This window comes from Dechloromonas sp. ZS-1, from assembly GCF_039649255.1.
Classification (GTDB): domain Bacteria; phylum Pseudomonadota; class Gammaproteobacteria; order Burkholderiales; family Rhodocyclaceae; genus Azonexus.
Window position 1 is genome coordinate 171,576 of record NZ_JBDIYD010000005.1, and the last position, 42,256, is coordinate 213,831.

41 protein-coding genes and 1 tRNA gene (1 of these 42 running past the window's edge) are annotated in these 42,256 nt (G+C 59.3%); 12 read left to right on the plus strand and 30 right to left on the minus strand.

What is annotated here, in order from left to right; genetic code table 11:
* From nuoK to rlmE, 19 genes are all read right to left on the minus strand, one after another.
* Nucleotides 1-233 carry the 5' portion of an NADH-quinone oxidoreductase subunit NuoK gene (nuoK, locus tag AACO21_RS09380; RefSeq protein ID WP_346192256.1) on the minus strand. It extends 79 nt beyond the left edge of the window, so 233 of the gene's 312 nt are visible here — the first part of the coding sequence; its start codon is at nucleotides 231-233; the stop codon falls past the left edge of the window.
* A gap of 14 nt (nucleotides 234-247) precedes the next feature.
* Nucleotides 248-844, minus strand: a complete 597-nt coding sequence (locus tag AACO21_RS09385; protein WP_346192257.1) for an NADH-quinone oxidoreductase subunit J — start codon at nucleotides 842-844, stop codon at nucleotides 248-250.
* 12 nt (nucleotides 845-856) lie between these two features.
* A complete protein-coding gene (gene nuoI, locus AACO21_RS09390) occupies nucleotides 857-1,345 on the minus strand; it encodes an NADH-quinone oxidoreductase subunit NuoI (RefSeq protein WP_346192258.1) in 489 nt (162 codons plus the stop codon).
* 10 nt (nucleotides 1,346-1,355) lie between these two features.
* Nucleotides 1,356-2,405 carry an NADH-quinone oxidoreductase subunit NuoH gene (gene nuoH / locus AACO21_RS09395; protein WP_346192259.1) on the minus strand — a complete coding sequence of 350 codons (1,050 nt, stop codon included), beginning with the start codon at nucleotides 2,403-2,405 and terminating at the stop codon, nucleotides 1,356-1,358.
* A complete protein-coding gene (gene nuoG / locus AACO21_RS09400) occupies nucleotides 2,406-4,736 on the minus strand; it encodes an NADH-quinone oxidoreductase subunit NuoG (RefSeq protein WP_346192260.1) in 2,331 nt (776 codons plus the stop codon). It lies immediately after the preceding gene.
* A 43-nt stretch (nucleotides 4,737-4,779) separates the two neighbouring features.
* On the minus strand, nucleotides 4,780-6,108 hold the full coding sequence (gene nuoF, locus AACO21_RS09405; RefSeq protein ID WP_346192261.1) for an NADH-quinone oxidoreductase subunit NuoF: 1,329 nt from the start codon (nucleotides 6,106-6,108) through the stop codon (nucleotides 4,780-4,782).
* Nucleotides 6,108-6,581, minus strand: coding sequence for an NADH-quinone oxidoreductase subunit NuoE (gene nuoE, locus AACO21_RS09410; RefSeq protein WP_346192262.1), 474 nt, complete (start codon nucleotides 6,579-6,581; stop codon nucleotides 6,108-6,110). The genes nuoF and nuoE overlap by 1 nt, the downstream gene beginning before the upstream one ends.
* The gene (locus AACO21_RS09415; protein WP_346192263.1) at nucleotides 6,581-7,834 is read right to left on the minus strand and encodes an NADH-quinone oxidoreductase subunit D; all 1,254 of its coding nucleotides are present in this window, start codon (nucleotides 7,832-7,834) and stop codon (nucleotides 6,581-6,583) included. Before AACO21_RS09415 ends, nuoE begins: the two co-directional genes overlap by 1 nt.
* Nucleotides 7,827-8,432 carry an NADH-quinone oxidoreductase subunit C gene (locus AACO21_RS09420; RefSeq protein WP_346192264.1) on the minus strand — a complete coding sequence of 202 codons (606 nt, stop codon included), beginning with the start codon at nucleotides 8,430-8,432 and terminating at the stop codon, nucleotides 7,827-7,829. The genes AACO21_RS09415 and AACO21_RS09420 overlap by 8 nt, the downstream gene beginning before the upstream one ends.
* A gap of 20 nt (nucleotides 8,433-8,452) precedes the next feature.
* The gene (locus tag AACO21_RS09425) at nucleotides 8,453-8,929 is read right to left on the minus strand and encodes an NADH-quinone oxidoreductase subunit B family protein (RefSeq protein ID WP_346192265.1); all 477 of its coding nucleotides are present in this window, start codon (nucleotides 8,927-8,929) and stop codon (nucleotides 8,453-8,455) included.
* 3 nt (nucleotides 8,930-8,932) lie between these two features.
* Nucleotides 8,933-9,307: an NADH-quinone oxidoreductase subunit A gene (gene ndhC / locus AACO21_RS09430; protein WP_346192302.1), complete on the minus strand. Its 375-nt coding sequence runs from the start codon at nucleotides 9,305-9,307 to the stop codon at nucleotides 8,933-8,935.
* Nucleotides 9,308-9,368: 61 nt separating this feature from the next.
* Nucleotides 9,369-9,453: transfer RNA gene (locus tag AACO21_RS09435), tRNA-Leu, on the minus strand.
* A gap of 54 nt (nucleotides 9,454-9,507) precedes the next feature.
* Nucleotides 9,508-9,879 (minus strand): preprotein translocase subunit SecG, encoded by a 372-nt coding sequence (gene secG, locus AACO21_RS09440; RefSeq protein WP_346192266.1) that lies wholly within the window; start codon nucleotides 9,877-9,879, stop codon nucleotides 9,508-9,510.
* Nucleotides 9,880-9,891: 12 nt separating this feature from the next.
* Complete coding sequence (tpiA, locus tag AACO21_RS09445) at nucleotides 9,892-10,641, minus strand: triose-phosphate isomerase (RefSeq protein WP_346192267.1); 750 nt, start codon at nucleotides 10,639-10,641, stop codon at nucleotides 9,892-9,894.
* A gap of 77 nt (nucleotides 10,642-10,718) precedes the next feature.
* Nucleotides 10,719-12,077 carry a phosphoglucosamine mutase gene (glmM, locus tag AACO21_RS09450; RefSeq protein WP_346192268.1) on the minus strand — a complete coding sequence of 453 codons (1,359 nt, stop codon included), beginning with the start codon at nucleotides 12,075-12,077 and terminating at the stop codon, nucleotides 10,719-10,721.
* Nucleotides 12,077-12,553: a dihydropteroate synthase gene (gene folP, locus AACO21_RS09455; protein ID WP_346192269.1), complete on the minus strand. Its 477-nt coding sequence runs from the start codon at nucleotides 12,551-12,553 to the stop codon at nucleotides 12,077-12,079. Before folP ends, glmM begins: the two co-directional genes overlap by 1 nt.
* 10 nt (nucleotides 12,554-12,563) lie before the next feature.
* A complete protein-coding gene (locus AACO21_RS09460; protein ID WP_346192270.1) occupies nucleotides 12,564-12,881 on the minus strand; it encodes a dihydropteroate synthase in 318 nt (105 codons plus the stop codon).
* 87 nt (nucleotides 12,882-12,968) lie between these two features.
* A complete protein-coding gene (gene ftsH / locus AACO21_RS09465) occupies nucleotides 12,969-14,849 on the minus strand; it encodes an ATP-dependent zinc metalloprotease FtsH (protein WP_346192271.1) in 1,881 nt (626 codons plus the stop codon).
* A gap of 54 nt (nucleotides 14,850-14,903) precedes the next feature.
* Entirely contained in the window at nucleotides 14,904-15,521 is a 618-nt protein-coding gene (gene rlmE / locus AACO21_RS09470) for a 23S rRNA (uridine(2552)-2'-O)-methyltransferase RlmE (RefSeq protein WP_346192272.1), read from the minus strand.
* 31 nt (nucleotides 15,522-15,552) lie between these two features.
* On the opposite strand from rlmE, the gene AACO21_RS09475 reads away from it, so the two are divergent.
* The gene (locus AACO21_RS09475; RefSeq protein WP_346192273.1) at nucleotides 15,553-15,909 is read left to right on the plus strand and encodes a YhbY family RNA-binding protein; all 357 of its coding nucleotides are present in this window, start codon (nucleotides 15,553-15,555) and stop codon (nucleotides 15,907-15,909) included.
* A 2-nt stretch (nucleotides 15,910-15,911) separates the two neighbouring features.
* On the opposite strand, the gene AACO21_RS09480 is transcribed toward AACO21_RS09475, so the two are convergent.
* The 7 genes from AACO21_RS09480 to bamE all read right to left on the minus strand — a co-directional run bounded on the left by AACO21_RS09480 (nucleotide 15,912) and on the right by bamE (nucleotide 25,274).
* Nucleotides 15,912-16,373 carry a DUF4149 domain-containing protein gene (locus tag AACO21_RS09480; protein WP_346192274.1) on the minus strand — a complete coding sequence of 154 codons (462 nt, stop codon included), beginning with the start codon at nucleotides 16,371-16,373 and terminating at the stop codon, nucleotides 15,912-15,914.
* Between the two features lie 5 nt (nucleotides 16,374-16,378).
* Complete coding sequence (gene greA, locus AACO21_RS09485) at nucleotides 16,379-16,855, minus strand: transcription elongation factor GreA (protein WP_346192275.1); 477 nt, start codon at nucleotides 16,853-16,855, stop codon at nucleotides 16,379-16,381.
* A gap of 66 nt (nucleotides 16,856-16,921) precedes the next feature.
* Complete coding sequence (carB, locus tag AACO21_RS09490; protein WP_346192276.1) at nucleotides 16,922-20,128, minus strand: carbamoyl-phosphate synthase large subunit; 3,207 nt, start codon at nucleotides 20,126-20,128, stop codon at nucleotides 16,922-16,924.
* Nucleotides 20,129-20,148: 20 nt separating this feature from the next.
* Nucleotides 20,149-21,300 carry a glutamine-hydrolyzing carbamoyl-phosphate synthase small subunit gene (gene carA, locus AACO21_RS09495; protein ID WP_346192303.1) on the minus strand — a complete coding sequence of 384 codons (1,152 nt, stop codon included), beginning with the start codon at nucleotides 21,298-21,300 and terminating at the stop codon, nucleotides 20,149-20,151.
* A gap of 123 nt (nucleotides 21,301-21,423) precedes the next feature.
* The gene (locus tag AACO21_RS09500; RefSeq protein ID WP_346192277.1) at nucleotides 21,424-23,973 is read right to left on the minus strand and encodes a response regulator; all 2,550 of its coding nucleotides are present in this window, start codon (nucleotides 23,971-23,973) and stop codon (nucleotides 21,424-21,426) included.
* 8 nt (nucleotides 23,974-23,981) lie between these two features.
* Nucleotides 23,982-24,788: a 4-hydroxy-tetrahydrodipicolinate reductase gene (gene dapB / locus AACO21_RS09505; RefSeq protein WP_346192278.1), complete on the minus strand. Its 807-nt coding sequence runs from the start codon at nucleotides 24,786-24,788 to the stop codon at nucleotides 23,982-23,984.
* Between the two features lie 3 nt (nucleotides 24,789-24,791).
* A complete protein-coding gene (gene bamE / locus AACO21_RS09510; RefSeq protein ID WP_346192279.1) occupies nucleotides 24,792-25,274 on the minus strand; it encodes an outer membrane protein assembly factor BamE in 483 nt (160 codons plus the stop codon).
* Nucleotides 25,275-25,370: 96 nt separating this feature from the next.
* On the opposite strand from bamE, the gene fur reads away from it, so the two are divergent.
* Nucleotides 25,371-25,817: a ferric iron uptake transcriptional regulator gene (fur, locus tag AACO21_RS09515; protein ID WP_346192280.1), complete on the plus strand. Its 447-nt coding sequence runs from the start codon at nucleotides 25,371-25,373 to the stop codon at nucleotides 25,815-25,817.
* An 11-nt stretch (nucleotides 25,818-25,828) separates the two neighbouring features.
* Nucleotides 25,829-26,437, plus strand: coding sequence for a TMEM165/GDT1 family protein (locus tag AACO21_RS09520; RefSeq protein WP_346192281.1), 609 nt, complete (start codon nucleotides 25,829-25,831; stop codon nucleotides 26,435-26,437).
* 3 nt (nucleotides 26,438-26,440) lie between these two features.
* Here AACO21_RS09520 and recN read toward each other — a convergent pair whose 3' ends face one another.
* Complete coding sequence (gene recN / locus AACO21_RS09525; RefSeq protein WP_346192282.1) at nucleotides 26,441-28,108, minus strand: DNA repair protein RecN; 1,668 nt, start codon at nucleotides 28,106-28,108, stop codon at nucleotides 26,441-26,443.
* A complete protein-coding gene (locus AACO21_RS09530; protein ID WP_346192283.1) occupies nucleotides 28,108-29,037 on the minus strand; it encodes an NAD kinase in 930 nt (309 codons plus the stop codon). Before AACO21_RS09530 ends, recN begins: the two co-directional genes overlap by 1 nt.
* A gap of 48 nt (nucleotides 29,038-29,085) precedes the next feature.
* On the opposite strand from AACO21_RS09530, the gene hrcA reads away from it, so the two are divergent.
* The 4 genes from hrcA (at nucleotide 29,086) to AACO21_RS09550 (ending at nucleotide 33,906) form a co-directional block, all read left to right on the plus strand.
* On the plus strand, nucleotides 29,086-30,114 hold the full coding sequence (gene hrcA / locus AACO21_RS09535; protein WP_346192284.1) for a heat-inducible transcriptional repressor HrcA: 1,029 nt from the start codon (nucleotides 29,086-29,088) through the stop codon (nucleotides 30,112-30,114).
* Nucleotides 30,114-31,211 carry a ferrochelatase gene (gene hemH, locus AACO21_RS09540; RefSeq protein ID WP_346192285.1) on the plus strand — a complete coding sequence of 366 codons (1,098 nt, stop codon included), beginning with the start codon at nucleotides 30,114-30,116 and terminating at the stop codon, nucleotides 31,209-31,211. Before hrcA ends, hemH begins: the two co-directional genes overlap by 1 nt.
* Nucleotides 31,212-31,484: 273 nt before the next feature.
* Nucleotides 31,485-32,261 carry a VCBS repeat-containing protein gene (locus tag AACO21_RS09545; RefSeq protein ID WP_346192286.1) on the plus strand — a complete coding sequence of 259 codons (777 nt, stop codon included), beginning with the start codon at nucleotides 31,485-31,487 and terminating at the stop codon, nucleotides 32,259-32,261.
* 25 nt (nucleotides 32,262-32,286) lie between these two features.
* Complete coding sequence (locus AACO21_RS09550; protein WP_346192287.1) at nucleotides 32,287-33,906, plus strand: methyl-accepting chemotaxis protein; 1,620 nt, start codon at nucleotides 32,287-32,289, stop codon at nucleotides 33,904-33,906.
* Between the two features lie 66 nt (nucleotides 33,907-33,972).
* Here AACO21_RS09550 and AACO21_RS09555 read toward each other — a convergent pair whose 3' ends face one another.
* On the minus strand, nucleotides 33,973-35,340 hold the full coding sequence (locus tag AACO21_RS09555; RefSeq protein WP_346192288.1) for a serine/threonine-protein kinase: 1,368 nt from the start codon (nucleotides 35,338-35,340) through the stop codon (nucleotides 33,973-33,975).
* 125 nt (nucleotides 35,341-35,465) lie between these two features.
* Between AACO21_RS09555 and grpE the strand changes: the two genes are divergently transcribed.
* From grpE to AACO21_RS09580, 5 genes are all read left to right on the plus strand, one after another.
* Nucleotides 35,466-36,026 (plus strand): nucleotide exchange factor GrpE, encoded by a 561-nt coding sequence (gene grpE / locus AACO21_RS09560; RefSeq protein WP_346192289.1) that lies wholly within the window; start codon nucleotides 35,466-35,468, stop codon nucleotides 36,024-36,026.
* A 103-nt stretch (nucleotides 36,027-36,129) separates the two neighbouring features.
* A complete protein-coding gene (gene dnaK, locus AACO21_RS09565; protein ID WP_346192290.1) occupies nucleotides 36,130-38,067 on the plus strand; it encodes a molecular chaperone DnaK in 1,938 nt (645 codons plus the stop codon).
* An 84-nt stretch (nucleotides 38,068-38,151) separates the two neighbouring features.
* Complete coding sequence (dnaJ, locus tag AACO21_RS09570) at nucleotides 38,152-39,282, plus strand: molecular chaperone DnaJ (protein ID WP_346192291.1); 1,131 nt, start codon at nucleotides 38,152-38,154, stop codon at nucleotides 39,280-39,282.
* Between the two features lie 99 nt (nucleotides 39,283-39,381).
* Complete coding sequence (locus tag AACO21_RS09575; protein ID WP_346192292.1) at nucleotides 39,382-40,089, plus strand: winged helix-turn-helix domain-containing protein; 708 nt, start codon at nucleotides 39,382-39,384, stop codon at nucleotides 40,087-40,089.
* Nucleotides 40,076-41,506, plus strand: coding sequence for an ATP-binding protein (locus AACO21_RS09580; RefSeq protein WP_346192293.1), 1,431 nt, complete (start codon nucleotides 40,076-40,078; stop codon nucleotides 41,504-41,506). Before AACO21_RS09575 ends, AACO21_RS09580 begins: the two co-directional genes overlap by 14 nt.
* Before the next feature lie 57 nt (nucleotides 41,507-41,563).
* On the opposite strand, the gene AACO21_RS09585 is transcribed toward AACO21_RS09580, so the two are convergent.
* Complete coding sequence (locus AACO21_RS09585; RefSeq protein WP_346192294.1) at nucleotides 41,564-41,824, minus strand: hypothetical protein; 261 nt, start codon at nucleotides 41,822-41,824, stop codon at nucleotides 41,564-41,566.
* Between the last annotated feature and the right edge of the window lie 432 nt (nucleotides 41,825-42,256).

Below are 42,256 nucleotides of genomic sequence, written 5' to 3' on the forward strand. Positions count from 1 at the left end.
ATCGCGGACTCAGCCGCTGCAACGGTCAGGATGAAGAAGACGAAAATCTGGCCCGAGAGGTCCTGAAGATAGTGGGAAAACGCCACAAAATTCATGTTGACCGCAAGCAGCATCAATTCGATTGCCATCAGCAGAACCAGCAGATTCTTGCGGTTCAGGAAGATGCCGACGATGCTGATCGCGAACAGAATCGCGCCCAGAATCAGGAAGTGTGAAAGTGTCAGAGTAAGCATTGGCCCCCCGGGGTTCAGTCTTTTTCAACCGGCATCTGCAGGACGCGGACGCGATCCTTCGCCTTGACGAAGACCTGCTGATTCGGGTTGGTGTACTTGGTCTTCTTCGGACCACGGTAGGTCAGAACGATGGCTGCGATCATGCCGACGAGCAGGATGATGGAGGCCAGTTCAAACGGATAGACGTACTCGCTGAACATCAGCGCGCCGATGCTCTTGGTGTTGGAAACCCCTGCCGGCACCATGGCGTCAGCAGCCGGCACCTGGAAGTACTTGCTGCCCAGCACGAGGCCCATTTCCAGGACCATGAGCAGCCCAAGCACGGCACCCAGCGGCAGATAATTCCAGAATCCCTGGCGAATCCGATCCATGTTGATGTCCAGCATCATCACGACGAACAGGAACAAGACCATCACCGCGCCGACATAGACCAGAATGATCGCAATCGCGAGAAACTCGGCCTGCAGCAATGCCCAGACACCACCGCAGGTGAAGAAGGCCAGAATCAGGTGCAGTGCAGCATGCACCGGGTTCCGGGCCGTGATCACGCGCAAGCTGGCAAAGACCAGGATGGCGGAAAGGAAGAAAAATACGAAGCTTTGGAAGTCCATCGCAGGCACCTGTTAGCGGTAAGGCGCGTCGAGCGCGCGGTCCTCGGCGATCTGCGCTTCGTAACGATCACCATTCGCCAGCAGCATCTGCTTGGTGTAATAGAGATCGCCACGCTTCTCACCGTGATATTCGAAGACCCGGGTTTCAACGACGGCATCGACCGGGCAGGCTTCTTCGCAGAAGCCGCAGAAGATGCACTTCGTCAAATCGATGTCATAGCGCGTGGTGCGGCGCGAACCATCATCACGCGGCTCAGCCTCGATCGTGATGGCCATGGCCGGACAGATTGCCTCGCACAGTTTGCAGGCAATGCAACGCTCTTCCCCGTTCGGGTAACGGCGCAAGGCGTGCAGACCGCGGAAGCGGAAACTTTGCGGCGTCTTTTCTTCGGGATACTGGACGGTGATCTTGCGAGCAAAGAAATACTTGCCCGTCACCGACATCCCCTTCAACAACTCCTTGAGGAGGAGGCTGTTGAAGATTTCCTTCATCGAACCCATTGATCTCTCCTCACTTCCAGATATTCAGGGGGGACATCATCCAGACGCCCACGACAACCAGCCAGATCATGCAGATCGGCAAAAACACCTTCCAGCCCAGACGCATCAACTGATCGTAGCGATAACGCGGGAAGGTGGCTCGGAACCAGAGGAAGAGGAAGAGGATGAACGCCATCTTGGCGAACAGCCACAGAATACCGTCCGGCAGGAAGCCAACCGGCGACAGCCAGCCACCCAGGAACATGATGGCGGTCAGGGCTGAAACCAGAATCATGTTGGCGTATTCCGCGAGGAAGAACACCGCGAAGGCCATCCCGGAGTATTCAACGTGGAAGCCGGCAACGATTTCCGACTCACCTTCAGCCACGTCGAACGGCGCACGGTTGGTTTCTGCCACACCGGAGATCAGGTAGACCAGGAACATCGGCAACAGCGGCAGCCAGTTCCAGGAGAGGAAATCCAGACCCCAGCTTTCGAAACGCCCGGTGTTCTGCGCATTGACGATGTCCACCAGATTCAGGCTGTTCGACACCATCAGCACGCAGATCAGCGAGAAGCCCATCGAAATTTCGTAGGACACCATCTGAGCAGCGGAACGCATGGCGCCGAGGAAGGCATACTTGGAGTTGGATGCCCAGCCGGACAGGATAATCCCGTACACCCCCATGGAGGTGATGGCCATGATGTACAGCAGACTGGCGTCGATGTTGGCAAGTACCAGGGTTTCGTTGAACGGCACAACCGCCCAGGCCGCCAACGCGGGCGCAATGGCCAGCATCGGTGCAATGATGAAGATGCCCTTGTTGGCGCCGGTCGGAACAACAATTTCCTTCAGCAGCAGCTTCAAACCGTCAGCGATCGGCTGGATCAAACCCCAGGGACCAACACGGTTCGGACCGATACGGACCTGCATGTAGCCGATGACCTTACGTTCCGCCCACGTCAGGTAGGCCACGGAAAGCATCAGCGGTGCAACGATCAGCACGATCTTGAGCAGCGCCCAGACGGCGGGCCAGGCACCGCCAAACATACCCTGGCCGAAATTCATGATGGCGTCCATTTATGCACGCTCCACGGTAATCACACCGAACATATCGCCCAGCGCGGCAGTTGAAGCGTGTGCGGCAGCAACACGCACGCAACCGGCGGGAACGCCCTCATCGGCCTTGGCAAGCAGCACGGCTTCGCCCTGCCCCTGCTTGACGCGTACCTGATCACCGGCACTCACACCCAGTTGCGCGAGGGTTGCGGCGTTCATACGCGCGGTCGGCGCGACAGCATCGGCCGTCTGCAGCAAAGCAGGCGCACGACGTGCCATCGGATCGGCAAAGTGAATCGGCACATCGGCGATTCGCTGCAGTCCAGCGACCGGCGCAGGCAGCGTCATGGACACGGATGTCAGGCCGTTATCGAGACCGGCAACAAATTCAACGCCCTTGCCCAGTACTTCATCACGCACGGCTTCGCTGCTTTCGTAAGCAAAACCGTCCAGATTGAGCACATTGCCCAGCACACGCAGCACTTTCCAGGCCGGGCGGGCTTCGCCCTGCGCGCGGACAACGCCGTTGAAACTCTGCACGCGACCTTCGATATTGATGAAGGTCCCGGCTGTTTCGGTATAAGGCGCGAGCGGCAGCATCACATCCGCATACTCAAGAGCCGGGGCATGCTTGAAGGCCGACATGTAGACCACCAGGCTGGCTTGCTTGAGCGCACCGACCACACGTTGCGGGTTGGCACAATCAAACTCCGGTTCAATCCCCATCAGGACATAGGCCTTGCGCGGCTGCTCGAACATCTGGCGGGCATTGGCAGCACGCGGCAGTGCGCCGGCCACGTAGCCGCCAACCACATTCGCTGCTTCACCCAGATGGCCGACCACGGCATTGGTCAGCTTACCGAGTTCCAGGGCCAGGGCCTGAAGAGTAGCGGCGCAATCCAATTGCGTTGCGACATTGCCCAGGAAGACGGCACGCTTCTCGCCATCCACCAGGCTTTGCGCAATGGTGCGAGCCACATCGGTAACCTGAACAGCATCCAGGCCTGCCGGCGCAGCAACGCCCTTGATCTCGGCAGCAGCCTTCACGATGGCAGCCAGCGCATCAGCCAGGGCAGACGGTGCAACAACCTGCTTGGCGTGCAATGCCATCAGCGGATCGTCACCGGATACGGTCAACACGCTGACCTTGGTAAATTTCTTGGCGGCCTGGCGCAGGCGCTGAGCGATCAGCGGATGATCCTTACGCAGGAAAGATCCGACGACCAATGCACCATCGAGGTCGGCGATTTCACTCAAACGCATGCCCAGCCACGGGGTACCGGCACGCTTGCCGTCCGCGGAGAAATCGCTCTGACGGGGACGGAAATCGATATTGCCGGAGCCCAGGCCCTGCATGACCTTGCTCAGCAGCGCCAGCTCTTCCAGCGTTGAGCTCGGCGCGGCCAATGCAGCGAGCGCATCCCCACCATGTTCGCGGGCGACATCCTTCAAGCCGTGGGCGACGTAGTCGAGCGCGACGTTCCAGTCCACTTCGCGCCATTCGCCACCTTGCTTGACCATCGGCTTGGTCAGACGCTCTTCCGAATTCAGTGCCTGATAAGCAAAGCGTTCTTTATCAGAGATCCAGCATTCGTTGACCGCGTCGTTTTCGCGCGGCAAAACGCGCATCACTTTGTCTTGCTTGACTTGAACGACCAGATTGGCGCCAACGGAATCATGCGGGCTGACCGACTTGCGGCGCTGCAATTCCCAGGAACGCGCGGTATAACGGAACGGCTTGGAAGTCAGCGCACCAACCGGGCACAGGTCAATCATGTTGCCGGACAACTCGGAATCCACGGAGCGACCGACGAAGGTCTGAATCTCCGAGTGCATGTTCCGATTGGCCATGCCAAGTTCCATGATGCCGGCGATTTCCTGACCGAAGCGCACGCAGCGGGTACAGTGAATGCAGCGGCTCATTTCCTCCATGGAAATCAGCGGGCCGACATTTTTGTGGAAAACGACATGCTTTTCTTCGGTGTAACGGCTCTTCATCGGGCCGTACCCCATGGACATGTCCTGCAGCTGGCACTCCCCCCCCTGATCGCAGATTGGGCAATCCAGCGGGTGGTTGATGAGCAGGAATTCCATCACGCCTTTCTGGGCCTTCACGGCCAGTTCAGAATGGGTGAATACCTTCATGCCGTTGGTGACCGGAGTGGCACAAGCCGGAAGCGGCTTCGGCGCCTTCTCCACCTGCACCAGACACATGCGGCAGTTCGCTGCGATGGAAAGCTTCTTGTGATAGCAGAAATGAGGGATATACACCCCCAACTGCTGCGCCGCATCCATGACCGTACTGCCGTCAGGGACCTGCGCTTTTTTGCCGTCGATTTCGATTTCTAGCATGTCGCTACCTTGTAGCCAGTATTCTTAACGCGCCCGCCCGAGGTCAGGCCGGAATCTTGTGGAAGCCGCTGCCTGCCCACTGGACATCCTGCGGAACGAGACAACGCTTGTTCTCAATGTGATATTCGAACTCGCTGCCAAAGTGCTTCAGGAAGCTTTGAACCGGGAAGGCGGCGGCATCACCCAGCGCACAGATCGTACGGCCGGAAATATTGCCCAGAACGCTCTTCAACAGATCCAGATCCTCCGGCTTGCCTTGCCCGTGCTCGATCCGGTGAATCACCTTGTACATCCAGGCAGTACCTTCACGGCAGGGAGTGCATTGGCCGCAGGACTCTTCGTGATAGAAGAAGGACAAGCGCTCCAGCGCCTTGACCATGCACACGGTCTCATCCATCACGATGACCGCACCGGAACCGAGCATCGAACCAGCCTTGCTGATCGAGTCGTAATCCATCGTGCAGTCCATCATGACATCGCCCGGCAGCACCGGCGCCGAGGAACCGCCGGGAATGACGGCCTTCAACTTGCGACCACCACGCATCCCGCCACACATTTCAAGCAGGGTGGAAAACGGCGTGCCGAGGGGAATTTCGTAATTGCCGGGACGATTGACGTGACCGGAGACCGAGAACAACTTGGTACCGCCGTTGTTCGGCTTGCCCAGATTCAAATAATCCTCACCCCCGATATTCAGAATGAAGGGGATGGACGCGAACGTCTCTGTATTGTTGATCGTGGTCGGCTTGCCGTAGAGACCAAACGAGGCCGGGAACGGCGGCTTGAAGCGCGGCTGACCCTTCTTGCCTTCGATCGATTCGAGCAGCGCAGTTTCCTCGCCGCAGATGTAGGCGCCGTAACCGTGATGGGCAAACAATTCGAAATTGAACCCGGAACCCAGGATATTCTGGCCAATGAAGCCGGCAGCCCGAGCTTCATCCAGCGCCTCTTCGAAACGCTTGTACTCCAGCCAGACTTCGCCGTGCACGTAGTTGTAGCCGCGATTGGCACCCATCGCGTAGGCGGCGATCGCCATCCCTTCGATCACAGCATGCGGGTTGTAGCGCATGATGTCACGATCCTTGAAGGTCCCCGGCTCACCTTCATCGGTGTTACAAACAACGTACTTGTCGCCCGGGAAGGAACGCGGCATGAAAGACCACTTGAGGCCCGTCGGAAAACCAGCACCGCCACGACCGCGCAGTACGGATTTTTTCACCTCGCCAATGACGTCTTCCTGGGAAATCTTGTTTTCCAGAATGCGGCGCAGCTGAGCATAGCCCCCACGCTTCACATAATCCTGCAGGTGCCAGGTGTTATCGCCATCGAGACCTTCCATCAGAAGGCCATTAATCGATCCAAGCATCGCCATTATTTGCACTCCTCCAGCAGCTTGTCGATCTGTTCCGGATGCATGTGGCTGCACATCGAACGATTATTGACGATGAAAACCGGCGCATCACCGCACGCGCCCATGCACTCACCCTCTTTCAGGGTGAATTTGCCGTCGACCGTCGTCTCGTTATAGCCAATACCGAGCTTTTGCTTCAGGTACTCGCCTGCATGATAGCCGCCGGACAATGCACAGGGCAGGTTGGTACAGACCGTGATCTTGTACTTACCCACCGGCTTCAGGTCATACATGTTGTAAAAGGAAGCAACTTCGTACGCGGCAATCGGCGGCATGCCGAGATAATTTGCCACGGCCTCGATTGCCTCTGCAGGCAACCAGCCCAATTCTTCCTGCGCATGCGCGAGACAAGCCATGACTGCCGACTGTTTCTGGTCAGCAGGATACTTGGCGACCTCGCGATCGAATTTCTTGAAGGTGTCTGCGGAAAACATCAGCGGTCGATCTCGCCAAAAACGATATCCTGGGAGCCGATGATCGTAACGACGTCGGCAAGCATATGGCCACGGACCATTTCATCCATCCCGGCCAGGTGAACATAACCCGGCGCACGAATCTTCATGCGGTAGGGCTTGTTGGCACCATCAGAGACAAAGTAAATACCGAACTCGCCCTTAGGATGCTCAACAGCAGCATAGGCCTCGCCCGGAGGAACATGAATACCTTCGGTAAAGAGCTTGAAGTGGTGAATCAGCTCTTCCATGTTCGACTTCATATTCTCGCGCGCCGGCGGTGCCACCTTGTGATTATCCGTAATCACGGGGCCCGGATTCTTGCGCAGCCAGTCGATACATTGCTTGATAATGCGGTTGGATTGCAGCATTTCTTCCATGCGCACCAGATAACGGTCGTAGCTATCGCCATTCACGCCAACCGGCACATCGAAGTCAACCTTGTCATAGGCTGCATAGGGTTGCTTCTTGCGCAAATCCCATGCAATCCCGGAACCGCGCAACATCGCACCGGAGAAGCCCATTTGCTTGGCGCGCTCCGGCGTTACCACGCCGACATTAACCAGACGCTGCTTCCAGATACGGTTATCGGTCAGCAGGGTGTGATATTCGGCGTGATAGGTGGGGAATCGATTGGTGAAGTCTTCCAGGAAGTCGAGCAGCGAACCGCTGCGGTTCTCGTTCAACTCCTTGGCCTTCTTCGCACTCGTCCAAGTGGAAGGCTCATACTGCGGCATGCGGTCCGGCAGATCACGATAGACCCCGCCCGGACGATAGTAGGCAGCATGCAGACGCGCCCCCGATACCGCCTCATAGGCATCCATCAGGTCTTCGCGCTCGCGGAAGGTATAGAGCGCCATGGTCATGGCACCCACGTCAAGAGCGTGACACCCGATCCACAATAGATGATTCAGGATACGGGTAATTTCATCGAACATCGTTCGGATGTACTTACCGCGCTCCGGAACATCGATGCCAAGCAGCTTTTCCGTCGCCAGACAGTAAGCATGCTCGTTGCACATCATGGAGACGTAATCCAGACGATCCATGTAAGGCACCGACTGAACCCAGGTACGGGTCTCGGCAAGCTTTTCGGTGGCACGATGCAGCAGACCGATATGCGGATCGGCACGCTGAACCACTTCGCCATCCAGCTCCAGAACCAAACGGAGCACACCGTGCGCCGCAGGGTGCTGCGGACCGAAGTTAAGGGTGAAATTGCGAATATCAGCCATGTGCAGCATCCCCGTAGGTATCTTCGCGCACAATGCGCGGGGTATTTTCACGCGGCTCGATCGTCACCGGCTGGTAAATCACGCGAGCCTGATCCGGGTCATATCGCATTTCGACATGACCGGAAATCGGGAAGTCCTTACGGAACGGATGCCCGATAAAACCATAGTCCGTCAGGATGCGGCGCAAATCCGGATGGCCCACATAGGCAATACCAAAGAGATCAAAGGACTCACGTTCAAACCAGTTTGCACTGGTCCACACCTCGGTAATGGTGTCGACAGCAGGAAAGGCGTCATCATCTGCAAAAACGCGCACGCGCAGCCGCCAGTTATTAGCCAGCGACAGGAGATGAACGACCGTTGCGAAACGCTTGCCCTGCCAGGCACCGTCGCCATACGTCGAATAATCCACACCACAGAGATCAGTCAACTCCTCAAAACCGAGCGCAGGCTCGTCACGGAGGGTCTTCATGACCGAGAGATAATCAGCAGCAGCAACCTCGATGGTCACTTCCCCAAGCGCCACTTTCAGCGACTGCAGCGTGTCACCGAATTGGGCCTGAAGATTCTGGCTAAGCGCTTCCAGCTTGGCGGACATAATCGTTCAGCCTCGAAATTTTAGCGGGCGATGGTATTGGTACGACGGATCTTGTTCTGCAACTGGATAATTCCATACAGAAGCGCTTCCGCCGTCGGAGGACAGCCCGGAACATAGATATCCACCGGCACGATGCGGTCACAACCGCGCACGACGGAATAGGAATAGTGGTAGTAGCCACCACCGTTGGCACAAGAACCCATCGAGATCACCCAGCGCGGCTCAGCCATCTGGTCGTAGACCTTGCGCAAGGCAGGGGCCATCTTGTTGGTGAGAGTCCCCGCAACAATCATCACATCAGACTGACGCGGACTGGGACGAAACACCACACCAAAGCGGTCCAAGTCATAACGGGAACACCCCGCATGAATCATTTCAACCGCACAGCATGCGAGACCAAAAGTCATCGGCCACAAGGAGCCGGTACGCATGTAATTGATGAGCTTGTCAGCAGTGGTGGTGACAAAGCCTTCCTGAAGAACACCCTCGATCGCCATGTCTTATTCCCATTCAAGCGCGCCCTTGGCCCAGGCATAGATATAGCCAATCACCAAGATCGTGACAAAAATCAGCATTTCGACGAAGCCAAACATCTTGATCGACTCGGTCGCAACGATATCTTTGAAAATGGTCGCCCACGGGAAGAGGAAGGCCACTTCAAGATCAAACAGGATAAACAGGATGGCAATCAGGTAGTAGCGCACATCAAACTTCATGCGCGCATCTTCGAAAGCCTCAAAGCCACACTCGTAGGGAGAAAGCTTTTCAGGATCCGGCCGGCTGGGCGCGAGCAAAAAGCCCATTGCAACCGGCAGCACACCGACCGCAACCCCCACCAGGACGAACATCAGGATTGGAAAGTAGTTTTCCATGATCCGCCGCCTTAATTCAGTTTCTTGTACGAAACAGCACACCCAAAGGTGACTGCCCTATTATTGGTGCCGACGGCGAGACTCGAACTCGCACAGCTTGCGCCACTACCCCCTCAAGATAGCGTGTCTACCAATTTCACCACGTCGGCACTACTTTTTGATCCACCCGGCGAGGGATCATGCCGGATAGACCATCCTTGCGTTTACTTCGGAATATCCTTGGCCTTGGATGCTGCATCTGCAGCATTGGCAGGCGCCTCGCCTGCAGTTTGAGCTGCCGGCGAAACGGTTTCGGATTGTACCGTTTCTTGCATCAGGCTTCCAGTCGTTTTTGGCTTGCTGGAGGCCACATATGCCAGCGTCAAACTAGTCACAAAGAAGATTGCAGCCAGGATTCCTGTCGTACGACTGAGAAAATTGGCAGAACCACTGGCACCAAACAGGCTCCCCGAGGCACCGCTACCAAAAGCAGCCCCCATATCAGCCCCCTTGCCATGCTGCATCAGGACCAGACCAATCACCGCCAAGCCCACCAGAATATGGATCGTGAGCACCACCGAAAACATCCAACTCATGTACACCGCCTATTAATTTGCTGCCTGACAGATTGCCAGGAAGTCTTCCGCAACGAGTGCCGCCCCACCAATCAAACCACCATCGATGTCTGCCTGCGCAAACAGTTCAACAGCATTTTGAGGTTTGACGCTACCCCCATAAAGAATTTGCAAGGTCGCCGCGCGCCCCGCATCCAATGCAGCCACTTGCTCGCGAATTGCCGCATGCACGGCCTGCGCCTCTGCCGGTGAAGCAGTCAGCCCTGTCCCAATCGCCCAAACCGGCTCGTAGGCAATCACCAGATTCGCCAGACCAGCCACACCCACAGCACTCAGCACCGCCGCCAACTGGCGCGATACGACCTCCTGCGTCTGACCAGACTCCCGCTCCAAACGCGTCTCGCCCACGCAAACAATGGGTAACAAACCACCAGCCAGCGCAGCAACACACTTATCGGCAACGACCTGATCCGTCTCGCCAAACAGGGTGCGACGCTCGGAGTGCCCGACGATGACATAGCGACAGCCGAATTCCTTCAGCATCGCCACAGAAACCTCGCCGGTATATGCACCCTGCCCGAACTCACTGACCGTTTGCGCCCCCAAGCCCAGCGTGGAGGCGGACAACAATCCAGACACCTGCGCAAGATAGGGAAAGGGGACACACAGCGCCACGTCGCAACGCAGCGGCGCTGCGCCTTCACGAACCGCCTCAACCAGACGCTGATTGGCCTGGAGGCTACCGTGCATCTTCCAGTTTCCCGCCACGAGTTTTTTACGCATCAACCGGCCAAATTTCGAGGAACAAAACCTTAGGATTATAGCGAGCGAGGAATTTTACGGTCAAGAAAACCAAGGTCTTAGGACGATTGGACGAGCTGTCGAACCACGTTCGCCAACCCCTCAGCCGCATTTGCGACCTCTGCCGCATCCTCACCCTCCACCATCACCCGCAGTAACGGCTCGGTGCCGGAGGCCCGCAACAAAACACGTCCACGCCCCGCCAACGCCGCCTCTGTCGCAGCGACAGCCTGCTGAATCTGAGGCTCATCCCGCCATGCAAACCCTTTGGAAATGGGCACATTGATCAGCTTTTGGGGATACAGAACCAGGTCGCCGAGAAGGGTATCCAGTGCTGCTCCAGCTTCCCGCATCGCGGCCAAGACCTGCAAGGCAGCAACTGTGCCATCCCCCGTGGTATGACGGTCCAACGCCAGGATGTGCCCGGAGTTTTCGCCACCGAAGAGCCAGCCCTTTTCATTGAGCATCTCCACCACATAGCGATCTCCCACCGCCGCCCGCGCAAATGGTACGGCCAACTTGGCCAAGGCATGCTCCAGCGCGAGATTGCTCATCAGCGTCCCCACCACCCCCGCCACCTTGGCCGTGCGCGCACGGCCTTTGACGATGGCATAGAGCAGCTGATCTCCATCGTACAAACGCCCGGCAGCATCCACCATCTGAATGCGATCCGCATCGCCATCCAAAGCGACCCCCAGGTCGGCGCGCTGAGCCAACACCGCCTCAACCAGGGCTCGCGGCGCTGTTGCACCGACGCCATCATTGATATTCAGGCCATTCGGCTGCGTTCCGATGGTCACCACCTCTGCCCCCAACTCGTGAAACACCTCCGGGGCAGTGTGGTAGGCCGCACCATGCGCGCAATCCACCACAATTTTCAGGCCGCGCAGATCCAGGTCGTTGGGGAAGGTGCTTTTACAAAACTCGATGTAACGTCCGCGCGCATCATCAATCCGGCGGGCCCGCCCAAGGTCTGCCGGTGCCACGCATACCATCGGCTCATCGATGGCCGCCTCGATCGCCAATTCGATCTCATCCGGCAACTTGGTGCCTTGTGCCGAGAAAAACTTGATACCGTTATCGTAGTACGGGTTATGAGAAGCCGAGATCACAATCCCCGCCTGCAGCCTCAACGCACGCGTCAGATAGGCCACAGCCGGCGTCGGCATCGGCCCCACCAGACAGACGTCGACGCCCGCCGCAGAAAAACCGGCCTCAAGCGCAGATTCCAGCATGTACCCGGAAAGGCGGGTATCCTTGCCGATCAGCACGGAAGGGCGCTCACCCGGCTTCATCCGAGCCGCCCCCACCAGGACCTTACCGGCTGCGAACCCCAGACGCATCACGAAATCCGGCGTAATCGGCGACTGCCCTACCCGCCCTCGGATACCGTCCGTACCAAAATATTTTCTGCCCATCAGTATTCTCCCTGTTCAATCGCCGCCCAGACCTTCAAGGCATCCACGGTCGCAGCCACATCATGCACACGCAATATTTTCGCACCCTTTGAGGCCGCAAGCACCGCCGCCGCCACGCTCCCCGGCATGCGCTCGCCCACTGCTCGCCCCGTGATCGCGCCAATCATGCTTTTACGCGACACACCGACCAGCAACGGATAACCTTCAGCCGCCATGACGGTCAACGCTCTAAAAAGGGCCAAATTGTGGGCGAGCGTTTTTCCAAAACCAAAGCCTGGATCGAGCACGATCCGCCCGGCAGCAATCCCTGCCTCGCGACAGGCCTGCGCACGCGCCAGCAAGTAGCCGGACACCTCATCCACCACGCTCTCGTAGTCGGGGGCTGCCTGCATCGACCCCGGCTCACCCTGCATGTGCATGATGCAGACGCCACAGTCCGATTCGCGCAGCACATCGATGGCACCAGGATGACGCAAGCCACTGATATCATTGAATAACGACGCCCCCTGCCGCAATCGCCGCACGCATCACTGCGGGCTTGTAGGTATCCACCGAAACCGGCACACCCCACTCGGCGATTCTTGAAACAACCGGAATCAAACGGCGCAATTCCTCATCCTCGGGAGTCGGCACCGCACCGGGCCGCGAGGACTCCGCGCCCACATCCAGAATATCCGCCCCCGCCTCCCACTGAGCCCGCGCATGCGCAACCGCACGCTCAACATCACCACCCAACCCATCATCGGAAAAAGAGTCCGGCGTCAGATTGACGATCCCCATCACCAGCGGGCGGGCAAGGGACAAGCGGAAACGTCCGCAATGCAATTCTTGATTCATAAGAAGCAAAAAGGCCGGGCGTGACACCCGGCCATATTCATCAACAGTGAGTCATCAGGCCGTTGCCGCAGCACTCGGCTCAGCACCCTGCGAATCGTCCGGCTTGGCGCTACGCGCAGTACCGCCGGTTGGCTTGGGCGGACGCGGGGGTTTGCCATCCATGATGTCATCAATCTGCTCGGCGTCGATGGTTTCCCAATCGAGCAGCGCCTTGGTCATGGCCTCGACCTTGTCGCGGTTTTCGTCCAGCAGTTTGCGTGCGAGAGCATATTGCTCATCGATGATTCGGCGAATTTCCGCATCCACCTTCTGCATCGTCGCCTCGGAGACATTCTTGTGCTGGGTGACCGAACGACCGAGGAAGACTTCACCCTCGTTTTCGCCGTACACCATCACGCCCAGCTCGGACATGCCATAGCGCGTCACCATGTCACGCGCCATCTGGGTGGCACGCTCGAAGTCGTTCGAGGCACCGGTCGTCATCTGGTTCATGAAGAGTTCTTCTGCGATCCGGCCACCAAACAGCACGGCGATACGCGACAGGAGATATTCCTTGTCATACGCGTAACGGTCCTGCTCCGGTAACTGCATGGTCAAGCCCAAGGCGCGCCCGCGCGGAATGATGGTGACCTTGTGAACCGGATCAGACTTCGGCACCAGCTTCGCCACGACGGCATGACCGGACTCGTGGTAAGCCGTGTTCATCTTCTCTTCCTCGGTCATGACCATACTGCGGCGCTCCGCGCCCATCATGATCTTGTCCTTGGCTTTCTCGAAGTCGTCCATATCAACCAGGCGCTTGTTGCCACGCGCTGCAAACAGGGCAGCCTCGTTCACCAGATTGGCCAGGTCAGCGCCAGAGAAACCCGGCGTACCACGCGCAATGATGTCCGCCTTCACATCGCCGGCAATCGGCACTTTGCGCATGTGCACCTTGAGGATTTCTTCGCGACCGCGAATATCGGGCAGCGGAACAACAACCTGACGATCGAAGCGTCCCGGACGCAGCAAGGCCGGATCCAGAATATCAGGGCGGTTGGTCGCGGCAATCACGATGATGCCGGAGTGCCCCTCGAAGCCATCCATCTCGACCAGCAACTGGTTCAGGGTCTGTTCGCGCTCGTCGTTGCCACCGCCGAGACCAGCGCCGCGATGGCGACCGACAGCATCAATTTCATCGATGAAGATAATGCAGGGCGCATGCTTCTTCGCATTCTCGAACATGTCGCGAACGCGTGCCGCACCCACACCGACGAACATTTCGACAAAATCGGAGCCGGAAATCGAGAAGAAGGGCACTTTCGCTTCGCCCGCAATGGCTTTCGCCAGCAAGGTCTTGCCGGTACCCGGATTGCCGACCATCAGCACCCCCTTGGGAATACGGCCACCGAGCTTCTGAAACTTGGACGGATCGCGCAGAAAATCAACCAGCTCCTGCACCTCTTCCTTGGCTTCGTCACAACCTGCCACATCGGCGAAGGTCAGGGTGTTTTGCGCCTCGTCCATCATCCGGGCCCGCGACTTGCCGAAGGAGAATGCTCCCCCCTTGCCACCGCCCTGCATCTGGCGCATGAAGAACACCCAGACACCGATCAAAAGCAGCATCGGGAACCAGCTGACGAAGAGGTTCATCAGGAAAGACGGCTCCTCTTCCGGCTTGGCTTCGATTTTCACGCCATTCTTGAGCAGGTCAGAAACGAGCCAGAGATCGGGCGGTGCATACGAAGTAATGCGCTTGCCTTCGGTCGTCGTAGCCTTGAGCGTACGCCCTTCCATGACCACCTTGGAAATCCGCCCCTGCTTCACCTCTTCGATGAACTGGGAGTATTCGACGGTACCGGTCGCAACCTGGCGCGAATTGAACTGATTGAAGACCGTCATCAGGACTAGGCCGATGACGAGCCAGACAGCGAGGTTTTTGAACATATTGTTCAAGCTTGCTCTCCTTCTACAGCGTCGAGCGATAAAAACGCCATTCTAAACAATTCCTCAGCGCAATGTACGCCCGAGGAGATAGAGCTCCGGACTCCGGTCCCGTGACGCATCCGGCTTACGGATCACCACCGTCTTAAAAGTCTCGCGCATCAACTTCAGAAAGGTCTCGTAATCCGAGCCCTGGAAAACTTTGACCAGAAAAGCACCTTCCGGTTTCAAATGCGCACGGGAAAACTCCAGACCCAGTTCAGCCAGATGCATCACGCGCGCCTGATCGACCAGCGGCACCCCTGACATATTGGGGGCCATATCGGACATTACAAGCCCCACCTGGCGATCGCCCAGCATCGTTTCCAGTTGTTCGAGTACATCATCCTCGCGAAAATCGCCCTGAATGAAATGCACACCGTGAATCGGGTGCATTTCGAGCAGATCCAGCGCAAAAACAAGACCGCCATCACCGACCCGTTTTACCGCGACCTGAGACCAGCCACCCGGCGTTGCCCCCAGATCGACCACCACCTCACCGCGCTTGAGCAATTTGTCCTTATCATCGATCTCCATCAGCTTGAAAGCGGCGCGCGAACGCCAGCCTTCCTTCTTGGCGAGTTGCACATAAGGGTCATTGACGTGCTCCTGCATCCACGCCTTGCTGGTTCTGGTTCTCTTCATTCGGTAAAATACGGTTTTTGAAAGGTTTACTATGCAACAACTCACGTCTGCCGAGCGCCGCGAATTGCGCGCCCAGGCCCATGGCCTCAATCCGGTTGTCTCGATTTCCGAAAACGGCCTCACGGAAGCCGTCCTGAAGGAAATCGATACCTGCCTGAAGGCCCACGAACTCATCAAGATTCGCGTCTATGGTGACAGCCGCGAAGATCGCCTGGCCTATTACGCGCAAATCTGCAGCGAACTCGACTGCGCCCCGGTCCAGCATATCGGAAAACTGCTCGTGGTATACCGCCACAGCCCGGAAAAAGCCGCTGCTGAAGCAAAGAAAGCCGCCAAATCGGCACCCAAAGCCGCGCCGCGTCGCACCAAGCGCAGCTTTCAGGGCTGATTTCAGCGCAGACCGCGCTCAGTCCACACCACAAGCCAAAGTCCCAGCAAACTCTCCACCAGGTAGAGGATGCTGGCGACGCCATGCCAGGTCGCGAAGCGATCTCGCAATACGCTCTCCATGACCTCACGCGGCAAGGCGTCGAGTTTCAACTGCGCCATCAGGGGTTGAATCCCGAAAAGCTGCGCCGCCGTCATGCCGAGCATGAGCAACACGAGCCAGAATACGGCCCGCTTGAATACGGCAGCACGCCAACGGCCGATCAGAAAAAGGCTCAGGTAGCTCCCCGCAGCCAAACCAACCCAGCCGATCAAGGCGAACAGTTTGCCCGCCACCTCACCGGCCAGGGTCCGGTCATTCAGACTGGCGAACAGTACCGGGGCGGCCAAATAGCCGATCGCCAGCAAACCACCCACCCAAACCACCACGAAAATCCGGTACAAGGCTTCCGTGACGGTGCGCATGGCCATTACTCGTAACGGACGTCGATGATTTCGTATTCGCGCATACCGCCCGGAGCTTGCACCTGGGCGATATCGCCGGCGTACTTGCCGATCAGGGCGCGCGCGACCGGCGAATTCACCGAAATCTTGCCCACCTTGATGTCCGCCTCGTCCTCACCGACGATCTGGTAAGTCACGGTATCGCCCGAATCCTGATCTTCCATTTCAACCGTGGCGCCGAACACGCAGCGGCCATCGGCATCGAGCAAAGTCGGATCGATGATTTGCGCATTCGAGAGCTTGCCTTCGACTTCGGCAATGCGCCCCTCGATGAAACCCTGGCGCTCCTTGGCAGCATCGTATTCGGCATTTTCCGAGAGGTCGCCATGCGAACGGGCTTCGGCAATCGCAGCCACCACATTCGGACGCTCCACCGTCTTCAAACGGTGCAATTCCTCACGCAGCTTTTCAGCCCCTTTTACGGTCAGCGGAATCTTGGTCATGTTCATTCCTGCAAAAGGAAAACCGCCGGCGCCCGACGCAGGGCGGCCCGGCGGCTTGGGTTGGGTTTAGTGCAACTGGGCGTGCAGCGACTGGATCGGGTAAACCACGAGCTCACCCGGATGACGAATCCCTTCCACCGCGGCTTCGGCACCCCAGATCGTCGTGTACATGGTGACACGCGCCTGCAGGCCGGAAGTACGGATCGAGCGGGAATCGTTGATCGCGCCACGCTTTTCTTCAACCGTGTTGATGATCAGCGAAATTTCGTCGTTCTTGATCATATCGACGATGTGCGGACGCCCTTCGGTCACCTTGTTCACGATCTGCACCGGCAGGCCAGCTGCTTCGATGGCATGAGCCGTGCCGCGCGTTGCGGCAAGCAGGAAACCAGCTTCGTGCAGATTGCGGGCGATATCGACCACCTTGGCCTTGTCGCTGTCCTTGACGGAGAGGAAGACCTTGCCACCGGCCGGCAAACGCACACCGGCAGCCAGCTGCGACTTCACGAATGCTTCCGCAAAGGTCGTACCCACGCCCATGACCTCGCCGGTCGACTTCATTTCCGGCCCCAGAATGGTGTCGACCCCCGGGAACTTCACGAAGGGGAAAACAGCTTCCTTGACCGAGAAGTACGGCGGCACGACTTCCTTGGTCACGCCCTGTGCTTTCAGGCTCTTGCCTGACATGCAGCGGGCAGCGATCTTGGCCAGTTGCAGACCGGTTGCCTTGGAGACATACGGCACGGTACGCGAGGCGCGCGGGTTCACTTCCAGCACGTAGACCTCGTTGTCCTTGATGGCAAACTGGACGTTCATCAGGCCGCAGACGTTGAGTGCCTTGGCCATCAGCTTGGTCTGACGACGCAGTTCGTCCTGAATCGCCGGGGAAAGCGAATACGGCGGCAGCGAACAAGCCGAGTCACCCGAGTGCACACCCGCTTGCTCAATATGTTCCATGACACCGCCGATGATCACTTCTTCACCATCAGACAGGGCATCGACGTCGCATTCGCAGGCGTCGTTCAGGAAGCGGTCAAGCAGCACCGGCGAATCGTTGGAAACCTTCACGGCCTCACGCATGTAGCGCTCGAGATCCTTCTGCTCATGCACGATTTCCATGGCGCGACCACCCAGCACGTAGGACGGGCGCACGACCAGCGGATAACCGATTTCAGCCGCCAGGCGCAGCGCTTCCTCTTCCGTACGGGCCGTACGGTTGGGCGGCTGCTTGAGGCCCAGCTCCTGCAACAACTTCTGGAAGCGCTCGCGGTCTTCGGCAATGTCGATGGACTCCGGCGTCGTACCGATGATCGGCACGCCGTTCGCTTCCAGGGCCAGGGCCAGCTTGAGCGGGGTCTGACCGCCGTACTGGACGATCACGCCAACCGGCTTTTCGATGGCGCAGATTTCCAGCACATCTTCCAGCGTCAGCGGCTCGAAGTACAGACGATCCGAGGTGTCGTAATCGGTCGAGACGGTTTCCGGGTTGCAGTTGACCATGATGGTTTCGTAACCGTCTTCGCGCATCGCCATGGCGGCATGCACGCAGCAGTAGTCGAACTCGATACCCTGGCCGATGCGGTTCGGACCACCGCCCAGCACCATGATCTTCTTCTTGTCGGTCGGATTGGCCTCGCACTCATCCTCATAGGTCGAGTACAGGTAGGCCGTATCGGTCGAGAACTCGGCCGCACAGGTGTCGACGCGCTTGTAGACCGGGCGCACACCGAGCTCATGGCGACGCTTGCGGAAATCAGCTTCGCTCGTCTTCAGCAGATAGGCCAGACGACGATCGGAGAAGCCCTTTTTCTTCAGGAACCGCAGTTCCTCGGCGGTCAACGATGCAAATTCGCGCTTTTCCACTTCCAGTTCGAGATCGACGATCTCCTTGATCTGGACGAGGAACCACGGATCGATCTTGGTCAGCTCGAAGACTTTTTCGACCGACATGCCGACACCGAAAGCATCGGCGACATACCACAGGCGATCCGGCGACGGACGGGCCAGTTGCTCATCGATGGTTTCCGGATCGACCGACTTCAGGTTGAAGCCATCCACACCGACCTCCAGGCCACGCAGGGCCTTCTGCAGGGACTCCTGGAAGGTACGGCCCATGGCCATCACTTCACCGACCGACTTCATCTGCGTGGTCAGGGTGGAATCCGCCTGCGGGAATTTCTCGAAGGCAAAACGCGGCACCTTGGTCACAACGTAGTCGATGGACGGCTCGAACGAGGCCGGGGTCTTGCCACCGGTGATGTCGTTCGCCAGTTCGTCCAGGGTGTAGCCGATGGCCAGCTTGGCGGCGATCTTGGCGATCGGGAAGCCGGTCGCCTTGGAAGCCAGCGCCGACGAACGCGAGACGCGCGGGTTCATTTCGATGACGATGCAGCGACCATCCTTCGGATTGATCGAGAACTGCACGTTGGAACCGCCGGTATCGACGCCGATTTCGCGCAGGACGGCGATGGAGGCGTTACGCAGCAGTTGGTATTCCTTATCGGTCAGCGTCTGAGCCGGGGCCACGGTGATCGAGTCGCCGGTATGCACGCCCATCGGATCCAGGTTCTCGATGGAACAGACGATGATGCAGTTGTCCGCCTTGTCGCGGACCACTTCCATTTCGTATTCCTTCCAGCCGAGCAGCGATTCTTCGATCAGCAGCTCGTTGGTCGGCGAGGCTTCAAGACCGCGCTTGCAGATGGTCTCGAACTCTTCCATGTTGTAAGCGATACCGCCCCCGGTTCCGCCCAGCGTGAACGACGGACGGATGATGGTCGGGAAACCCACGGTCGCCTGTACCTGATAGGCCTCTTCCATGCTGTGCGCCGTCGCCGAGCGCGCGGAGCCGAGACCGATCTTGGTCATGGCATCCTTGAACTTCTGGCGATCTTCGGCCTTGTCGATGGCTTCCTTGGAGGCGCCGATCAGTTCGACGCCGAACTTCTCGAGCACACCTTCACGGTCGAGGTCGAGCGCGCAGTTCAGTGCAGTCTGGCCGCCCATGGTGGGCAGCAGCGCATCCGGGCGCTCCTTCTCGATGATCTTGGCCACAACCTGCCAGGTAATCGGCTCGATGTAGGTCACATCGGCCATTTCCGGGTCGGTCATGATGGTCGCCGGGTTGGAGTTAACCAGAATGACCTTGTAGCCTTCTTCGCGCAGCGCCTTGCAGGCCTGGGCACCGGAATAGTCGAATTCACAGGCCTGGCCGATGATGATCGGACCCGCGCCAATGATCAGTACGCTTTTAATGTCTGTACGTTTCGGCATTTCTTAATCTCTCCCCTTTGTTATTGCTCGGGGTTCAGGGCTGCGACGCCACGCGTCATGCAGTCGAGGAATCGGTCAAACAGGTAAGCCACGTCGTGCGGACCCGGGCTCGCTTCCGGGTGCCCCTGGAAGGAGAAGGCCGGCACGTCGGTACGGGCGATACCCTGCAGCGAACCGTCAAACAACGACACATGCGTTGCCCGCAGATTGGCCGGCAGCGAATCGGCATCCACCGCAAAACCGTGGTTCTGGCTGGTGATCAACACCTGGCCGGTGTCCATGTCCTTGACCGGGTGATTGGCACCATGGTGACCAAACTTCATCTTCAGGGTCTTGGCACCGGATGCCAGCGCCAGCAACTGATGGCCCAGACAGATGCCAAAAGTCGGCACACCGCGCTCGAGGAATTCACGGATGGCGGCAATCGCGTAATCGCACGGCTCGGGGTCCCCCGGGCCGTTCGAGAGGAAAACGCCATCCGGCTTCATGGCCAGCACATCAGCGGCCGGCGTCTGAGCCGGCACAACCGTCAGCTTGACGCCACGCTCGGCCAGCATGCGCAGGATATTGCGCTTGACGCCGAAGTCGTAGGCCACCACATGGAAGCGGCCCGCATCAGCCTGCTTGTAGCCGCCGGACAGACGCCACTCAGCTTCAGTCCAGGCATAGCTTTCCTTGGCCGAAACGACCTTGGCGAGATCCATGCCAGCCAGGCCCGGGAAGGCCTTGGCCATGGCGAGCGCCTTGGCTTCATCGACTTCACCCGCGAGGATGCAACCGGCCTGCGCCCCTTTTTCACGAAGAATACGGGTCAGCTTGCGGGTGTCGATGCCAGCAATGGCAACGATACCGTGCTTCTTCAGATACCCGGACAAATCGTCCTGGGTACGCCAGTTGGATGCGCGGCGCGGCAGGTCACGAATGACGAGACCGGCAGCGTAATTTGCATTCGACTCAAAATCTTCCGCGTTACAACCGGTATTCCCGATGTGCGGATAGGTCAGCGTCACGATCTGACGGCAGTAGGACGGGTCAGTCAGGATTTCCTGATAACCGGTCATGGCGGTGTTGAACACCACTTCACCGCTGGTAACGCCGTCAGCGCCGATAGATTGGCCCTTGAATACCGTTCCGTCGGCGAGGGCGAGAATGGCGGGAGTGTAAGAGGGCAGAAGCGACACGACGCTCTCCTGATATTTTCTGCTTATTCATGTGCCAAGCGGGAAGGCTTGCGCCTCCCCGCTTGTGATCTTTAAACCTTCCCATTTTAGCGGAAAGGCGCCCTCTCGGCAAACTTAGACGATGGTCTTCGTGCTCACATACTGGGTCAGAGCCGGTCTCACCTTGCCCATTTCCTCAACCAGCCCCTCATAGAGGCGCTGACAGGCGAGCCAATCAACCTGTTCCGCATTCAGGGCGGCGTGCTCGATATCCATCGCCTTCCGGCGCGCCCCTTCAGCGTGGAACATGGCCAGCAGACTCTTCAGCGTATGCGCGTGCATACGCAACTCATGGCCGTTACGCTGCGCCAGCGCCTGGGCCACACGGGACTGATGATCTTCCCATTCCGAAATCATCATTGCCGCCATCGTTGCCAGCAAGTCTGCATCCCCGATATCCCGCAGCGCTCCTGCCAAATCGAGCTCACTTGCAGTTGCCGTGTCTTGCTCAAATTGGGAAACCGTCGCCGCCTGCTCATCGCCCTGAGCCCGCGCCAGGGCTGCATACAACTCTTCGGGACGCAGCGGCTTGGCAACAAAATCATCCATCCCCGCCTGCAGACAGCGATCCCGATCACTGGCCATGGCATTCGCCGTCATGGCTACGATGTAAATTCTGTTTACACCTTGGGAAATGACCCAGCTACGACGCATCTCACGCGCACGAATGGCTTCAGTTGCCTCAAGACCACCCATCACGGGCATCTGCATGTCCATCAGGATCACATCGAACGTTTTGCTGCTATCGAACTGATCCAAGGCCTCGGCACCATTATTGGCCACGGTGACCCGATGGTTTTTCTTGCGCAATAGCCGCAAGGCCAGCTCCTGATTGACGGGGTTATCCTCGACCAGAAGAATATCCAGGGTATCGTCCGCATCAACAACCGGCGCTGCCTCTAGGTTGAACTCATCGAGCACCACATCGCCCGACTTCCGGGAGGCATTCCCCGCCAGCATCAACGCATCACGCGCATCATCCGCCCCCACGGGCTTGACCAGATGCGCCGATACTCCCAACTCTCTCAAACGCGCCAATTCAGCCCGCTGACTCTCCGTGGTCAGCAACATCAACAAGGATTCCGGCCCACCGGCCGCCTTCCAGGCCTCAGCAAGAGCCACGCCGGCCGGAGCTGCCATGTCCGCATCCGCAAAAATGAAGTCGAACGGGAAGTTGACCGTACGCGAACGCGATATGGCGTCGATGGCAGCCGAAGGATTCAACATCAGGGAGACCTGCAAGCCCATCCCCTCAAGCTGACGCTGCAAACAACCCCCTGCCACCGCATTGTCTTCCAGAATCAGGACGCGCTTGCCCTGCAAACCCGCAGGCGCCGCTGCCGCGGCAACCGGCTCAACACCAACCAGCAAGGAAAAGTAAAAGTCCGACCCTTCGCCCAGCTTGCTCTGCAAGCCAAGTTGCCCCCCCATGAGCTGAACCAGCTTGGCAGAAATCGCCAAGCCCAGCCCCGTCCCACCAAACTTACGCGTGGTCGACACATCGGCTTGAGAAAAGGCGTCAAAAATTGCCTGCTGCTTGTCTTCGGCCACACCAATCCCGGTGTCTCGCACGCCAAAACGTACTTGCGCCTTGCTTCCCTGAAAACGCTCCAGAGAAACATCCAGCACCACCTCTCCGGAATCCGTGAATTTGATCGCATTCCCGAGCAGGTTGATCACGACCTGGCGCAAACGCGTCGGATCGCCCACCAGACGGGACGGCACCTCGGGACGAACATCAACAACCAGCTCAAGCCCTTTTTTGTGCGCCCCGACCGCCAACACCCGCGCGGCGTCCAGCACCAGATCACGGACCGAAAACGCCACAGCCTCGACCTGCATTTTCCCGGCCTCGATTTTCGAGAAGTCGAGAATGTCGTTCACGATGGTCAACAAGGCTTCTGCCGAAGATTTGACCGTTTTCAAATAATGGCGCTGCTCGGCATCCAGCTCGGTATCGAGCGCCAACTCCGTCATGCCGATGATGCCATTCATCGGGGTACGGATTTCATGGCTCATGTTTGCCAGGAAGGCACCTCGTGCCTTGTTGGCAGACTCAGCAGCCTCCTTGGCGGCGACCAGCGCCTCTTCCGCAGCCTTGATATCACCGATATCGCGCAACAACACCAGCAAACGTACAGGCTCGCCCGTTGCATCACGCGCCGCAACGGCGCCGCGTACCAGCAACCAGCGCAAACCGCCGTCGCGGGCCCGCAAGCGACACTCCGCCCTGAAACTCGTGTCCTGATTGCGTACATGCTGGGCAATACGCTCATCCAGCACACGCAAGTCATCCGGATGAATGAGCGCCTTCCAGGTCGCGATGGCGTTATCAAGATCGGCCTGGACATAGCCGAGCATCTCTTTCCAGTGACGCCCGGAGTCGATCTGGCCGGTACGCAAATTCCAGTCTGTGAGGGAATCGCCGGAAAGCTGGCTATGCCAGCTATTCAAGCCGGCATAAGCACTGTAAGCAGAGTCGACCAGGCCCAGCAGACGGGCCATGCCGTCGGCCAGAGCAGTTTGCCCGGCCGCTTTTGCCTGCCCGAGAAGGGCACGCAAACCTGCATCGCCTTCGCCACCGAAGACATCCTGGAGCTGACGGGCGAGCAGGCGGGATTTCATGGTTTTGCCTAGCGCAGACCCAGCACGTCCTGCATATCGAACAAACCGCTCGGGCGTCCGGCGACGAAACGGGCCGCACGCAAGCTACCCAGCGCATACGGCATGCGACTGCTCGCCTTGTGCGTCACTTCAACACGCTCACCGAGGCCGCAGAACATCACGGTATGGTCGCCCACGATATCCCCGCCACGGACCGTGGCAAAACCAATGGTCGACGGATCACGTTCGCCCGTGACGCCTTCGCGCCCATAAACTGCACACTCTTCCAGAGAACGCCCGAGCGCATCGGCAACCACCTCGCCCATGCGCAAGGCCGTGCCGGACGGCGCATCGATCTTCATGCGGTGATGCGCTTCGACGATTTCGATGTCGTAGCCCTGATTCAGAATACGCGCCGCCGTATCGAGCAGCTTGAAGACCACATTGACGCCCACGGCCATATTCGGCGCGAACACCACCGGGATATCCTGCGCCGCTTCTGCAATCTTCGCCTTGCCTTCGGCTTCGAAGCCGGTTGTCCCGATCACCATCGCCACCTTGGCCTCACGACAGGCCTGCAGGTGCATCAAGGTCCCTTCCGGACGGGTGAAATCAATCAGACAGTCAATCTGCTTCAGACCAGCCGGGAGATCATCCGTGACCACCACATCGCAGGCCATCCCGACCAGTTCGCCAGCCGTCTTGCCGAGCGCCGGACTACCCGGTACATCAAAGGCGGCGCCCAGCGCCAGGTTTTCGTCCTTGAGGGTTGCTTCAATCAGCATGCGGCCCATGCGACCGCCCGCCCCCACCACGCCAATACGCGTCTTGCTCATGCCTTACAATCCCATCCAATCCATGAAGCGGCTAAAAAAGCCCGGCTCCGTTCGCGGCGGCAGCGGCTTGTCTGCGGCCTCCTGTGACAACGTCCCGAGGTCGACCAGGCGCGGCGCCGATTGCGGCACGGTCAGCTCAGCCACCGTGGCCACATCAACGTCACCGCCGACGCGTTCCAGACGGCCCTCTTTGTTGAAATACACTGAAAACTTGCGCGATTCGACCTGACCGGTCTTGCCGTTCTCGTAACGATACACATAGTCCCAGCGCTGCTGATGAAAAATATCGTTAATCAATGGCGTGCCAAGGATGAAGCGCACCTGCTCCCGGGTCTGCCCGGGCTTGAGTTGAGACACCATGTCCTGGGACAGTACGTTCCCTTGCTGGACATCGATCTTGTATTCGTTGATGAAGGTCGGCTTGTAGCTACAAGCGCCCAAAACGAGGCAAAACACTGCAGTCGGCAGTAGACGGCTTGGGGACATGCGGAATTCCGGGTTTCTCAAACACCTTTGAAGCGGTATATCATACCCGAAATAGTCGGCACCACTGCCGCCAACGACTTTCTGGAATTTCCGACGATGAGCGACCCGCAAAGCCTCAAGAACATGGGGCTCAAAGCCACTTTTCCCCGCCTCAAGATTCTCGAACTCTTCGAGAAGAGCACGCAACGGCACATGACGGCAGAAGACGTCTATCGCATGCTGCTGGCGGAGAACATGGACATTGGCCTGGCCACGGTCTATCGCGTCCTGACCCAATTTGAACAGGCCGGTCTGCTCGAACGCCACTTCTTCGAATCCGGCAAGGCCGTTTTCGAAATCAACCACGGCAAGCATCACGACCATCTGGTGTGCATCGAATGCGGCCGAGTGGAAGAGTTTTACGATCCCGAGATCGAAAAACGCCAGAATGCGATTGCCGAAGAACGCGGTTTCGCGATTCAGGATCACGCCCTGTATCTCTACGCCCAATGCACGAAGAATCCTTGCCCGCATCGCGCGGCCAAGGATAGCGACAAGGCCTGAGCACCCTCACCATGATCGACTTGAATGCCGTCCAGGCAGGCGGCTGGCTGTCGTCTGCCGGGGCCACTTTTTTGCTGATCTGCCTGGCGGAATTTGGCGATAAAAGCCAGCTGGTCTGCATGACCCTCGCCGCCCGTCACCGCGGCCTGCCGGTCGTTGCCGGCGCCGTCACCGCCTTCGCCCTCCTGAATCTGCTCGCCGTACTGTTTGGCGCTGCCGTGGCGGCCTGGCTGCCGGAATGGGTCATCACCGCTGCGGTGGCAATCCTGTTTGGCGTGTTCGGGCTGCTGGCATTGCGCCACGAGGAAGAAGAGGAAGATGAGGAAGTCGACGAGAAACCCGGCAAAGGGGTCTTCGCTACCACTTTCCTGCTGATTTTCCTGGCTGAATTCGGCGACAAGACACAGATCGCCGTCGCCGGCATGGGCAGCACCACGGACAGCCTGGCGGTGTGGAGCGGCGCCACCCTGGCCCTGGCGAGCACGTCACTGCTCGGGGTGATTGCAGGCAGAAAGCTGTTGAACCGACTGCCACTGGGCATCATTCACCGCGTCAGCGGCGTCTTTTTCCTGCTGCTGGCAGCGTTGGCGACTGCCCGCCTGTTCGGCTGGCTGGCCTGACTTTCAGACGGTCGACGCTGAAAAACCGAGCATTTCCCGCGCATGCTCGCGGGTCAGGTCGGTGATATCCACCCCGCCCAGCATGCGTGCAATTTCCTGGATCCGCCCGGCCTGATCCAGCGCGCAAATGGCGGAGCGCGTCACACCATCACGCTGCGCTTTGCTCACTTGCCACTGCCACGCCGCCCGTGCGGCAACCTGCGGCAGATGGGTCACGCACAGAACCTGACGTTCCGCCCCCAATTCGGCCAGCGAGCGCCCAACAATCTCGGCGACCCCGCCGCCGATCCCCACATCCACTTCATCGAAGATCAAAGTCGGGACTTGGGCGGAACGCGACGTGAGCACCTGGATCGCGAGGCTGATGCGGGATAACTCCCCCCCCGACGCCACTTTAGCCAAGGGGCGCGCCACCTGACCGGCCAGCCCGCCAATCCGGAATTCAACACTTTCCAGACCATGCGCCGCCGGTGCTTCCAGCGGTAGCAACGCCACGTCGAAACGACCAGCGGAAAGCGCCAGTTGCTGCATCATGCCGCTGACTGCATCGCCCATTTTTTGTGCAGCAAGACGCCGCTTGGCCGACAAGTCACGCGCCAACGCGGCAAATGCGGCCTCCGCCTCCGTCACGGATTGGGTCAGTGCAGCGAGGTCGACCGCCGCCGACAGCGCCTGCTGCCGAAGCAGCCAGGTTTCCAGCAAAGCCGGCAGCGCCTGCGGCGTAACACGGTATCTGCGGGCGCAATCAAGGATGGCCTCGATACGCCGCTCCACGGCGGCCAGGCGCGCCGGATCAAGGTCGATCCGGTCGGTGTAGCGGCGCAGGGCAGAGACTGCTTCGGCCAACTCGGTCTGCGCCGAGGCCACCAAGGCGGCAATCTCGCCCAGCCCGTTATCCAGTTCGGCCAGCCCCTGTAGACGATGGGCAACGCGATCGATCTCCCGCGCATAACCGCCCTCATCGCCCCCCAGCGCCTGCAAGGCAGCCTGAGCCCCCTCAATCAGGCCGGCCGCGGCCCCCAGGCGGCGATGCTCCTGCTCCAGCTCCGGCCACTCATTGCTCCCCAGACTGAGCGCCGTGAGTTCTTCAATCTGCCAGTTCAGCTGCTCGCGCTCCTGCGCCAAGGCCGCCGAACCCGCCTGCGCAGCCTGCATGGCCTGTGCGGCATCGCGCCAGGCACGCCAGGCTTCACCGACCTGCCGGACAAGGTCCGTCAAACCGGCATGCGCGTCGAACAATTGACGCTGGGCATCCGCACGTAACAGGGATTGATGTGCGTGCTGGCCATGGATATCCACCAGCCACTCACCCACCTCGCGCAACTGCTGCGCCGAGGCCGGCGTGCCGTTGATGTAAGCCCGCGAACGACCGCCGGCATCGACCACGCGGCGCAGCAGGAGCTCATCATCCTCGACAAAATCCTGCGCTTTCAGCCAGGCGCTGACCTGCGGCAAGGCAGTCACATCAAATGCAGCCGTCACCTCCGCCCGCTCGCAGCCTTCCCGCACCACACCCGCTTCGGCGCGCTCACCGAGCGCCAGGGCCAGCGCGTCGATCAGGATGGATTTACCGGCCCCGGTCTCGCCGGTCAACGCACCAAAACCGGCCGAAAAGGACAGTTCCAGACGGTCGACAATGACGAAATCGCGAATCGTAAGCTGGCGCAGCATCAGGGGCCTTTCGGGCGCTCACTCCATTGCAGCTTCTGGCGCAGCATGGCGAAATAGCTGTAGCCCGGCGGATGCAGGAAGCAAATGGCGTACTCGGAACGACGCAGGCGTACGCAATCGTTGCGCTCCAGATGCAGGGTCACCTGGCCGTCGAAGTGCACCCGCGGATCATCCGCATGCGTGATACGCAATTCGATATCGGCATCGTCCTTGACGATGATCGGGCGATTGGTCAGGGCGTGCGGGCACAGGGGAACCAGGGCAATGCCGGTCAGCGTCGGATGCAGGATCGGCCCGCCGGACGACAGGGAATACGCCGTCGAGCCGGTTGGGGTAGACACGATCAATCCATCCGAACGCAGGTTGTAGATGAATTCGCCGTCGATGAAGAGTTCGAATTCGATCATGCGCCCGATCGCCCCCTTATCCACGACCACATCGTTCAAGGCCATGTTGGAGGCGATCTCCTTGCCGTCGCGCCACACTTCGGCCCCGAGCAGCATGCGGTTCTCCGGCATGAACCGACCATCCAGCAGATCGTCCATGCAGGTCAGCATGTCATCGCGGGCAATGTCGGTCATGAATCCCAGACGCCCCTGGTTCACGCCCACCAGCGGGACACGATAGCGCGCCAACCGACGGGCGGCATTCAGCATCGTGCCGTCACCACCCAGCACGATGGCCAGGTCGGCATGGGCGCCGATATCGTTGAAGCCGCAGGTCACCCAGCGCGAGAGATCGATCAGCTTACCGATCTGCTCGGCCGTTTCACGCTCGATAAAGACGGAGACCCCGCGTTCATGCAGGTATTCAGCCAGGCGCCGCAGGGACTCGGCAATTTCCTGGCTATGGTATTTGCCGACCAGTGCGATGGTCCTTGGCAATCGGGAGGAAGCGAAGCTTCTAGTCATGGGGTCGAATTCTTGCATAAAAAACGGCTTGCCGTGCCCTCCCCCGTTTTCTGTAAAATCGCCAGCATGATGGATGACCGCTCCCGAACCCTCCTCAAGACCCTGGTCGAACACTACATTGCCGACGGGCAACCCGTGGGTTCGCGCGCCCTATCGAAGGTCTCCGGCCTGGATTTATCGCCGGCCACGATCCGCAACGTGATGGCTGATCTTGAAGAAGCCGGCTTTGTCGCCAGCCCGCACACCTCGGCAGGACGCATTCCGACACCGCGCGGCTATCGTCTTTTTGTGGACAAGCTGCTGACCATGCGACCGCTCGAAGCACACCAGCTCGGCGCCATGGAAGAGGCGCTGCACGGCCTGCCCTCGAGCCAGATCATTGCCAACGCCTCGCAACTCCTTTCCAGCCTGACCCATTTCGCCGGCGTCGTCGTGGCACCGCGGCGGGCCAGCAGCCGAATCCGCCAGATCGAGTTTCTCGCCCTGTCGGAAAAACGCATCCTGCTCATCATCGTCACCACGGACGGCGACGTGCAGAACCGCATTCTGAATACCGACAAGGCCTATTCACCCTCCGAGTTGGTCAGCGCCGCCAACTACCTGAATCAGAACTACGTCGGCCTCGACTTCGATCAGATCCGGCAGCGCCTCACCCTCGAAATCCAGCAACTGCGCGACGACATCAAGCCCTTGATGACCCTCGCGCTCGAGGCCGGCGACCAGGCCCTCTCGGAAAACGCGACGCCTTACGTGATTTCCGGTGAAAAGAACCTGCTCGATGTCGAGGAACTGTCCTCCAACATGAAACGCCTGCGCGAATTGTTCGACCTGTTCGACCAGCGCTCCAGCCTGATGCGCCTGCTGGATGTGTCAAACCGGGCGGATGGCGTCCAGATCTTCATTGGCGGCGAATCCGGGATTGCCCCGCTCGACGAATGCAGCGTCATTGCCGCCCCCTACCAGGTGAATGGACAGGTCGTCGGCTCCGTCGGCGTCATTGGCCCCACCCGCATGGCCTACGAGCGGGTCATTCCCATCGTTGATATCACGGCCCGCCTCCTCTCCAGCGCCCTCTCCCACCAATCGGATTCCTGATGCCCCGTTTTCTTCCAGAACCGCCCTACCCACATGGCACCCCGGCGGCGACTGCGGTTGTCCTCGTCAACCTTGGCACCCCGGACGCCCCGACCGGCCCCGCCCTCAAGCGCTATCTGGGCGAGTTTCTTTCCGACCCCCGCGTTGTCGAAATCCCCAAGCTGGCCTGGTGGCTGATCCTGAACGGCATCATCCTCAACGTTCGACCGAAAAAATCCGCCGCCAAATACGCTACGGTCTGGACCAACGAGGGTTCCCCGCTGCGCGTTCATACCGAGCGTCAGACCAAGCTGCTGAAAGGCTGGCTGGGCGAACGCGGCCATCAGCTGACCGTGACCTGGGCCATGCGCTACGGCACCCGTGCCGTGCCGGAGGTACTGGCCGAACTCAAGGCTGCCGGCGTACGCCGCATCCTGCTCGTTCCGATGTACCCCCAATATGCCGCCAGCACCACCGCCACCGTGGTCGACGAAGCCTGCCGCTGGTTGCTCAAAACGCGCAACCAGCCGGAAATGCGCTTTATCCGGAACTATCACGACGACCCCGGCTACCTGGCTGCGCTGGAGAAAACCGTGCGCGAACACTGGGCCCAAAAGGGGCCACTCGGCGCCGCCGACAAACTGGTCATGAGCTTCCATGGCTTGCCCAAACGCAGCCTGACGCTGGGTGACCCGTACTTTTGCGAATGCCAGAAGACCGGCCGACTCCTTGCTGAACGCCTGGGCCTTCGCCGCGAACAATACGAAGTGTGCTTCCAGTCCCGTTTTGGCAAGGCAGAATGGCTGCAGCCCTACACCGCGCCAACCCTGCAGGCGCTGGCGCAATCCGGCACGCAACGCGTCGATCTGATCTGCCCCGGCTTCGTCGCTGACTGCCTTGAAACGCTGGAAGAAATCGCCATGGAAGGGAAAGAGGATTTCCTCACCGCCGGCGGACAAACCTACCACTACATCCCTGCGCTGAACGAATCCCCGAGTTGGATCGAAGCCTTGGGCGAGCTGGTTGAACGTCATCTGGGCGGCTGGGAAACCCGGCAATCTCCCGACATCGCGGCCTGCGAAGCCAGCGCCGCCCGCGCTCGCGCCTTGGGAGCCTGAACCCGGCACACGTATTCAGTTTTTGTCGCCGCTGGCCGTTATCAATCCATGAAACGCGCCAGGAGGCCCGCGATGAAAATTGTCGATACCACGCTGCACATGCGCAGCGCACACGCCAGCCTGAATCAGCATGAAATCCGGGTGTCGCTACGGGCTGTGGCACGCCCGGCGACGCCCCCTCAGGCAAGCGCCCCCACTCAGACAACGCAAACCAGCCGGCAAGCTGATGCGGACACGGTCAACCAGGATCCAAGGCTCAATTTGCTCCGACGGATGCTCGAGGCACTGACTGGCCAGACAGTGCGTGTTTTCGATCCAAGCACGCTGGCTGCCAGCAACGGGACATCGCCTGACACCCGCGAAACAAGCACTCAGCCTACCGCACCCGGACTGGTTTACGAGCGCACAGAAATGCTGGCCGAGGAAGAGAACACCCATTTCAGCGCCCGCGGGCAGGTGGTCACCAGCGACGGCCGGGAGATCGCCTTTTCCGTAGAGATGAACATGACACGCTCACACCTCGAAATCAGCCAAACCCGCCTGAGCATGGGCGCAACGGCACAGAAGGTGGATCCGCTCATCATCAATTTCAACGGCGCCGCCACCGAACTGAGCGATCTGCGTTTTGCCTTTGATCTCGATGCGGATGGCGATACGGAACAGATCGCCCGCCCGGCCGGCGGCAGCGGCTTTCTGGCGTTTGACCGGGACGGTGATGGCCGTATCCGCGATGGGCGTGAATTATTCGGGCCACTGAGCGGCAATGGCTTTGCCGAACTGGCTGCGCTGGACGACGATGGCAATGGCTGGATCGACGAAGGAGACCAGACCTACCAGCGCTTACGTATCTGGCAACCAGGCATGCAAGGCACGCCCCTGACCTCGCTCAGCCAGGCGGGTGTCGGCGCGATCAGCACACAGGCACTCGAAACACCATTTTCAATAAAAACAACAAATCAAACAACGCTGGGTGCCGTTGCCAATACTGGTATTTTTTTGCATGAGAACGGACAGGCTGGCACAATCCAGCATATTGATTTAACGGTGTAGTGGCCGTTTTCGGAGGAATACCCGCATGCCACGCTTTTCCGACTTGAAAATCTGGGTCCGACTGACCGCCGCCATCTGGCTCACCCTGGCCATCATCTGGACGATTGTCATCCTCTGGACGACCCAGGTGAACCGTGAAACCGCGATTCGACAAGCCACCGATTTTGCCCAGAGCATTCATGAAATGACCATGGCCGGCCTGACCGGCATGATGATTACGGGCACGGTGGGGCAGCGAGAAGTATTTCTCGATCAGATCAAGCAACTCTCGATCATCAAGGATCTGCATGTTGCCCGCAGCGACGCCGTGGTCAAGCTGTACGGTCCGGACACCAAGGCCAGCCGCGCGCTCGATCCGCAGGAACAGCAAGTCATGAGCAGCGGCAAATCCTACATTGCCGTGGAGGCGACCGCCCAAGGCTCCTATCTTCGGGTCATCAACCCGACACAGGCTGCAAAGAACTACCTTGGCAAGGACTGCATCCTTTGCCACCAGGTTCCGGAAGGCACGGTCCTCGGCGTCGTGAGCATGAAGGTCTCGCTGGACACCGTCGAAGCGGAAGTCTCCGCATTCCGCATCAAAATTGCCGGTGTTGCCCTTCTGGCGGTAGGCCTGCTGCTGGTCATCATCTACTTCCTGACCAACCATTTCGTGACCGCGCCGCTGGAAGAACTGCGCCAGGGCTTGCGCGACATTGCCCGCGGCGAGGGCGACCTGACCCGCCGCCTGCCGGTGCGCGGCAAGGATGAAGTCGGCCAGTCCTCATATGTCTTCAACGAGATGATGGAGAATTTCAATCAACTCGTTCGCCAGGTCCGGGATGCCGCCGGACAGGTGCACACCCGCGTGGAAGCCCTCTCGGAAAGCGCCGACCGTGTCGCCCAGAGCTCGCATCAGCAGAACGAAAAATCCGAATCCGCTGCAAATGCGGTCGAGCAACTTGCCCACAGCATCGCCTCCATCGCACAAAGTGCCGAGCATGTGCTGCATCAATCGCAGGAGAGCCTGGAACGCGCCAATGAGGGCAACCGCAACCTGCATGTGCTTCTCTCCGAAATGTCCGTCGTGGAGCGCGCGGTCAAGGAAATGGCCGACTCGGTCAATAACTTCGTGCGCAACACCGACTCCATTACCCAGATGACCCGCGAGGTCAAGGACATCGCCGAGCAAACCAATCTCCTCGCCCTCAATGCCGCCATCGAGGCCGCACGCGCAGGCGAACAGGGACGCGGCTTTGCGGTGGTCGCCGACGAGGTGCGCAAACTGGCCGAGAAATCATCCCGCTCCGCCACCGAAATCGATGGCATCACTGCCCAGTTGAGCGCGCAGTCCGTGGCCGTCCGGCGCAGCATCGAGGCCGGGCTCTCCCATCTGGAGAGCAGCCAATCCGCAGTCGCCAGCGTCTCGCGCATCCTGGAAGCCACCAACGGCTCCGTGGCAGAAGTCGGCCACGGCCTGGATGCCATCGCCGCGGCAACGGACCAGCAACGCAAGGTATCCGGTGATGTCGAAGCCAGCATCGAATCGATTGCCGACATGGCCCATGACAACGCCACCACCGTGGAACAGACGACAGGGGCAGCGCACGACCTGAAGCAGCTGGCAGAACGCCTGTCCACGCTGGTAGGACGCTTCAAGGTCTGATTCTGGGCTCGGGAGCCCCCACCCAGAAAACGCATCAGAAAGAAAAACCGCCCTTCGGGGCGGTTTTTACATTGGAGTCAGTTCGAGTTTCAACCCGCCATCCGGACGGGTTTGCGTCAAAACGGCGGCCTCGGTGACGCCCACCGCCTGCTCGCTGTGCGCGGCAGCCACCTTGTTGACCTCGCGCATCCGCTTGATCAGGCGCGCCAGCAGGTGATCGCGCATGCGGGAAACCAATTCTTCGGACGCCAATCCCAGCGCCGAGGCGTTGATTTCGAGGAAAACCGTCCGTTCGGTCGTGATCACCGTGGCACAACGCTGATCGTCGCTCGGATGGAGGAAGGCCACTTCCCCGACCGGCTCGCTCGTCCCCAGCGTACACAGCACACGGCCGTCGACTGAGACTTGAGCCTGCCCGGAGAGAATGAGCCCGAACACCTTGTTGCGCTCACCTTCCCGAATAATGGCGACATTCGGCCCCAGATCGCGCCAGATGGCGATGCGCAGGACCTCCCAAAGTTCGATGTTCTCGAACTCCGTAAAGAAATCCAGCTTGCGCAGGGTTTCGAAGCGCCGATGGTCGGCTGCAACCTGATCATCTTCCAGAATCTGGTAACGCACGGAAGACAGGTCCTTGGCGAACTCGGCACCGTTCTTGTAGCGGCTGTAGAGATCCTTCTCCAGCGCCTTGCGCACGATGGGATTGAGCCCCTCGGGTAAGGATGGATTCAGGTCGGTCACCCGTGGCGCATCGGTGTTGATGATCCGATAAACCAGCGTCGCCTGATTATTGGCCCTGAACGGCAGTCGACCGGTGAGCAGCTGGAAAAGCAACACCCCGAGCGAATAGAGGTCCGTTTTCTGATTGAGCGGATAGCCCTTGATCTGTTCCGGTGACATGTAGGCCGGCGAGCCCACGCCCATGATGAAGGTGGAGTCGCGGTCCAGATCCTTGTTCAGATTCAGCGCCAGCCCAAAATCGGTGATCTTGGGTTCATCATCCGGCCCGATCATGATGTTGGCGGGCTTGATGTCGCGATGCACGATCCCCTGCCGATAAGCGGCATCCAGGGCCATACAGCACTTGAAAATGATGCTGATGACGCGGTGCATCGGCAGCAGTTTATCGATGCGGCAGTAATCATCGAGATTCACGCCATCGACGAACTCCATCGCCAGATAGGCGTAATCATCTTCGACCACGGCATCGTAGACGCGCACGATGTTGGGATGGTCCAGACGTTTGGAGACCATCCCCTCGTTCTGGAAAAGCTTGCGCAGACGGCGCGACATGGCCGCATTGTCCTGCCCGAAGCGGATCAGCTTGACGGCGACCTGCCGGCCGGCATCCGGGTCATCGCAGAGGTAGACCGTTGCCGTGGCCCCCTTGCCGAGTTCCCGAATCACACGATATTTGCCGATCGTTTCCATCATGGCGTTACTGGAAAACACATCCACGCATCGTAGCATGCGGCCCGAAAAAATATTTCACTTCGCCCCCTTGAAACCCCCTGGGGTGATCCCCAGATAGCATCCAGTTTTTTAGGAGAAACCCGTCCATGTCCAACACCGACAATACCCAGAACGACACCGTGCCGGGGGAAACCCTTTCCGCCGAAGCGCCGGTCGCTGACACGCCGGCCCAGACCGACGCCGCAGAACAGCCGAGCCTCGAAGCCCAGCTGCAGGCCGCCGAGCAAAAGGCCAGCGAGCACCACGACGCCTGGCTGCGCGCCAAGGCCGAAGTCGAAAACGTGCGTCGCCGTGCTCAGGAAGACATCAGCAAGGCACACAAGTTCGCGGTTGAAAAATTTGCCGGCGAACTGCTGGCCGTCAAGGACAGCCTCGAAGCGGCCCTGGCTGCACAGGAACAAACTGTCGAGAACTTCCGTTCGGGCGTCGAACTGACCCTGAAGCAACTGATTGCCGCCTTCGAGAAGAACGCTCTGGTCGAGGTCAATCCGGTAGGCGAGAAGTTCGACCCGCACAAGCACCAGGCGATCGGCATGGTCGACGCCGAGCAGGAAGCCAACACCGTCGTCACCGTGCTGCAGAAAGGCTACACCATCGCCGAACGTACCTTGCGTCCGGCCCTGGTCATGGTCGCCAAGGGCAAATAATGAAAAACGGCCTTTTTGACGGTCGACCGTCAAAAAGGCCTTGAATTCGGGACCCGCGTCCCCATCTCACGAACATCCGACATTTATTAGCAAGGAAACGAACATGGGCAAGATCATCGGCATCGACCTCGGTACCACCAACTCCTGCGTTGCCATCATGGAAGGCGGCGCACCGAAGGTCATCGAAAACTCGGAAGGTGCTCGCACCACCCCGTCGATCATCGGCTACGCCGAAGATGGCGAAATCCTGTGCGGCGCACCGGCCAAGCGCCAGGCCGTCACCAACCCGAAGAACACCCTGTACGCCGTCAAGCGCCTGATCGGCCGCCGCTTCGAAGAAAAGGAAGTGCAGAAGGACATCGCCCTGATGCCCTTCAAGATCGTCAAGGCCGACAACGGCGACGCCTGGGTTGAAGCCCGCGACAAGAAGATGGCCCCGCCGCAGGTCTCCGCAGAAGTCCTGCGCAAGATGAAGAAGACGGCCGAAGACTACCTCGGCGAGGAAGTCACCGAAGCCGTCATCACCGTGCCGGCCTACTTCAACGACAGCCAGCGCCAGGCCACCAAGGATGCCGGCCGTATCGCCGGTCTGGAAGTCAAGCGCATCATCAACGAGCCGACCGCAGCCGCTCTGGCATTCGGTATGGACAAGGTTGCCGGCAAGGACAAGAAGATTGCCGTGTATGACCTCGGCGGCGGCACCTTCGACATCTCCATCATCGAAATCGCCGATGTCGATGGCGAAATGCAGTTTGAAGTGCTGGCCACCAATGGTGACACCTTCCTCGGCGGTGAAGACTTCGACCAGCGCCTGATCGACTACATCATCGACGAATTCAAGAAGGAATCCGGCACCGACCTGAAGAAGGATGTGCTGGCCCTGCAACGCCTCAAGGAAGCCGCCGAAAAGGCCAAGATCGAGCTCTCCTCCAGCCAGCAGACCGAAATCAACCTGCCGTACATCACCGCCGATGCCTCCGGCCCGAAGCATCTGGCGCTGAAGATCACCCGTGCCAAGTTCGAGTCGCTGGTCGACGAGCTGATCGAACGCACCGTCGCCCCCTGCCTGACCGCGCTCAAGGATGCCGGCTGCAAGATCGGCGATATCGACGACGTGATCCTGGTCGGCGGCCAGTCGCGCATGCCGAAGGTGCAGGAGAAGGTCAAGGAAGTCTTTGGTCGCGAACCGCGCAAGGACGTGAACCCGGATGAAGCCGTCGCCGTCGGCGCCGCCATCCAGGGCGGCGTGCTGCAAGGCGACGTCAAGGACGTGCTGCTGCTGGACGTGACCCCGCTGTCGCTCGGTATCGAGACCCTGGGCGGCATCATGACCAAGCTGATCCAGAAGAACACCACGATCCCGACCAAGGCATCGCAAGTCTTCTCGACCGCCGATGACAACCAGTCCGCCGTGACCATCCACGTCCTGCAGGGCGAGCGTGAAGTCGCTTCCGGTAACAAGAGCCTCGGCCAGTTCAACCTGGAAGGCATCCCGCCGGCCCCGCGCGGCATGCCGCAGATCGAAGTGATCTTCGACATCGACGCCAACGGCATCATGCACGTGACGGCCAAGGACAAGGCCACCGGCAAGGAAAACAAGATCACCATCAAGGCCAACTCCGGCCTGAGCGAAGAAGAAATTCAGCGCATGGTGAAGGATGCCGAGCTGCACGCCGAAGAAGACAAGAAGGCACACGAGCTGGCCGATGCCCGCAACCAGGCCGATGGCATGGTGCACATGGTCAAGAAGTCCCTGACCGAGTACGGCGACAAGCTGGACGCCGCCGAGAAGGAAAGTATCGAACAGGCCATCAAGGATGTCGAAGATGTCCTGCGCGACGGCGACAAGGATGTCATCACCGCCAAGACCGAAGCCCTGTCCGCGGCAGCCCAGAAGCTGGGCGAGAAGATGTACGCACAGCAACAGGCTGAAGCCGCTTCGGCCGGCGCAGCGGGCGGTGCGCAACAGCAGCAGGAAAAGACCGTCGAAGGCGACGTCGTCGATGCCGAATTCACGGAAGTGAACAAGGACAAGAAGTAAGCCTGACGCAGCAGACCGGCGCCGAGCCTACCGGACACGCTCCGGCGGCGCTCGGCGCCTTTGTCACATAGACGGGACGACACGATGTCTAAACGCGACTTTTACGAGATTCTCGGCGTCAATCGCGATGCCTCGGACGACGAGATCAAGAAGGCCTACCGCAAGCTGGCCATGAAGTACCACCCGGACCGCAACCCGGACAACCCTTCGGCTGAAGACAAGTTCAAGGAAGCCAAGGAAGCTTACGAAATTCTGTCTGATGGCCAGAAGCGCGCTGCCTACGATCAGTACGGCCACGCCGGCGTCGATCCGCAAGCCGGCATGGGCGGTGGTGGCTTTGGCGGTGGCGGCGGGTTTGCCGATGCCTTTGGCGGCATCTTCGATGAGATTTTTGGTGGCCGCGGCGGTGGTGGCGGACGCTCCAACATTTACCGTGGCGCAGACCTCCGCTACAACCTCGAAATCACGCTGGAGCAAGCCGCCCACGGTACGGAAACCAAGATTCGCATTCCGACCATGGAAGAATGCGACGGCTGTCATGGCAGCGGCGCCAAGCCCGGCACGCAGCCGAAAACCTGTCCGACCTGTAACGGCTCGGGCCAGGTGCGTCTACAGCAGGGTTTCTTCTCGATCCAGCAGACCTGCCACAAGTGTCACGGCACCGGGCGCTTCATCGCCGATCCCTGCACCAAGTGCAGCGGCGCAGGCCGGATCAAGCAGCACAAGACCCTGGCAGTGAAGATTCCCGCCGGCGTGGACGAAGGCGATCGTATCCGGCTCGCCGGCGAGGGTGAGCATGGCGTCAATGGCGGCCCGCCGGGCGACCTGTACGTTCAGATCCACCTCAAGCAGCACACCGTTTTCCAGCGCGATCACAATGATCTGCACTGCGAAATGCCGATCTCCTTCACCACGGCAGCCCTCGGTGGCGAAATCGAGATTCCGACGCTGGATGGCGCCGCCTCGATCAAGATTCCGCCGGAAACCCAGACCGGACGCGTCTTCCGCCTTCGCGGCAAGGGGATCAAGGGGGTGCGCAGCCACACCCACGGCGACCTCCTCTGCCATGTTGTGGTCGAAACACCCGTCAATCTGACGGATCGCCAGAAGGAACTACTGCGCGAACTGGAAGAGTCCAGTAAGGACTCGGACCACAAGCACAATCCGCGGGCCAAGTCCTGGATGGACAAGGTCAAGGAGTTCTTCGGCGACTAACCCCGCCCCACACCAATGCCCCGATCGCACACGCCATCGGGGCATTTTTGCATTCAGGACGGAGTAGACCGTCGCCATGCCCCTCGTTAAGATTGCACCATGACTACGCGCATCCTCCTCGTCGAAGACGACACCCGCCTGGCTGAGTTGACAGCCGAATACCTGAAGAAAAACGATCTTGAGGTCAGCATCGAACCCCGAGGCGACACCGCCGAGGCCCGCATCCTGGCCGAACAGCCGGACCTGGTGATCCTGGACGTGATGCTGCCAGGCAAGGACGGCTTCGAGGTCTGCCGTGGCGTCCGTCAGCAATATCGCGGAGTCATCCTGATGCTGACCGCGCGCGATGAGGATTTCGACCAGATTCTCGGCCTGGAATTGGGTGCGGACGATTACATTGCCAAGCCCGTACAGCCACGCGTCCTGCTGGCCCGGATCAAAGCCTTGCTGCGCCGTGTTCCCGCCGGCGCCGGCGAGCACGCCGAACCGGACCACGAAAGCATGGTGTTCGGGCAGTTCCGCATCAGCCAGGCAACGCGTACCGCGAGCCTGAACGGCGACAGCATTGATCTGACCACGGCGGAGTTCGACCTGCTCTGGCTGCTGGCCAGCCATGCCGGCAATGTCCTGTCGCGTGACGACCTGTTGCAGCAACTGCGGGGCATCGGATTTGATGGCTTGGACCGTTCCATTGATGCCCGGATTTCGCGTCTGCGCAAAAAACTGAACGACGACCCGGAAAACCCTACCCGCATCAAGACGGTCCGCGGCAAAGGCTACCTGTTCAGCAAGCATGACTGGAACTGATCACGCCCAACGTGCCAAGGAATTGCCGACCGGCTTGGCACGCTCGCTCTTCCGGGTGACTCTGCCGCGCTGGCGGGGAGGCCGATACAGTCTCTCCAAGCTGTTTTTCAACTTCTATCTGCTGGCCATGGGATCCTTCGTTGCCATCGCCTTTACAGCGGACTTCGTGATCTCCACCGCCCAACGCGGCATCACCGATGATTACGCGCGGCGTTTCATGCGCGGAACCATTACCCTGATCGAAGATGAGCTCTTCCGTCAGCCGCGGAGTACCTGGTCCCGCAAGATCAAGGAACTGGACGAAAAATTCTCCTACAACCTGGGCATTGTCGAACGGATCACCCTTGACCGTACCTTGACCCCCGCTCAGGTGATCAAGCTGGATGCCGGCGACATCGCGATCGACCACGACGGCGACATCATGTACCACCGCTTGGGGACCAGCAGCCAGGTACTGGTCGTGGGGCCGCTCGCCTCAGGGAGGAATCCAGAACTCGCCGAACGCATGCCGCTGGAACTCCGCCTCCGGCTCCTGACCTGGAGTCTGACTGGCGTGATTTTCGGAATTGCACTCTGGTTCTGGGTACGCCCTGTCTGGCGGGATCTGGAAGCGCTGCGCCAAACTGCCCGTGATTTAGGTGATGGCAATTTTGAAAGCCGGGCACCGAGCGCACGCAGCCAACTGTTCGCCCCCCTCTCGGACACCATGAACGGCATGGCCGAACGGGTCCAGCAACTGATCGCCACTCACAAGGAACTCTCCTGCGGTATTTCCCATGAGTTACGCACCCCCATTGCCCGCATGCGCTTCGCGCTGGAAATGCTGAGCGAAACCGATGAGCAATCGGAACGCCAACGCCTCTGGAGCATGATGGAGGCCGACCTGGACGAACTCGACCATCTAATCGACACCAGCCTGACCTATGCCCGCTTTGAACGAGAGGCGCCGGCCGCTCATTTCAGCCGAGTGCTGCTGGATACATGGCTTACGCAGGAAGTCGATAGCGTACGTCTTTTGGGGCGCGATCTCTCGATTACGGTCGACACCACCCAACTGCCAGAAACCCAGGAGGTGGACCTCGACCGCAAAGCCATGCCATACGCACTGAGAAACCTGTTGCGCAATGCCTTTAAATACGCCAATCGACAGATTGCAGTCAGCGCTCATCTCGATGGCGAGCAAATCGTGCTGCACGTGGACGATGACGGCATTGGCATTCCCGAAGGGGAACGAGAACACATTTTCTCGGCCTTCACCCGCCTCGACCGCTCTCGCGACCGCTCTACAGGTGGCTACGGCCTTGGGCTCGCTATCGCCCGACGCGTTCTTGAACTCCATGGCGGAACCGCATTGGCGGAAGCCTCACCACTCGGCGGCGCGCGCTTTACATTACGCTGGAAAGCCGTGCAGGACTGAGCCTGTTACAAAGCGTCATCAAACGCATGATGCTGTTACGCGTACTCTCATGACATCTCACAGACCGTTATCGGATGCTCGAATAAAATTTCGAGCATGACAGAACGAAGTGATGAAGAGAAGGAGCGACGCATGTATCAAGATAATATCCAGCAATTTCTGCTTGCCACGCGCAACTATCTGTTTGGTAGCCAACAGGTCTATCCTGGCCAGATCAACACGGCGCACTAATTTACCTTGCTTAAGGATTTTCCCTCCAGCGAAGCCATCGGTGTTTTTGTCGGCATTGCCGGCTACGATTGGCTGGCAGAAGGCCATGCCGACCCGATCAAAGCCTTGCTGTGCGCGCTCAGCGCCGGATTGATTGTCTTACTGTACCGACATCTACGAAGCCATCGTTAAAAAGAAAAAGGCCTTGCATAACCCGCAAGGCCTTTTTCTTTTTAACCGGAAAGTGCGTGCTGGCAACACATTAGAGTCGGGCAGGGCCAATCCATCTTGGAGTTGCGAGCCCCTTCCTTCGATAGTGCCTTACGTTTGAAGACCATAGGCCAAGTTCTTCTGCAGCCTCCCAACATGGGATATCCCTGGACCCTGCTTAGAACAGACTGACCATGAGTCATCCGCTGAACAAAGGTTGAGTTGATGCTTGGAGAGGCGAGGGTTGGGCGGAGAGTTGTTTGAGAGTGAGTAAACGGCAAAGCCCCCTGCGGCTGTTGCCGAGGGGGCTTTGAATGGGGAGCCTGGCGG

Coding starts and splice junctions, on each gene's coding strand:
- AACO21_RS09385 (WP_346192257.1), bottom strand. CDS start 844: ATGGACTTCCAAAGCTTCGTATTTTTCTTCCTTTCCGCCATCCTGGTC.
- nuoI (WP_346192258.1), bottom strand. CDS start 1,345: ATGGGTTCGATGAAGGAAATCTTCAACAGCCTCCTCCTCAAGGAGTTG.
- nuoH (WP_346192259.1), bottom strand. CDS start 2,405: ATGGACGCCATCATGAATTTCGGCCAGGGTATGTTTGGCGGTGCCTGG.
- nuoG (WP_346192260.1), bottom strand. CDS start 4,736: ATGCTAGAAATCGAAATCGACGGCAAAAAAGCGCAGGTCCCTGACGGC.
- nuoF (WP_346192261.1), bottom strand. CDS start 6,108: ATGGCGATGCTTGGATCGATTAATGGCCTTCTGATGGAAGGTCTCGAT.
- nuoE (WP_346192262.1), bottom strand. CDS start 6,581: ATGTTTTCCGCAGACACCTTCAAGAAATTCGATCGCGAGGTCGCCAAG.
- AACO21_RS09415 (WP_346192263.1), bottom strand. CDS start 7,834: ATGGCTGATATTCGCAATTTCACCCTTAACTTCGGTCCGCAGCACCCT.
- AACO21_RS09420 (WP_346192264.1), bottom strand. CDS start 8,432: ATGTCCGCCAAGCTGGAAGCGCTTAGCCAGAATCTTCAGGCCCAATTC.
- AACO21_RS09425 (WP_346192265.1), bottom strand. CDS start 8,929: ATGGCGATCGAGGGTGTTCTTCAGGAAGGCTTTGTCACCACCACTGCT.
- secG (WP_346192266.1), bottom strand. CDS start 9,879: ATGAGTTGGATGTTTTCGGTGGTGCTCACGATCCATATTCTGGTGGGC.
- tpiA (WP_346192267.1), bottom strand. CDS start 10,641: ATGCGTAAAAAACTCGTGGCGGGAAACTGGAAGATGCACGGTAGCCTC.
- glmM (WP_346192268.1), bottom strand. CDS start 12,077: ATGGGCAGAAAATATTTTGGTACGGACGGTATCCGAGGGCGGGTAGGG.
- rlmE (WP_346192272.1), bottom strand. CDS start 15,521: ATGAAGAGAACCAGAACCAGCAAGGCGTGGATGCAGGAGCACGTCAAT.
- AACO21_RS09475 (WP_346192273.1), top strand. CDS start 15,553: ATGCAACAACTCACGTCTGCCGAGCGCCGCGAATTGCGCGCCCAGGCC.
- AACO21_RS09480 (WP_346192274.1), bottom strand. CDS start 16,373: ATGCGCACCGTCACGGAAGCCTTGTACCGGATTTTCGTGGTGGTTTGG.
- greA (WP_346192275.1), bottom strand. CDS start 16,855: ATGACCAAGATTCCGCTGACCGTAAAAGGGGCTGAAAAGCTGCGTGAG.
- carB (WP_346192276.1), bottom strand. CDS start 20,128: ATGCCGAAACGTACAGACATTAAAAGCGTACTGATCATTGGCGCGGGT.
- AACO21_RS09500 (WP_346192277.1), bottom strand. CDS start 23,973: ATGAAATCCCGCCTGCTCGCCCGTCAGCTCCAGGATGTCTTCGGTGGC.
- dapB (WP_346192278.1), bottom strand. CDS start 24,788: ATGAGCAAGACGCGTATTGGCGTGGTGGGGGCGGGCGGTCGCATGGGC.
- bamE (WP_346192279.1), bottom strand. CDS start 25,274: ATGTCCCCAAGCCGTCTACTGCCGACTGCAGTGTTTTGCCTCGTTTTG.
- fur (WP_346192280.1), top strand. CDS start 25,371: ATGAGCGACCCGCAAAGCCTCAAGAACATGGGGCTCAAAGCCACTTTT.
- AACO21_RS09520 (WP_346192281.1), top strand. CDS start 25,829: ATGATCGACTTGAATGCCGTCCAGGCAGGCGGCTGGCTGTCGTCTGCC.
- recN (WP_346192282.1), bottom strand. CDS start 28,108: ATGCTGCGCCAGCTTACGATTCGCGATTTCGTCATTGTCGACCGTCTG.
- AACO21_RS09530 (WP_346192283.1), bottom strand. CDS start 29,037: ATGCAAGAATTCGACCCCATGACTAGAAGCTTCGCTTCCTCCCGATTG.
- hrcA (WP_346192284.1), top strand. CDS start 29,086: ATGATGGATGACCGCTCCCGAACCCTCCTCAAGACCCTGGTCGAACAC.
- hemH (WP_346192285.1), top strand. CDS start 30,114: ATGCCCCGTTTTCTTCCAGAACCGCCCTACCCACATGGCACCCCGGCG.
- AACO21_RS09545 (WP_346192286.1), top strand. CDS start 31,485: ATGCTCGAGGCACTGACTGGCCAGACAGTGCGTGTTTTCGATCCAAGC.
- AACO21_RS09550 (WP_346192287.1), top strand. CDS start 32,287: ATGCCACGCTTTTCCGACTTGAAAATCTGGGTCCGACTGACCGCCGCC.
- AACO21_RS09555 (WP_346192288.1), bottom strand. CDS start 35,340: ATGATGGAAACGATCGGCAAATATCGTGTGATTCGGGAACTCGGCAAG.
- grpE (WP_346192289.1), top strand. CDS start 35,466: ATGTCCAACACCGACAATACCCAGAACGACACCGTGCCGGGGGAAACC.
- dnaK (WP_346192290.1), top strand. CDS start 36,130: ATGGGCAAGATCATCGGCATCGACCTCGGTACCACCAACTCCTGCGTT.
- dnaJ (WP_346192291.1), top strand. CDS start 38,152: ATGTCTAAACGCGACTTTTACGAGATTCTCGGCGTCAATCGCGATGCC.
- AACO21_RS09575 (WP_346192292.1), top strand. CDS start 39,382: ATGACTACGCGCATCCTCCTCGTCGAAGACGACACCCGCCTGGCTGAG.
- AACO21_RS09580 (WP_346192293.1), top strand. CDS start 40,076: ATGACTGGAACTGATCACGCCCAACGTGCCAAGGAATTGCCGACCGGC.
- AACO21_RS09585 (WP_346192294.1), bottom strand. CDS start 41,824: ATGGCCTTCTGCCAGCCAATCGTAGCCGGCAATGCCGACAAAAACACC.